Here is a 56,485-nt window from a genome sequence, read left to right on the forward strand (position 1 = left end):
GCGAGCTGGATGACCCTGGCATGGAGATCGAGATTGCCGTGCGCAAATTCGATGTGCCGCATGAATTCAACCTGTTGACCATGAACCAGGCTGAAAGCATTCCCAATGAGGTTGAACACAAGGATTTGAAAGGCCGCGTGGACTTGCGCGATGTGCCTTTCGTGACCATCGATGGCGAAGACGCCCGCGACTTCGACGATGCGGTGTATTGCACCCCATCGAATGACACCAAGGGCGGTTGGCGTTTGCTGGTGGCCATTGCCGATGTAAGCCACTATGTGCTGCCCGGTACGCCGATTGACCAGGAAGCCACCAAGCGCGGCACATCCGTGTATTTTCCGCGCCGGGTTATACCCATGTTGCCTGAGAAATTATCGAACGGTTTGTGTTCGCTAAACCCTGGTGTAGACCGCCTGGTGTTGGTCTGTGACATGATCATTGGCCCCAAGGGTGCGATGAAGGCTTACCAGTTCTACAACGGGGTTATTCATTCCACTGCACGCCTGACCTACAACCAGGTGTGGGACGCACTGACCGATTCACAAAGCATGGCTGCCAAAGCCATGGGCCACGTGTATGGCGATGTGGAAAACCTTTACACCTTGTACAAGGTACTTTTCGAGTCGCGCCAGCGCCGTGGTGCGATGGAAATCGACACCGTTGAAACGCAGGTGATGCTGGATCCCGATGGCAAGATCGACAAGATTGTGCCCAAGCGCCGCAACGATGCGCACCGCTTGATCGAAGAATGCATGCTGGCCGCCAACGTGTGCGCAGCGGACTTTCTGGAGCGCAGCAAGCACCCCAGTTTGTATCGGGTGCATGAAGGCCCCACCGTCGAAAAGTTGCAGAATTTGCGTACCTTTTTGCGGTCCGTTGGTTTGACCCTGGATGGTGGCGATGACCCCACCAGCATGGACTATGCAAACCTGATGAAAAAAATTCAGGGACGTCCCGATCAGGCCTTGTTGCAAACCATGATGTTGCGTTCCATGCAGCAAGCCATATACACGCCGCACAACAGCGGCCACTTTGGCCTGGCTTACCCGGCTTATGCACACTTCACTTCGCCCATTCGCCGCTATCCCGATTTGATGGTTCACCGAAGCATCAAGGCTTTGCTCGGTGGGAAACGGTATGTGCCCATGCCGCTTGATGAAAGAGAGTTCGAGGATTACGATCCCAAGCGACGTGTTGACAAGGCTGAAGAAATTTCCCGTTGGGATCAATCTGGCAACTGGTTCTCTTCTACTGAGCGTCGTGCAGACGAAGCATCGCGCGACGTCATGTCGTGGCTGAAATGCTTCTTCATGAAAGAACGCGTGGGCGACACCTTCCAGGGGCATGTGTCTGGCGTAACCAGTTTTGGTTTGTTCATCACGCTCGATGCCCTTTATGTGGAAGGCTTGGTGCATGTGTCTGAACTTGGTACCGAGTATTTTCAGTACAGCGACAGCCTGCATGAATTGCGGGGCGAGCGCAGTGGTATTCGCTACCGGTTGACCGATGCAATCAATGTGCAGGTATCACGTGTAGACCTGGATGCCCGCCGCATTGAATTCCGCTTGGTGCAAGGCGTGTCATTTGAAAGCCTGATGCGCGAGCCAGCCAAAACCGCCGGCAAGCCCGGCAACCGACCACAGCGCCAGCAGGGGCGGAGAAAAAACACGGGTCAATTGCAGCAGGCAGTTGAAGATGCAGGCAAAACAGCGCCTGTGCTGCCGCCCGAGGACAGCACCAGTTCACGGGGCGTGAACAAAAAACGCGCAGCCGATGAATCGCGCAGCAAAGCGGCGGCCGAGAAAAAACGCAAGGAAGAAATTCAAAAAGCCAAGCGTGTTGCCCGCCCTAAGCCCGCCACAGGGTCTAAAATGCGCACTGCAGCGAAAAAATCTCGATAAGCGGAGCGTATCAATTGGCCATTTTGTATGGTTTTCATGCCGTGTCGGCCCGGGTTAAAACAGCCCCAGCCAGCGTGGAAGAGGTGTTGGTGGACCAACACCGCAAAGACAAACGCATGCAGCAGTTCATCGACAAGGTGAAAGCTGCCGGCGTGAAAGTAAGCGCAGCCGATTCTGATCGATTGGAAAAAGCGGCGGGTCACAAACAGCACCAGGGCGTGGTGGCGTTTGCCAAGGAATTGGTGAAATCCAACGACCTGTTTGAAATCATCGAGACCCACGGCAAAAACACGCTGCTGCTGGTGCTCGATGGCGTGACCGACCCCCACAACCTGGGTGCCTGCCTGCGCAGCGCCGATGCGGCGGGTGTGCATGCGGTGGTGCTGCCCAAAGACAAATCGGTAGGCATTACGCCGGTGGTGTCGAAAGTGGCCTGCGGTGCGGCTGAAACAATCCCTGTGATTACGGTGACCAATCTGGCCCGCACACTGGAAGAAATTCAGGACGCCGGGGTGTGGTGCATTGGCACGGCGGGTGAAGCCACCGATACCCTGTACGACGCCGACTTGAACGGCCCCATCGCCTGGGTGCTGGGCGCCGAGGGCGATGGCATGCGCCGCCTGACCCGCGAGAAATGCGACCAGCTGGTGCAAATTCCGATGATCGGCAGTGTTGAAAGCCTGAACGTGTCGGTGGCCAGTTCGGTGTGCCTGTTTGAAACCCTTCGTCAACGTCAATTCTCAAAATAAGAAACCTCGAAGCACCGCATGGAACAACTTACCCTGGACGCAACGCCTCCTTCTGGCGACGATTCTGAAACAATAACGCTTGGCCTGTACGCCGAGCGCGCCTACCTGGACTACGCCATTTCCGTGGTGAAGGGCAGGGCCCTGCCTGAGTGTTCAGACGGACAAAAGCCGGTTCAGCGTCGAATTTTGTACGCCATGAATGAAATGGGCTTGGCCAACAATGCCAAGCCAGTGAAGTCAGCCCGTGTGGTGGGTGATGTGCTGGGTAAATACCACCCGCATGGCGACCAGGCTGCTTACGATGCGCTGGTGCGCATGGCGCAAAACTTCACCCTGCGTTACCCACTGATTGATGGCCAAGGCAACTTTGGCAGCCGCGATGGCGATGGTGCCGCAGCCATGCGTTACACCGAAGCCCGCTTAACGCCCATTGCCAAGCTGCTGCTGGATGAGGTGGACATGGGCACGATTGATTTCGTGCCCAACTACGACGGCAGTTTTCAGGAACCCAAGCTGCTACCCGCGCGCCTGCCTTTCGTGCTGTTGAACGGTGCTTCAGGCATTGCCGTGGGCATGGCAACTGACATTCCTCCGCACAACATTCGGGAAGTGGCTGCAGCGACGATCCATTTGATCAAGCACCCGAATGCGGACCTGGACACCATCATGGGCCTGTTGCCCGCCCCCGACTTTCCCGGTGGTGCGCAAATTATTTCGCCCGCCAGTGCGATGAGGGAAATTTACGCCGGCGGCCGAGGCTCCATCAAGGTGCGCGCCCGCTGGGAAATTGAAGAAATGGCCCGTGGTCAGTGGCAATTGGTGGTCAAAGAACTGCCACCGAACACCAGCACCGCGAAGGTACTGGAAGAAATTGAAGAGTTGACCAACCCGAAGGTAAAGGCTGGCAAGAAAGGCCTTTCTACCGAGCAGCAGAATTTGAAAGCGCAAGTGTTGGCCATGCTGGATGCCGTGCGCGATGAATCTGGCAAGGAAAACGCGGTGCGCTTGGTGTTTGAGCCCAAAAGCCGCAATGTGTCGGTTGAGGAGTTTTCGAACCTGCTGCTCAGCCACACGAGCCTGGAAATTAATACATCGATCAACCTGGTGAGTATCGACAACGCAGGTCGCCCTGGCCAGCGCGGTTTGATCGCCATGCTGCTGGACTGGATTGAATTCCGCAAGGTGTGCGTAACCCGCCGCAGCCAGCACCGTTTGGCGCAGGTGAACGACCGAATCCATGTGCTGGAAGGCCGCCTGATTGCCTGGCTGAACATTGATGAAGTGATCAAGGTGATTCGCGAAAGCGACGAACCCAAGCCCGCGCTTATTGAAGCCTTTCGCTTAAGTGACCGCCAGGCCGAAGACATTCTTGAAATTCGGCTGCGCCAGTTGGCCCGCCTTGAAAAAATCAAGATTGAGCAGGAATTGGCCAGGCTGGGCGAAGAAAAAGCGGATCTGGAGGCCTTACTGGCTGATGACAGCAAGCTGAAAACCCGAATTGTTGGCGAAATTCGCAAAGACACCGACACCTACGGCGATGACCGCCGCACCCTGATTGAAGAAGCGGTCAAGGCCAGCATTGAAGTGAAAGTGGTGGAAGAACCCACCACGGTGATTGTTTCCCAGAAGTTCTGGATTCGAAACCGCCAGGGCCACGGTCACGATGCCTCGCAATTCAGCTTCAAAGTGGGCGATGGTTTGTACGCCGCATTTGAATGCAAAACCACCGACAATACCTACTTGTTTGGCGCGGGCAATGCGCTGGGCAAAGTGTTCAGTGTGCCCGTGGGCGCATGGCCTGGCGGCCGTGGCGATGGCATACCTGCTCAAAGCCTTGTGGAACTGAATGGTGGCACGCTAAGCCACGCACTGGCTGCACCGGCTACACAGCCTGTGTTGTTGGCCTGCAGCGCAGCCTACGGCTTTCTGGCCACTGCTGGCAATATGGAAAGCCGCATGAAGGCGGGCAAGCAGTTCATCAGCCTGAACCCGGGTGAAAAGCTGTTGACACCCGTGCTGCTGCAAGCCACAGATGACCGCGTGGCGGTGCTGGCCGAAAGCGGGCGCTTCCATGTGTTCATGCTGGACGAACTAAAGCAGCTTGGCGGTGGCGGACGTGGAGTACAGCTGCTGCCGCTGGATGACAAGGATTCTCTTGTGGCTGCACTTGCATTCGGTCCTGCCGACAGTTTGGTGGTTGCTGGCACGGGCCGCGGCGGCAAAGACCGCGAAGAGGTTCTAAAGCCTGCCGTGCTGGCCGAGCGCCTTGGCAAGCGGGGTCGAAAAGGCAAGGAACTGGACATCAAGTTCAAAGCCGACACGCTTCGCAAGGTGGTGTAGGAAAAAGAGCCCTCCGGGGCTCTTTTTTTGCCTTGAAATTTGCTGTGGAATCCCCATATGCCCCTCATTCCAAAACAGAACATGAAGGGAGCAAGAACATGGGTTCAATGAAGGAAACGATGGGTTTTCAAACAGAAGTGAAACAACTTCTGCATTTGATGATTCATTCCCTGTATTCCAACAAGGAAATTTTTCTTCGGGAGCTGGTCTCCAATGCATCAGATGCGTGCGACAAACTTCGCTTCGAGGCCATCAACAACAGCAGCTTGTTTGAAGACAACACCGACTTGAAAATCCGTGTGACCTTCGACAAGGAAGCGCGCACCATTTCCATCGAAGACAACGGCATTGGCATGAGCCGCGAAGACGCCATTGAACACCTGGGCACCATTGCAAAAAGCGGGACCAAGGAATTTTTTGGCAAGCTAAGCGGTGACCAGCAAAAAGACGCTGCCTTGATTGGCCAGTTTGGTGTGGGTTTTTATTCCGCGTTTATTGTTGCAGACAAGGTGACTGTGCGTTCCCGCAGGGCCGGTTTGCCCGCTGTCGAAGGCGTGGAATGGGAGTCCAAAGGCGATGGTGAATTCAGCGTGGAAGCCATCGAGAAGGCCGACCGTGGCACGCAAATTGTGTTGCATCTGAAAGCTGATGAAGACGAACTGCTTTCCGGCTGGAAACTGAAGAGTATTCTGACCAAATATTCCGACCACATTTCCTTGCCCATTCAAATGTTGAAAGAAGAATGGGACGAGGAAGCCGGTGGAATGAAAGCCACGGGCGAATGGGAAACCGTGAACAAGGCCAATGCCTTGTGGGCACGCTCCAAGGCCGACATCACGCCCGAGCAGTACAACGAATTCTACAAGACCATCAGCTTCGATTTTGCCGACCCGCTGGCGCACACGCACAACCGCGTGGAAGGCGGTCGTTCGGAATACACCTCACTGTTGTACATTCCCGCGAAAGCCCCTTACGACCTGTGGGACCGCAATCAGCAAAAGGGCATCAAGCTGTATGTGAAGCGCGTTTTTATCATGGACGATGCGGAACAACTGCTGCCCCCCTATTTGCGCTTTGTGAAAGGCGTGATTGATTCGGCTGATTTGCCGCTGAATGTGTCGCGCGAAATTTTGCAGGAAAGCCGCGATGTAAAAGCCATTCGCGAAGGTTCTGTGAAAAAGGTGTTGGGCCTGCTCGAGGACATGGCCACCAACGAAGCGGAGAAATACGCCACCTTCTGGAAAGAATTCGGTCAGGTTCTGAAAGAGGGCATGGGCGATGACCCCGCCAACAAGGAACGCATTGCCAAGCTTCTGCGCTTTGCCACAACTCAAAGCGAGGGCGAGGCACAAACCGTGTCGCTGGCCGATTATGTGGGCCGCATGAAGGAAGGGCAGGAAAAGATTTACTACGTGACCGCCGACACCTATGCCGCGGGCAAATACAGCCCGCACCTGGAAGTGTTCAAAAAGAAAGGCGTGGAAGTGCTGTTGCTGAGCGACCGCGTAGACGAGTGGATGCTTTCCTATCTGCAGGAATTCGACGGGAAAGAATTGCAAAGCTGTGCCAAGGGAGGCCTTGATTTGGGTGCCCTGGAAGACGAGCAGGACAAGGAAACCAAAAAGAAGGTTGAAGACGAGTTCAAGGATGTGTTGAAGAAGGTGGAAGACCTGCTGAAAGACCGCATCAAGGAAGCCCGTGTTACCTTGCGCCTGACCGACAGCCCTGCGTGTATTGTGGCTGATGAGTCGGGTGTGAGCGAGCATTTGAAGCGCATGTTGAAGCAGGCTGGCCAGAATGCACCCGACACCAAACCTGTTTTGGAGCTAAACCCCGAGCATGCTTTCGTTCAGCGTTTGAAAATTGAGAAAGAGCACTTTGATGAATGGGTCAATGTGCTGTTCGATCAAGCGGTATTGGCAGAAGGTGGCCAGCTGGAAGACCCGGCTGGGTTTGTTCGGCGCTTGAACATGCTGCTGTTGACTGTGAAAGCCTGATTTTTAGTGTGGCAGTGTCTGGGTTTGGTTCACCAAGGCCCAACCCAGGCGGCTTTGAAGTGCATTGGCCAGATAAAGTGACTGCTCGAAAAACCGTTGCACGTATTTCAGGTCGGCCTGCGTGAGCAGTGTTTCTTGCCAGCGCAGTTGAAACTCGGATGTTTTTTTGTCCTCCCACATGTAAACAGGGAGGCGAACGCGTTCCATCAGTGAATTGAACTGCGTACATTCTTTGCGTATTTCTTCAAGGTCGCTGTTTTCATCTTGATTCATCACCCGGTGAATGCAGGTGATTTCCATCTTGCCCTGTTCGACCTCTTTGATCTCAAGCCAGGCGTTGGGGGAACTTGTCATCAGTTTGACTGGATAGTTGTTCAATTGTTTTTCCTCGTGATACGGGTTTTTCAGTTTCCCCACCCAGGTGGCCAGCGCTTTGATCAATTCGGGATCGTGCAGTGCAGTCATTTGTATGCTCTCAAGTTCATGGTGAAATTTGAATTGAGTGCCTTGCAAATTCAACTGGTTCCAAAGTGGGGCTTTGAACGAAAAAGGTCACCCATTTCTGGGTGACCAAACAAATCCTGTAAACAGATGAGCAAGCTTACAGGTTAGAGGTGAGCTGATCGTTGACAACCTTGACGCGGTCGCCGGCTTGCCAGTTGGGTTGGCTCGAAAAGCTGTACACGTCTGAAGAACCATCTTCGAATTTCACAACAACATCGTACTGGGTGCTCGAATTGCGGTCTTTTTCAATCTTGTTGCCCAGCAATGCACCACCAACCACACCAGCTGCCGTAGCGACTTTCTTGCCGCTGCCGCCGCCAATCTGGTTGCCCAGCAGACCACCAACCACACCACCGGCCACGGCGCCTACGCCAGAGCCTTCACCCTGAACACGGGTTTGGCGAACTTCCACAACACGGCCGCAGTTGTTGCATATAGCTGCAGTTTGCACCGGGGCCGGCTTGTAAGCAGGTTTGTGGGAATGGGCTGCCGCCGCTTTTTTGGCGGCTGCCTCTTCCTTGGCAGCAGCTTTTTCTTCCAGGAGTTTTTCTTCTTCCATTTGGGCGATTTCTTGTTCGCTCATGTTGGCCTGGCTATTGGGTAGCAAGCCTGTCATGGAGGCGATTGCGATGCCAGCGGCCAAAATAACGGCCACTGCTGCTGTAATGATCAGGGGATGAGTACGTTTCATTTCCATTTTCTTTCTCCACACGAAATGTGCTTGTGCTGCTATTAACGGGGAGGGACAAAAAAAGGAATACAAGGATTACTTACTAAGGTATCGCATTGCCGTTTCAAGCCCACCGACCGTGAGGGGGTGCATGCGGTGTTCCATGATGTTTTGAATGATTTCAACGCTTTGGCGATATTGCCAAAGCCCTTCAGGTTCCGGATTAAGCCAGACGGCTTTCGGAAATCGATCAAGAAAACGACGCAACCACACTGCGCCAGCTTCCCTGTTATTATACTCGACCGAGCCTCCGGGCTGGAGTATTTCGTAGGGGCTCATGGTGGCGTCGCCTACAAAGATTAAGCGGTAATCGCTGTTGTACGTGCGCAGTATGTCTGCGGTCTGAAAACGTTCACTGTGGCGACGGTGGTTTTTTTTCCACAAGAAATCGTAAACGCAGTTGTGGAAGTAATAAAACTCCAAATGCTTGAATTCGCTTTTCGCGGCGCTGAACAGCTCTTCGGTGCGGCGAATGTGGTCATCCATCGAACCACCCACATCCAGCAGCATCAGCACCTTCACGGAATTGTGGCGTTCCGGGCGCATTTTCAGATCCAGCCAGCCTGCATTGCGCGCAGTGGACTCAATGGTGTTGTCCAGATCTAGTTCTTCCTGCGCACCTTCGCGTGCAAAGCGGCGCAGGCGGCGAAGTGCAATTTTGATGTTGCGTGTGCCAATTTCCAGTTCGTCGTCGTAATCCTGGTACAGGCGCTGATCCCACACCTTCACGGCACGGCGGTTGCGGCTTTCATCCTGCCCAATGCGCACGCCTTCCGGGTTGTAGCCGTTGTTGCCAAACGGCGATGTGCCGCCCGAGCCAATCCACTTGCTGCCACCTTCGTGGCGTTCATTCTGTTCTTTCAACAGTTCTTTCAAGCGCTCCATCAGCTTGTCCAGCCCGCCCATTGCTTCAATGGCTGCCATCTCTTCGGGTGTGAATTCGCGGTTAAAGCGCTTTTCCAGCCAATCCTTGGGCAGCTGGGCGAACAGGTCCATGTTCTTTTCCAGCCCCTTGAAGTAGTTGCCAAATACCTGGTCGAAGCGGTCAAAAAACCGTTCGTCTTTCACCAGGGTAAGACGGGACAAATGATAGAAGTTGTCCAGGCTTGGGGTCATGAACTGCGCTTTCATCCCCTCAAGCAGGGTGAGGTATTCCCGCACGGTGACGGGAATTTTTGCGTCTCGAAGTTGAAAGAAGAAATCCAGTAACACAGCAAAAGCCTTTTTAGCGACCCTGACGGGCCATGAACACCAAGCGGTTGAACAGTTCAATGTCTTGCTCGTTTTTCAGCAAGGCACCGTGCATGGGTGGTATGGCTTCCTTACCGTCTTTGGCTTGCAGGGCGCTTGCAGGAATGTCTTCAGCCAGCAGCAGGCGCAGCCAATCGATCAACTCGGATGTGGTGGGCTTTTTCTTCAGGCCGGGCAGGGCGCGAATGCCAAAAAAGCTGGCCATGGCCGCGTCCAGCAATTCCTTTTTCAGGTTCTTGAAATGCACAGCCACAATGCTTTCCATGGTGACCTTGTCGGGGAACTGAATGTAGTGGAAGAAGCACCGGCGCAGGAAGGCGTCTGGCAGCTCTTTCTCGTTGTTTGATGTGATGATGACGATGGGGCGGTGTGTTGCCTTGATCAACTGCTTGGTCTCGTAACAAAAGAATTCCATGCGGTCAATTTCACGCAGCAAGTCGTTGGGGAATTCAATGTCGGCCTTGTCGATTTCATCGATCAGCAGCACAATGGGCTTGTCGCTTTCGAAGGCTCGCCAGAGCACGCCCTTCACGATGTAGTTCGCGATGTCTTTAACGCGCTCTTCACCCAGTTGTGAATCGCGCAGGCGGCTAACCGCGTCGTATTCATACAAGCCTTGCTGGGCTTTGGTGGTTGACTTAATGTGCCACTGCATCAGCTCCAGGCCCAGCGATTCAGCCACTTCCTCGGCCAGCATGGTTTTGCCGGTGCCGGGTTCGCCCTTGATCAGCAAAGGACGTTGCAGGGTAATGGCTGCGTTGACTGCCAGCTTCAGGTCTTCGGTGGCGACGTAGGTTTTGCTACCTTCAAAACGCATTTTAGTAATTCCTTGTAATTCAGTATCGTCAGTGTAAGTGCAATTCAATGCTTATTTGCTGAATTTTCCATCCAATTTGGTGCTTTCGGTGGCCTGTTCATAGACTAAGTGCTCGATCAAACGTAGAATGGCAAGGTTTTTGTCCAGCGCCACAGAGCCGCTGACCACCAATTACATTTGTTGACGAGAGAGCGAGATGAAACGTATCGGTTTGACTGTTCGCGCTGCAAGCGCAATGGGCCTGTTGGCTGCTGTGGCTTTTGCCACCCCCGCCATGGCTGTTGAAGGCAACGCCGAAGCTGCGGCATCCAAGAAGTCCATGTGCATCGGTTGCCATGGTATTCCCGGTTACAAAGCCAGCTTTCCAGCGGTGTACAACGTGCCCTACATTGCTGGCCAAAACGCCAAGTACATTGAAGCTGCTTTGACTGCCTACAAAAAAGGCGATCGTAAGCACCCCACCATGCGCGGTATTGCTGAAACACTGACCGAACAAGACATCGCTGATTTGGCTGCGTACTACGCACAAGCCAAGTGATTCGCAACAAGGACACATTGAAATGAAAACTACATTCGCAATTGCTGCTGCCTTGTTCGCAGCGTCATTTTCTGTTCAGGCTGCTGACATTGCAGCCGGTCAAACCAAAGCGGAAGCACAGTGCGCTGCTTGCCATGCTGTGGAAGGCAACTGGAACAAAACCATGGACCCTTCTTATCCCAAGTTGGCTGGTCAGCATGCTGATTACATCGCCAACACTTTGAAGCAGTACCAGAAAGGCGGCCGTAACAACGCCATCATGGGTGGCATGGCCGCTGGCCTGAGCCAGCAAGACATCAAGGATTTGTCCGCATTCTTCGCTTCGCTTGAAGGCGATTTGTACCTGAAGAAGTAAGCCAACCGGCTTGTTTGGTCAACCCCGGCTGGGTTGCCGGGTATTGCCAACTCAGCCGGTGATCGGGATTCGCGCCGGTTGAAGATCAAACCCCACTGTGTTCCAGAATGCACTGAATGTAGTTTTCGCTGCTAAACGCCACGCCGTTTTTCTGCTGCTGGTAAATCTGCTCTGCCAGGCACTCAAACACTTGATGTGCGGCCTTGTGTTCATCACCCATTTTTTCGCACAGTTTGGCAAACGCACTTCGAATGCCGGGGGGTTGGTCAATGCTGACCTGTTCGGCCACGGCCAAGTGCATGGACAAGTGCAAAAATGGATTGCTTTGCCCAGCCTCAACAGAGTAGTCGGCAGCCAGAATGGCTTCGGGTTCGGCATCAAACACAGCGAAGTATTCAGGGTGGCGGGTCATCCACTGTAGGGCCAGGCTTTCCGCCTCGCTCAGTGGTTCTTCCTTGTGGTATTTTTTCCAGCTGTTTAAGAAAAACAGGCGGGCTTGATCGCGAGTGGGGTTGAACATGGCAATAATCTTCCGGGTTTTACACCTGTGGACTGTTGAACAGGCACAGGCTGAGTCGATTGTTTCGCGGTGGTGTAACCACCACATTTCCGTTGTTTAGCCAAGCGGCCTGACCGAACACACCAATCCACTCGGTGTTTGGGAAATGGGCCAGCACGGTTGCAATGTCGTTGTCATCGGCATGACAGATCTGGCTGCGCTCAAACCCGGCAAACAGAATGCCGATTTGGGGCGGCGTGTCGCCGAAATGTGCTTGAACCGCTGGTATCCACTGCTTGATTTCCAGGTCGATCGCTTTGGGTGTTCTGTGTGCAAGGCGAACTTTCTGTCCTTTTAACACAGGTGCTGCCAAACCCAAAGTGCCATCGGCGTGAATTTCCATCACCGGTATCCAGCTTTCGCCTTTGTCATGAATCACCTGCAGGCGCAAGCCCACTGGGCGAGGTTGCTCGGGGGGGCAGTTCAGGGCTTTCGCTGCCTTGTTGTCATCAACCAGTATCAAAAACAGGCCATTGCTTTCGCTGACGGATTTTGGGGCAGTCAAAAAAGTCAGCCCTTCGGAATTCAACACCATGGGGTGTTGGACCAACAGTTCAGTGGAACAAATGGCTTCGCCACAAATTCGTCCGTGTTCTACACGGGGCATTTTGGCGTAATTTGCACCGTAGGAAAGTAAGCCCAGCGCATCTGCCTGCACTTGCGTGGATTCAGGTTCCGTTTCGGCAAGTTGCCAGTGATCAGTCAAAACCTGTTCATGTTCAACCATGCACAAGGTTAAGGCGGCATGGTTGTCGGGGTTTTTGTCTTGGCGCACTTCAAATTCTTTGCCAAACACGGCAATCAGGATAGCGGCTTCGTTGCTGAAAACCTGCTTTTCTCCCAAAAGGCCAGACGCACAACCGCCCCAAACATTCATGCAGTTGGTTTTGCTGACGCAGTGTTGGGCCACTTCTGAAAGAATGGATGCGAAATGGGGGGTGCACAACAGAATGACACGGCTGATGTAATCGGAGTGTCGGCGCAAGCCCGCTTTTTCGACGGCGCTTTCAATTACTGCTGCGGCATTTTCCAGCGTGGCTTCGTCAAACACTTGAACGCTGATTGCGTGGCTCATGTTGTTTTCTTTTTGAATTCGCACAAGTCCAAGATACTACAACGAGCGCATTCAGGTTTGCGGGCTTTGCACACATAGCGGCCATGCAAAATCAACCAGTGGTGGGCATTCAGCATGAACTCTTGGGGAATGAATTTGAGCAGGCCTTTTTCCACGGCCAGCACATCTTTGCCCGGGGCAATTCCGGTGCGGTTGCTTACCCGGAATATGTGGGTATCCACGGCCATGGTCAGCTGGCCAAACGCAGTGTTCAGTACCACATTGGCAGTTTTTCGACCCACGCCGGGCAGGCTTTCAAGGTCTTCGCGATTGGTGGGTACCTCGCCCTTGAATTTGTCGCGCAGAATTTCTGCGGTCTGCACCAAGTGTTTGGCCTTGGACCGGAACAGGCCAATCGTCTTGATGTATTGCTCAACCCCTTCAACACCCAAGGCCGCGATGGTAGCTGGTGTGTTGGCCACGGCGAACAGTTTTCGCGTGGCAAGGTTCACCCCTTTGTCTGTGGCCTGAGCGCTTAATAGCACCGCTGCCAACAGTTCAAAAGGTGTGCGGTATTCCAGCTCGGTTTTTGGTTCCGGGTTGGCTTGCTGAAAGCGTGTGAAAATTTCGGTTCGTTTTTCTTTATTCATTGTGTTTGAGCTTGTCGGCGTGCGCGTGCACGGGCCAGTGCAGCTTGCACCACGGTTTTCTTGGTGGCAGCGTCGGGGCTTGGGGAATCGTCAAGTTCGTCCAGCTTGTGAATGGCTTTGGCTTCAAGGCGCTGGGCTTGTTCTTCTTGCTGGCGCTCCAGGCGAACTTCGCGGGTTTGCATTCTGGCGCGTGCTGCATGGGCCAGGGTTTGATCCCAGCCGCTGTATTCCGGAATGAACACCATGTCGATGCAGTCCACGGGGCAGGGCGGTATGCACAGTTCGCAACCCGTGCACAGTTCAGCCAGTACGGCGTGCCTGCGTTTGCTGCTGCCCACAATGGCATCCACGGGGCATGCCTTGATGCACAAGGTACAGCCGATGCAATGTTGGGGATCGATGCTGGCAATGTGCCGTTCTATCGTGATGCCGCAGGCTGGGTCAACCGGCTTGACAGGTTTATTCAATAGGTGGGAAAGGGCGATTGTGGTGGCTTCGCCGCCAGGGGGGCAGCGGTTTAAGTCAACTTCTTGATTGGCCAAGGCGGTGGCGTAAGGCAAGCAGCCCGCAAACCCGCACTGGGTGCATTGGGTTTGGGGCAGTAAATCATCTATTTGCTGTACAAGCTGCTCATGCATTCTTGGCTATGAATTCACGGATTTTCGGGTAAGTCTTCTCGCGCCAACGGCGACCGCTGAAGATACCATAGTGTCCGCATTCCATGGCTTCGTAATGTTCTTTCTTGGCCGCAGGCAGGTTCTTGCAAAGACCCAAAGCTGCTTTGGTTTGGCCTGGGCCTGAAATGTCGTCGAGCTCGCCTTCAATGGTCAGCAGCGCAACGGTTTTTACATCCTCGGGCTTCACAAGTTGGCCGCGAACTTTCCAGGTGCCCATGGGCAGGGCATGGTCTTGAAACACGGTTTTGATGGTGTCCAGGTAATATTCGGCGGGCATGTCCAGCACGGCGTTGTATTCGTCGTAGAACTGGCGATGCGCTTCGGCACTTTCACCGTCACCTTCTACCAAGTGTTCGTAAAAGTCGTAGTGGCTTTGCGCATGCTTGTCCGGATTCATGCTGACAAAGCCAAGGTGTTGCAAAAAGCCGGGGTAAACGCGGCGCAGGTAACCCGGGTAAGTGTGTGGCACGCTGTAAATCACATTATTTTCAAACCATGAATGCGGTTTTTTTGTGGCCAGGTTGTTCACGGCTGTCGGGCTTTCACGGGTGTCGATCGGGCCGCCCATCATGGTCATGCTTTTGGCTTGTTTGGGATCGTTGTTTGATGCCATCAGTGACACAGCTGCCATGACTGGCACAGTGGGTTGGCACACGGAGATCAAGTGAACATCGGGGCCTAGAAGCTGGATAAACTCGATGCAATAATGCACGTAATCGTTCAGATGAAATTCACCCTCGGACAATGGCACCATGCGCGCATCTACCCAATCGGTAATGAACACGTCGTGGTCTTGCAGCAAGGTTTTCACTGTGTCGCGCAGCAGCGTGGAGTGGTGGCCTGACAACGGCGCAAAAACAAGCACCTTGGGCTGCAGCTTCAACGGCTTGGCTTCAGCCGGAATCATTTTGCGGAAGTGGATCAGCTTGCAAAATGGTTTCGTTTCCACAATTTCTTGCACGATGGACACTTCACGATCACCACATTTTACGGTGGTGATACCAAATTCTGGTTTCTCGTATTCCTTGCCCAAGCGGTACATCAACTCGAAACCGGCCGAAATACGGCGGGCCATGGGCAGGTGGGCCAAAGGGCTGAACGGGTTGCTGTAAAGCTTGGAACCGGCTTCTGCCCAAATGGTCATTGGATTGAGCAGTGCTCGCTGGAATTCGTGCATTTGGTACAGCATGTGTGCCTCCGGTTTTTTAGGCAAATTTAGTGATTTGACAATTATGCATCAACTGTTCGATCATTATCGTGCAAACATTGTTGCAACGCAACATGTTCGAATGATTTGCTAATCACCAATAGTTTTCAACCGCAATTTCACCTGGGTTGTTGCGACGAGCGGGTGAATAGCCTTTTGATTTCAATATTTTACGTATGTCCGTAACCATTTCCGGGTTGCCGCAAATCATGAATCTGCTGCGCGTGGTGTTCATCGGCAGGCCGGTGTGCCTGGACAATTCACCGTTTTCCAGCAGGGTTGTAATGCGTTCCGTAAGGCAATTTGACAATTGTTCACGAGTGACCACGGGCACATAAAAAAACCGTTTGTCCACGTTCTGGATCAGTTCACTGAGTACGGGGTGCTCGGTAAAACCGTTGATCATGTCCTGATAAACCAGTTCTTCGGCTGTGCGTGCACTGTGCACCAGCACGATGTTGTCGAATTGTTCCCAGGTGTGTGGGTCGTGAAGAATGGACAAAAACGGTGCCAGGCCAGTGCCGGAGCCCAATAACCACAGGTCTTTTCCGGATTCGAAGCGGGCGGTGGTCAGGAAGCCGAAATTGGTTTTGTCGATGTAAATGGGTGAACCCACTTGCAGCTGGCTGAGGTGGCTGGTGAAGGCACCATCAGGCACCACGATGGAGAAAAATTCCAGCTGTTCGTCGTAAGGGCCGGAAACCATGGAGTAGGCACGCCAGATGATTTCTTGTTCACCAGGCAGTTGCAGCGTGTTGTCCACGCCAAGCCTGGCAAACTGACCTGCCGTAAAACGAAATCCCAAGGGGCGCGTGCAGGTGAAGGAAAACAGTTTGCCGGGTACCCACACCTTCAGGCTGGTGATGGTTTCCCGGGTGTATTTGCTTTCTACTTCACTCATGAAACAGCCAAAAATTGTTTGTTACTTTTCGAGATGCTGCAGTTTGTCTTTGACGTCTTTCCAGTCATCGGCATCGGGCAGATGGTCTTTCATGCGCGTAATGCTGGGCCAGCCTTTGGCCAGATCAACGTTCATTTCAATGAATTTGACCTGGTCGGCGGGCACGTCTTCTTCAGCGTAGATGGCGTTCACCGGGCATTCTGGAATGCAAACCGCACAGTCAATGCACTCATCTGGATCGATCACCAGAAAGTTGGGACCTTCACGGAAACAGTCAACTGGGCATACGTCCACGCAATCGGTGTATTTGCATTTGATGCAGGACTCGGTAACAACGTGTGTCATGGTAAGAATGTGTGGTTAAACAAGGCAACGTCATATTGTAATCCATCGCGTCGCTTTACACCCGAAGACTTGCTCCATTTCATTGAATGTCATGGGGCATTCCCTAGGGGTAAGGGGAACTTTGTTTTTCTATAATGAGGGTTCCGGTATTTCTTCGCCTGCGTTGGGCGATGCCCCGCCCCAGCTGAAAGCAGCACATAAAGGTGAAACTTGAGCACTCCTGTCAATGACGATGATTTGGACACCACCGTTGCCAAGTCGGAAATTCTGAAGCGAATCCGCAGCCTGCAGTCCAGGCCGGCTTCCCTGCACAATAACGAAATGACTCTGGCCAAGGGGTATGTCGACAGGCACAACCGGGGGCCTGCGCCCAAGCCAGTCGAAAATGTGGTCACCCTGTTTGAAGAAAAGTCCAAGGCGATGTTGTGTACGGTGCAGCGAATCAAGACCGAACAAGCCGCTGCACAGGCCTGTGCCGATTACCTGGCGGAACACCAGCTGGAAGGTACGGTGGCCATTTGGCCCGCCTTGAAGCACATGGACTGGACGGTGTTGACCCATGAAAGCCGCGTGGGTGCGCCCACGGGGGATGACCTGATTGGCATCAGCGCTGTGGCGTATGCCGTTGCAGAAACAGGCACGCTGGTGTTTGCCAGTCAGCCTGATCAGCCAGCCAGCACGCATTTGCTGCCCGAGACCCACATTGCGATTGTGCGTGAAGACCAGGTGGTACACACCATGGAAGACGCATTCGAGCGTTTGCGCAAAGACGGGCGGGCCATGCCGCGCGCCTTGAATTTTGTGTCCGGGCCATCCCGAACAGCCGACATAGAACAAACCATTGTATTGGGTGCCCATGGCCCCTACCGGGTGCATTTGATTCTGGTCGGAAAGTAAAACATGGGCGACAACTCGAGACGACGCTTTGTTCAAAAAGCACTGGCTGTGGGGGCAGGTGGCGTGCTGGCCGGCCCGTTGCGGGCCCAGGCCCCTGCGGTGGTAAAAACCATCAAACCGGTTGTATTCAAGTTTCAAAGCACTTGGCCCACCAAAGACATTTTCAATGAATTTGCGCAGGACTTCGCCAAGAAGGTGAACGACATGTCGGGCGGTGAATTGCGCATTGATGTGTACCCCACCAACAGCATTGTGAAAGCTTTCGGTATACAGAACGCGGTGCACAAGGGCCAACTGGATGGCGGCCATGGCGTGCCCACGTATTGGCATGATCGCCACGCCGCGTTTTCCCTGTTCGGCAGTGGCCCCAGTTTTGGCATGAGCTCGAATCAAATTCTGGCCTGGTTCCAGTACGGCGGCGGTCAGCAGTTGTACGACGAGCTGGTGCAAAAGGAAATGAACCTGAACATACAGGGGTTCATGTACGGGCCATTGACACCCCAGCCATTGGGCTGGTTCAAGAACCGGATTGAAAACATCAAAGATCTCGATAAATTGCGTTTCAGGGCGGTGGGTTTGGCCGCTGAGGTTTTCAAGGAATTGGGCTTGAACACCACCGCGTTGCAGCCTGCCGATATTGTGCCTTGGCTGGACAAGGGGCTGATTGATGCGGCAGAGTTCAACAATCCCAGTTCAGACCGCGCATTGGGTTTCCCTAGTGTGTCATCGGTGTGCATGATCCGAAGTTTTCATCAAAGCAGCGAAGTGTTCGAAGTGATCTTCAACAAACAGCGCTTTGACAGTTTGCCGTTTGCATTGAGATCCATCATTCGATATGCGTTGCAAGCATCCTCAGCCGATTTAAGCTGGAAAGCGTCAGATCGCTTTTCGACCGACTATGAAGAAATGCGCCGCAAGCAGGGTGTTCGCTATTACTTCACACCCGACGACATTCTGAAAGCGCAGTTAAATGCATGGCGAAAAATCATTGCCCGTGAATCGGGCAGCAGCCGAATTTTCAAACGCATCATTGATTCCCAGATGCGTTTTGCCAAACGGGTGGTAGGGTTTGAGAATGACCTGACACCTTCCTCTAAAATGGCCTTCGATTTCTGGTTCTCTACCGTGTAGCGGGAGGCTGGGTTAATATGCCGACATAACACCTTGAAGAGTGAATACATCATGTCAGACATCCATGCACGCAAAGAACACAATTTGTCTTTGGAAGACGCAAAGAAGACTGCCCAGAAATTTGCAGATCAACTGCAAAAAGAATTTCAGCTTGATAGCCAGTGGCAGGGCAACACGCTCAATTTCACACGGTCAGGGGTGAAAGGCAAGCTGGATGTGACCGACAAAGATGTGTCGCTCGACATTTCACTTGGCTTCATGCTGAAGGCTTTCAAGGGCAAAATTCAGGCTGAGATCGACAAGAACCTGGACAAAATGTTTGCCTGAAAAAGAAAATTGAATTGCCTCAGGCCTTCGCTTTCAAAAAGTCAGCCACGCTGGGGTAGCGCAAATGAAACCCCAGCTTCTTCTGGTTCAGTGATTCAATTCGTCGCGATTCCGACATGAAGCTCCACATCATGGGGCTGACCATCTGTTTCACCTGCTCGCGTGGAAAGCGTGGCGGGCGGGGCAACTGAAAGGCATCGGCCACCAAGTCGAAATAGTCGCCCATTTTGCTTGGCTTTGCATCGCATGCGTTGACCACCTCAAATGCACCGCCGGTGTAGTTCACCCAGCGGCAAAGCCTGCCCAAATCCAGTTCATGAATGTGGTTTGACCATGCGTCGTCCTGTGCAATCAGCGCGGGTGTTCCGTTTTTGATGCGGTCGACCGGCAAACGTTGATCGCCGTATATGCCAGGTGCGCGCAGCAGGTGAACATGCACACCGTGCTTTAAGCCCAGTCGCAATTGTGTTTCGGCATGCACACGCCGTTTGGCCCGGTCTGATTGAGCATTCAATGGCGTGTATTCATTGATCCACTGCCCCTGCGCATTGCCATACACCCCAGTGGTTGACACATAGCTGATGCGTGGCGCGGGTTTGTCAAATGCGTGTGCACGGCTTGCTGCCCACAGCACCAGTTTTTTCAATGTGTTGTCGATATTGGTTTGCGCATTGGGTGGGGCCATCCACACAATTCGATTGGACACGGCGATCAAACGCAACAAACCGGTTTTGCAATTCAGGTCAATAGCCAGTGGCCGTGCCTTGTGGGCTGCGATGGCACTACGCTTTGCCGAAGTGTCGGCACCCGGGCGGTAAGTCGCGGTAAAATGTTGGTCTGGAAAGGTTTGCAACATCACAAAACCCACTTGCCCACAACCTGCAATTGAAATATTGCTGCGTCGAAAGCGCCGGGGCAAACTGCGTTTGAAAAAGGACCCGCTGGGTTTGTCGCTGTCACGGAAAGTAGTTTGATGAATCACAACGTAGAAATTCTTCCCAGTCATAAACAGTTTGAATGCGAAGCCGATGACACCATTTTGTCTGCAGCACTTCGCGCAAATGTTATTTTGCCATACGGCTGCAAAGACGGCGCGTGTGGATCGTGCAAGGCAGAATTATTGGAAGGCCAAGTGGATTACGGCACCTATCAATCTCGCGCCCTGAGCGAAGAAGAGCGCGTGCGCGGCAAAGTGCTGACCTGTTGTGCCAAACCCCTCGGCCCCGTCAAGTTGAAGGTTCGCGAGCTTTCCGGTTTGGGCGATATTCCGGTGAAGAAAATGCCCTGCCGTTTGCAAAGCATTGAAAAGCCTGCCGCCGATGTTGCTGTGCTGAAACTTCAACTGCCAGCCAATGAGGTGTTGCAATTCAATGCGGGTCAGTATATCGAATTCATGCTGAGAGACGGCTCGCGGCGCAGTTATTCGCTGGCCAATGCGCCGTATCAGGAAGGCGGAATCGAGCTGCACGTTCGGCACATGCCCGGCGGTGTGTTCACCGACCACGTGTTCAGCACCATGAAAGAACGTGAAATTTTGCGCTTCGAAGGCCCACTGGGTACCTTCTTTTTGCGCGATGATTCAAGCAAGCCTGTGGTGTTGCTGGCCAGTGGCACGGGTTTTGCACCAATCAAGTCGCTGCTTGAGCAGGCCTTTTTCAAAAACAACACCCGCGAATTCGTGCTGTACTGGGGTGCGCGCGCCAAGGCTGATTTGTATATGCAGGAATTGCCTGAACAGTGGGCCCTGGAACACGGCAACTTCAGGTTTGTCCCTGTGTTGTCGGATGCCACACCCCAATGCAACTGGCAGGGCAGAACCGGTTTTGTTCACCGTGCAGTGATGGAGGACTTTCCCGATTTAAGCCAGCACCAGGTGTATGCATGCGGTGCGCCCATTGTGGTGGATTCGGCCCGGCAAGATTTCATTGCTGTGTGTGGCTTGCATGAAGACGAGTTTTTTGCTGATTCGTTCACGTCGATGGCCGATACGTTGATTTAATTCAACGAATCAACTCACAGGCCAAGATAGGTTTCACGAATTCGAATATCGTGAATCAATTCGCTGGCCTTGCCTTCGTAGTCAATCAAGCCTGAATCCATCACATACGCACGGTTTGCAATTTGCAGTGCGATGTGGGCATTTTGCTCCACAAGCAGCACGGTGATGCCTTGCTGGTGTACCTGCTGAATAACTTCGAATATTCTTTCTACCATCAGCGGGGCCAGGCCCATGCTGGGTTCATCGAGCAGCAACATGTCTGGCCGACCCATCAGCGCACGCGCCATGGCCAGCATTTGCTGTTCACCACCGCTTAGTGTGCCAGCCGATTGTTTCAGCCGCTCCTTCAGGCGCGGGAATGTGCCCATCATCTGATCCAGGTCAAGTTCAATCTCGTTTTTGCGGTGGCCCCTTTGCAAGCGTGGGTAGGCACCCAGTTCCAGGTTTTCCTTCACTGTCATTCGCGTGAAAATACCGCGTCCTTCAGGCACCAGGGCCATGCCGTTTGACAGGTGTTGATGGGCAGGCAATTGACGCAGGTCAAGTGTGCTTTTGAACAGCGCCTTGTGTGCATTGAATGGCAGCAAGCCGGCGATGGCTTTCAAGGTGCTGGTTTTGCCAGCACCGTTGCAACCGATCAGGCACACCATTTCGCCTTGCCTAACGTGGAAACTCAGGCCCTTCACGGCTTGAATGCCGTCGTAGCTTACAGTCAAGCCTTGAATGCTCAGCATGGGATCAGCCATGGTGCAGGCCCCCAAGGTAGGCTTCAATCACGGCGGGGGACTGTTGCACCTGCGAAGGTGTGCCGTGTTCAATTACTTTGCCGTAGTCCAGCACGGTGACCTGATCGCAAATTCCCATGACCAGTTTCACATCGTGTTCAATCAGCAGAATTGATTTGCCGTCTGCCCGAATTCGAAGCAGTAGTTCGCGAAGCCTCAGTTTCTCCGTGGCGTTCATTCCAGCAGCAGGTTCGTCCAGTGCCAGCAGGCTGGGCTTGCTGGCCAAAGCCCGCGCAATTTCCAGCCGCCGTTGATCGCCGTACGACAAATGCGCAGCCAGGTGGTGGGCCGATTGCCCAATGCCTACGTAATGCAGCAACTCAAGTGCGCGCTCGTGCACCTGTTGTTCTTCGCGGCGTTGATCCGGGGTTCGAAGCACGGCACCCAGAACGCCCTGACGTGTTTGGGTGTGCATGCCCACGGCCACGTTTTGAAGGGCTGTCATGCTTTTGAATAAGCGAATGTTTTGAAAGGTGCGGGCGATACCCATGCGCGCAACTTCATTGGGGGAAGCCGGGTTGTAGGTTTTTCCCTTGAATGAAAACTGCCCTGCATCGGGCGTGTACAAACCGGTGATCAAATTAAAGCAAGTGGTTTTGCCTGCTCCGTTGGGGCCGATCAGCCCGAATACCTGACCTTCTTCAATGCGCAGGCTTACATTGTCAACAGCGCTGATGCCGCCAAAATGTTTTTTCAAGCCCGTTGCTGAAAACAGAAGCGGCGTCATGTGGGCACCTTCTCAAGGGCTGCTTTGCATTTGCCTTGTGGCCACAATCCTTGCGGGCGATACAACATCACCAGCACCATGGTCAGGCCATAAATTAGTGAACGGATAATTTCTGCATCCACCAACACCGCGCCAAACAGAAATTCCTGAATGGGCGTAACAACTTGCCGCAGCATTTCTGGAAAGCCTGCCAGCAACAATGCACCCAAAACTACTCCGGGTATGTGGCCCATCCCACCCAGCACCACCATGCACAGCACGATGATGGATTCCATCAATCCAAACGATTCCGGGCTGACAAATCCCTGAAATGCAGAAAACATGGCACCGGCCACGCCACCGAATGAAGCACCCAGCGCAAACGCCAGAAGCTTCATGTTCCGTGTGTTGATGCCCATGGCTTTGGCGGCGGTTTCGTCGTCGCGAATTGCTGTCCAGGCACGCCCGACCCGGCTGTGCTGCAAACGCATGCACACCCCGATGATGATCAGTGCAAGCGCCAGAAACAGGTAGTAATAAAGGTGCAGGGCAGGCACATCCAGCCCGAACAAATCAACGGTTCGTGAAAACCGCAAGCCCGCAATGCTTACGGGTTCAATCATGTTGATGCCTTGCGGACCATTGGTGATATTCAGTGGCGCATTCAGGTTGTTCAAAAACAGCCGGATTATTTCACCAAACCCAAGAGTGACGATGGCCAGGTAATCGCCGCGCAAACGCAGTGTGGGCGCGCCCAGCAGCACGCCGAAGAATGCTGCTATCAGTGCGCTCAACGGAATCAAGACCCAGATCGACAGGTGCAGGCCATCGGGAAACAGTGCGGCAATTGCTTCGAAATTGTCTGTCAGGTGTGGCGAAGCCAGCAGGCCGTACACATAAGCGCCCACTGCATAGAAGGCCACATAACCCAAGTCCAGCAAGCCGGCAAAACCCACCACAATATTCAAGCCCAGGGCCAGCATCACGTACAGCAAGGCAATATTCAGAATGCGCACCCAGCTGTTGCCCAACAGGCCTGCCACCCAAGGCAGGGCAGCCAGTGCAATGGCCACCAGCAGGAATCCGATAATTTGTTGTTGGCGTGTGCTGAACATGTTCATGCGCGGTCCGACACCCTTTCACCCAACAGGCCCGATGGGCGAAGCGTCAATACAAGGATCAGCACGGCGAAAGCAAAAATGTCCTGGTAGTGCGACCCCAGAAACCCCCCGGTCAGTTGGCCCAGGTAGCCCGCACCCAGGCTTTCAACAATGCCCAGCAGCAGCCCGCCCAGCATGGCGCCGTAAATGTTGCCGATGCCGCCCAGTACCGCAGCGGTAAAGGCTTTCAGGCCAGGCAAAAAACCCATGTAGAAGTGGGCTACTGAATAATTGGCTGCCACCATGACACCCGCAACGCCAGCCAGGGCAGCGCCGATTACGAAGGTTGCGGCAATCACCGAATTGGCATTGATACCCATCAGGCCGGCCAGTTGCGGGTTTTCCGATGTGGCCCGCATGGCCTTGCCCAAACGGCTTTTGTTCACCATGAAAGTCAGTGCAAACATCAGCGCCGCGGACACAACCACGATCAGGATTTGTACAGGCGTAATGGACACGATGCGTTCGTAATCTGCCTGCGGATTTGGGGCGAAGGTGTGAAGGATGATTGGGTCGGTGGGCAGGGTGCTTGGGAAGATCAGATAGTTTCGACCCCAGATGATCATGGCCAGGGTTTGCAAAATGATGGAAACACCAATGGCGGAAATAAGGGGGGCCAGGCGCGGTGCATTGCGCAAGGGGCGATACGCAAAACGCTCTATGGTGAAACTGACCAGCATGCACACGGGCACAGCACACAACACCCCGATCAGAACCAGCACCCAGCCGGGCGCTTCGGGAAAAACCCCCATGAAAAAAGTGATTGCGCTGAACGCCACCATGGCCCCCACCATGACCACTTCTCCATGCGCGAAATTGATCAGACCCAACACACCGTACACCATGGTGTAGCCCAACGCGACCAACGCATAGATGCTGCCCAATACCAAACCGTTGATGATCTGTTGCGCAAAAATATCCATAGGCCGGAAGTGCAATTGAAAGTTGGTGTGCTGGAAAAAGCATAGTGCAATAACTGTCTGCGTGTGCATGTCTTATTCAGAAAGAAGGTACTTAATTGACATGTGCCGTTGTATTCGATTTAGATGCTACATTGCACAAACAAAGAACGAAGAAAATCGAACGGAGGTGTTTATGCGCGCGAATTTGGCAAGGCAATTGAATTGGGCGGTGTGGCTTGCACCCATATGGATGGCGTTGTTCAGCGGCACGGCTGTGGCCAAGGATGTGGTTGTGAAAATCGGGCATATCGCGCCGTTGTCCGGGCCGCAGGCGCATTACGGGAAAGACAATGAATTCGGCGCCCGCATGGCGATTGATGATTTGAACAAGCTGAAAATTCAACTGGACGGGGGCACCGCCAAATTCCAGTTGATTGCGCAAGACGACGCGGCGGACCCCAAAACCGGTGCTATTGTCGCGCAGAAATTGTGCGACATGAAAGTCAATGGCATCGTGGGCCACTTGAATAGTGGCACCACTATTCCGGCTTCGCGCATTTATTACGACTGCGGGATTCCACAAATTACACCCTCGGCCACAACACCCAAAGTCACAAAACAAGGTTTCGAGTCGGTGTTCCGCGTGATCGCGCACGATGGTGTGCTGGGTGTGGCCTTGGCCAAATATGCTGCAGAAGACATGAAAGCAAAACGCGTGGTGGTGATTGATGACCGCACAGGCTACGGGCAGCCCCTTGCCGATATTTTCACCAACCAGCTTCAGGCCAAAGGCGTGAAGGTGCTGGAGCGGCATTACACCAACGACAAAGCCACCGATTTCGCGGCCATTTTGACGTCGGTCAAGCGTGTGAATCCTGACCTGATATTTTATGGCGGCATGGACGCACAGGCTGGCCCCATGTTACGTCAAATGAAACAGTTGGGTATCAAGGCGAAATTGATGGGCGGTGATGGCATTTGCACGGCAGAGCTGGTGCGCCTGGGGGGCGACAATGTGGGGCCGAACGTGTTGTGTGCTGAAGGGGGAATGGCCTTGAGCAAGATGCCCGGTGGCCCCGCTTTCGAGAAGCGCTACAAGGAACGGTTTAAAACAGAGATTCAGGTGTATGCGCCCTTTGTGTACGATGCGGTCATGACCATGGGAATGGCCATGAAAAATGCCAAATCAGCCGATCCGAAAAAATATCTTCCCAAACTGAAAGACATTCGGCATGACGGCGTGATTGGAACCATCGCGTTTGACGAGGTGGGCGATGTGCTGAACGCCGCGGTTACACTGAATTCGTATGGGCCGAAGGGCAAGTTTCCAGTGAAGATCGTGAACTAAAACCTGCTGAAAAACAAAAAAGCCAAGGCGCAACACCTTGGCTTTTTTTTCAGGAAAACCTTGAATTACAACGACAGTACCCAAGCTGCCAGTTTCTTGGCTTCGTCTTCGGTTACGTTCTGTGCTGGCATTGGGACGGGGCCCCAAGCACCTTTGGTGCCGTTTTTGATCTTTCCTGCCAGCATGGCTTCCGCGCCAGCTTGACCTTTGTACTTGGCTGCCACGTCTTTGAACGCCGGGCCAACTACCTTTTTCTGAATCTGGTGGCAGGCCAGGCAGGCTTTGCTCTTGGCCAATGTTTCATCGGCGCTGGCAGAAAACGGTAGAGCAACCATGGTGGCTGCAATCGCCAGAACACCCATTTGCTTGATCATACTGAACTCCTCATCTTGTTACAGTTATCAAATTAATAACGTCTCGGGCGTCATTTTGGCAGACAATCCGCTTGTTTGTCATGTGGAACAGCATGATTTTTATCCTTCTTGGCATCCTTTTGCTCATCATGAAACTTGGCGGAATTTATCCTGTCGCAGATTGGCAATGGTTTGAGATCGCTGTTCCTTTCATTTTGGCCATCTGCTGGTTTGAAATGGTGGAGCCTTTGTTGGGGCTGGATGTGCGGCGTCAGCAGCATCGAAAGCAACAATTTGAAGTCAGGGTTCAGCGATTCCAAAACAAAAAACCCCGACGCCAGCGCCGGGGTTTTCCGTTTCGATAGGGTGTTTGAGGGTTTACAGGTTCAGGTCGCCATCGGTTACTGCGCCTTTGCTGGCACTGCTGGCCAATGCGGCAAACTTCGCCAGCACGCCAGTGGTGTAACGTGGCTTGGGTTTCACCCAGCTTTCGCGACGCTTGGCCAGTTCTTCATCGCTTACGTTGATTTGCAGCAATTTCTGGTGTGCATCCATGGTGATGGAATCGCCTTCCTTGATCAGCGCAATAGGGCCACCGACGTAGGCCTCGGGCGCAACGTGACCCACCACCATGCCCCAGGTGCCGCCTGAAAAACGACCATCGGTGATCAAGCCCACTGTTTCGCCCAAGCCCTTGCCAATAATGGCCGAAGTGGGGGCCAGCATTTCAGGCATGCCGGGGCCGCCTTTCGGGCCCAGGTAGCGAAGAATAATCACATCGCCGTCTTTGATCTTGTCGCCCAAAATTGCATCCATTGCGCTTTGTTCGTCGTCAAACACCTTGGCTGGGCCGGTGATGACCGGGTTCTTCAAGCCGGTGATTTTGGCCACAGCGCCTTCAGGGGCCAGGTTGCCTTTCAGGATCGCCAGGTGGCCTTGCTTGTACAGGGCTTTTTCGATCGGCATGATCACGTTTTGATCAGCGCGGGGCACCGAAGGAATATCTGCCAGTGTTTCAGCAATTGTTTTTCCAGTGATGGTGATGCAATCGCCGTGCAGCAAGCCAGCATCGAGCAGAATTTTCATGACTTGGGGAATGCCGCCCGCATCGTGCAGGTCGGTTGCAACATACTGGCCGGAAGGCTTCAAGTTACAAATCACGGGTGTGCGAAGGCGCACGCGTTCAAAGTCTTCGTAGTCCCAAGCCACGTCAGCCGCCTTGGCAATGGCCAGAAAGTGCAGCACAGCGTTGGTGGAACCACCTGTGGCCATCAGCACGGCCACGGCGTTTTCAATCGATTTTTTGTTGATGATGTCGCGGGGCTTCAGGTCGTTACGCACGGCTTCGATCAGTACCCGGGCAGATTCTGCGGTGGACGTTACCTTTTCAGCATCAATGTTCGACATGGTGCTGGAATAGGGCAGGCTCATGCCCAATGCTTCGAAAGCAGAGCTCATGGTGTTGGCGGTGTACATGCCACCGCAAGAACCGGAGCTGGGGCAGGCGTTTTTCTCGATGCCTTTGAAGTCTTCTTCGCTCATGCGGCCAGCGGTGAATTCACCCACGGCTTCAAACGCAGAAACAATGGTTAAATCTTTGCCTTTGTAGCGCCCCGGTTTGATGGTGCCGCCGTACACGTAAATGCCGGGCACATTCATGCGGGCCATGCCGATCATGCCGCCGGGCATGTTCTTGTCGCAGCCTCCAATCACCAGCACGCCATCCATCCACTGGCCTTGCACCGCGGTTTCAATGCAGTCAGCAATCACTTCACGGCTTACCAGCGAATATTTCATGCCTTCGGTGCCCATGCTCATGCCATCGGAAATGGTAGGCGTGCCAAAAATTTGTGGGTTGCCGCCAGCCTCTTTCACTGCCGCCACGGCTGCATCAGCCAGGGGCTGCAAGCCGCTGTTGCAAGGCGTGATGGTGGAATGGCCGTTGGCAATGCCAATCATTGGGTTGTTGAAGTCTTCGTCTTTGTACCCCATGGCGAAGTACATCGCGCGGTTGGGCGAACGGGCCACGCCCTGGGTGATGTTCTTGGAACGTCGATTGATGCTCATTGCAAAAGCTCGCAGGTGGAATTGGATTCAAAACGAGAATTTACCATTTTATGACGTACCGCTGGGCGCATGAATGCCCTCATTCATCAACCGGTAGTCCTCAGGGCAGTACAATTGAGCGGTTTCCATATTCCGGGCTTCCCATGTTTGTTCATCCTGAATTTGATCCCATTGCCATTTCGATTGGGCCTGTGGCCATTCGCTGGTACGGTTTGATGTATCTGTTGGCCTTCGTGGCGTTCATCATGTTGGCTAAGCGCCGCTTGCATTTGTTTCCAGCCATCAAGGTGGTTGATGTGGACAACATGCTGACCTGGGCTGTATTGGGCGTTATTTTTGGCGGTCGTCTGGGTTATGTGCTTTTTTACAAACCCGACTATTACATTGCCAACCCCGCTGAAATTCTGGCGATTTGGGAAGGGGGCATGTCGTTTCACGGTGGCTTCCTTGGTGTGCTGCTGGTGTGTTTCATCTATGGCAGGTTCAAAGGCTGGAAGTTTTTCGATGTGATGGATTTTGTTGCACCGGCTGTGCCCATTGGTCTGGCCTTGGGGCGCTTGGGCAATTTCATCAACGGTGAGTTGTGGGGCCGCCCAACGGATGGTTGGTGGGGGGTTGTATTTCCCCAGGCAGGTGACGCCCTTGCGCGCCACCCTTCGCAGTTGTACCAAATGAGCCTGGAGGGCATTGCCCTGTTCATCGGTCTGTGGTGGTTTGCCAGCAAGCCTCGCCCACGCGCGGCAGTGTCTGCCTGGTTCTTGATTGGTTACGGTGCTGCCCGTTTTGTTGTTGAATACGCCCGCGAGCCTGACCGGTTTTTGGGTACCCTTTCTCTGGGCTTGTCGATGGGACAGTGGCTTTGCGTGCCGATGATTCTGGGCGGGATTGCGTTGTTGGCGTGGTCAAGGAACAAGCCCACCGGGCTTGACACCATGACTGCCTTGTTGAAACAACAAAAAGCTTAAAACCCGGTGCTTGCTTTGTAGATCATTGAAAGGGCGATGAATGTCAGCAAAATTGCGAAAATCCGTTTGATCTTTTTGACAGGTAGCGTGTGTGCCAGCTTTGCACCTTGCGGCGCAAAGAACACGCTCAAGCCTGCCACGCATACCACGGCGGGCAGGTACACATAACCCAGCGAACCGGGTGGCATGCCTTGCAGGTGCAAGCCGTTGATGACGTAGCCAATACTGGCAAACACAGCAATTGGCAGGCCCAGAGCCGCTGATGTGGCCACTGCATTGCGCAGTGGCACATTGCTCCACACCATGAACGGTACGGAAATAAAACCGCCGCCCGCACCCACAATGCTTGAAACGGTGCCAATCACCGTGCCCACACCGGTAAGCCCCGCTGCTTTGGGCAGGGTTCGTGTGGGCTTGGGTTTTTTGTCTGCGTACAACTGGTAGGCCGAGAAAAACACAAAAATACCGAACACCAAGGCCAGTTCACGGGTTGGCAGGTAGGAAACAATTTTTGAACCGATGAAGCCACCAATTAAAATGCCGGGGGTCAGGAATTTCACGATGTCCCAACGCACGGCCCCTGCCTTGTGGTGGGCGCGCGCGCTTGAAATACTGGTGAAAATAATGATGGCCAGTGATGTGGCAATGGCCGAGTGCACCACGTGTTCAACCGGTACACCCTGACCCACCATCAGGAAGGTGAGAAACGGCACCAGCAGCATGCCGCCGCCGATGCCCAACAAACCGGCCAACACGCCGCTGATAACGCCCAACACAAGTAGGGAAACAATAAATACCGGGTCAAATATCATGTATGAAACCAAAACAGGCACAAAAAAAGAGGCGACTGAACTTGGGTTCAATCGCCCCGGTGTGGGGTCTCTGCCGATGCCATACTGGCCCGATCCCTGAACCTAGGGTTCAAGTGGGTCGCAGTATTGAAGTCTTCAGGTTTCCCTGACTAAGAGGGAATCACACCGACTTCGAAAAGTCCGCAACCGGGATCACAGATATTGGTTCACGGAATACTGACCAATACGGGCACGGCAGAGATTAAACGAATTATCTATTCGAACAAATCGGCGTTTTTGGGCTTGCCGGCCAGGTTGCTTAAACTGCTGTCAACCATTTGTTCTATGGCCTCGATTTTACGCTCAATCGTCTCAATGTCCAGCCCTAAAACGGGGTTGGACGGATTACTTCCAACGAGCGATTCGTGGGCGATCTGCAAAGCCGCCATGACAGCGATTTTATCGAGCCCAACAACCTTGCCAGTGTTGCGGATGCTCGACATTTTGGTTTCTACAATATTCACAGCCTGCTGCAAGGCAGCGCGTTCTTCGGGTTTGCAGGCAATGCGAAATTCCCGACCCATGATTTTGACGTCAAGTGCTTCCAATTTATTCCTCCGCGTTCAGTTCCAGTTCAGGGAACCATTGGTTCAGCATTTGATTGATCTGCCCCTGGGCGTGATTCACTTTTTTGTGCAGTTGCTCGTTTTCGCGACGCAAGGCTTCGATTTGTTCTTTGGTGACTTTGCTTTCATACCGACTTTGTTCAAGCGCTTTGGCCAGGCTGGACACTTTCACTTGAAGTTCGTCGAGTTTCGCAAGCAGGGATTGCGTCATTGGCTGGCTCCATCTTCGAGTGGATTCACTCTAGGGTTACTGTTGTGTGTATTTTAACCAGACTATACAGGCGCTTACGGCAATCTACTACAGTTTTGCATGAGGTTAAAACAAAGTTTTCAGGCCCAGTACGTCTTGCATGTCAAACAAGCCCTTGTTTTGGTTCATTAAAAACTGCGCAGCGCGAATTGAGCCTTGCGCGTAGGTCATCCGGCTTGATGACTTGTGGGTAATTTCAATTCGTTCGCCCGCACCGGCAAAGAGTACAGTGTGGTCGCCCACAATGTCGCCACCGCGAATGGTGGAAAAGCCGATGGTGCCCGCCTTGCGTTCACCAGTGATGCCTTCGCGGGCAAACACACCCACGTCTTGCAGGTCAACGCCCAATCCATTGGCAATGACTTCGCCCATGCGCAGCGCTGTGCCCGAAGGTGCGTCTACTTTTTTGCTGTGGTGGGCTTCTATGATTTCAATGTCGTAGCCTTGGGCCAGAATTTTGGCGGCCACTTCCAGCAATTTGAATGTGGCATTCACGCCGACTGCCATATTGGGTGACCACACCATGGCCACCTTTTCTGAGGCTTGTTTGAGTTCTTCCAGTTGCTTGGGCTCGAAGCCGGTGGTGCCGATCACGGCTTTCACACCATGTTTTTCGCACAGGGTGAGGTGGTGCAGTGTGCCCTCGGGTCGGGTGAAGTCGATCAGTACATCGGCTTTGGACAAGGCCGCATCGGCGTCTCCTGTCACAAGCACACCCGAGGAAATGCCCATGAAATCGCCAGCATCGCGCCCAATGCTGGTCGAGCCTGCCTGGTCAAACGCACCAGCCAGTTCGCAATCCGGATGGTTCAAAATGGCTTCGATCAAAGTTTTGCCCATGCGCCCACTGGCGCCGGCAATTGCAATTTGAATGGGCTTGTTGTTCATGGCAGTTTATTTAAGTACGGGTGCACGATCCGAGCCGCCCACCGGGGATTCGGAATCTTTGATGTCGTCGGCCGGCTTTTCAGACGGCAGCGGTTCGGTGGGTACTTTGCCGCCTGCGTCTGGGCCCAGCACATCGGTGGGGTCTGCAGGCAGGTTTTCGCCGCCGTGGCGGGTTACGGAATTGTTCTCGAAAATCACGGTGTATCGGGATTGGGTGGTTTCACCATTTGCGCGAAGCAGCCGGTACACGTAATCCCAGCGGTTGCTGTGAAATGCGTCATTGAGCAGCGGTGTGCCCAGAATAAAACGAACTTGTTCCTTGGTCATTCCCACTTGCAACTTGGCAACATCTTGCTGGGTCACGAAGTTGCCTTGCTGAATATCAAACTTGTAAGGCTTGACAAACGAGGGGACGTAGTTGTCGGGAATAATTGAACAGGCCGACACCCCAAGGGCGAGCACTGAGCAAAAAATCAAATTCAGTCGTAAAATACGCATTGTTTTGTGAATTCGCATGTGAAGTGGGAACAGAGTACCTTATCCGGTGCGTTAACTTGTCCTGCAAAGGCGTTATCATAAGCTAGTTGAACCCGATTAAGCCTCAGAATGGTACCAAAGTCATGACTACAGCAACGGATCTAAAAAGCATTGGTTTAAAGGCAACGCTGCCACGAATGAAAATTCTGGAATTGTTCCAAAGCGGGAGCCACCGTCACCTTAGCGCGGAAGACGTGTACAAACTGTTGCTGCAAGAGGATCTGGACATTGGCCTGGCCACTGTTTACCGTGTTTTAACGCAGTTTGAGCAGGCTGGTTTACTGGCCCGCCAGCACTTTGAAACCGGCAAGTCGGTGTTTGAATTGAACGAGGGCGCGCACCATGACCATTTGGTGTGCGTGCAGTGCGGCAAGGTGGTCGAATTTTTTGACGAGGAAATTGAGCGCCGCCAGAAAATGATTGCGAAGGACCGCGGGTTTGAACTTCACGATCATGCCTTGTCGCTTTACGGTTCCTGCACCAAGAAAGACTGCGAGAACCGCAGAAAGTAAATTGTTACTGACTTGCCGAGGCAATCATTTCGTGCGCTGCTGTGCGTGTGGCCTCGGTGATCACCTGTCCACCCAGCATGCGTGCAATTTCCTCTACGCGGGCTTTGGTTTCAAGTTGAACAATTTTTGACCGCGTTGTTTGCGCGGAAATGTCTTTGCTCACCTGAAAGTGGTTGTGCCCCTGCGCCGCCACCTGGGGCAGATGGGTCACACACAGCACTTGCTTGTTTTTGGCCAGAAGGCGCAGGTAGCGCCCCACGGTTTCAGCCACTGCGCCGCCAATACCACTGTCTACTTCATCGAATATCAAAGTAGGTACAGGCGTGCTTTCTACGGTGTTTACCGTAATGGCCAGGCTGATCCGCGCCAGTTCACCACCCGAGGCTACTTTTTGAATGGCCTGTGGCGTGACACCGGGGTGGCCTGCCACACGGAATTCAATCGCGTCGCTGCCTTTGGCGCAGGGGTCGCCCTTGGCCACATCCACCACAAACACACCGCCCTGCATGCTCAGCGTTTGCATCGATTCAGTAACCCGTTTGGACAAGGCTTGGGCGGCCTTCTTGCGCGCTGTTGTCAACAGGCTTGCCTGTGTTTCATAGGTTTGCCGTGCTGCAGTCAATTCTTTCTGCAGTTTTTCTACATCAAAGCCCTCTTCAAGGCCTTTGATTTCGGATTGAACGCTTTCCAGCTCAAAATGAAGTGTTTCGGGTTGAATGCGCAACTTGCGTGCAGTTTCATGCCACAAGGACATGCGTGCTTCAACTTGCGCCAAGGTGTCGGGGTCCAGATCGCTGTGTTTCAGGTAGTGGCTCAAATCGTAGCTGGCTTCGCGAATCAGGATTTCGCCTTCCGACAGTGTTTTTACCACGCCTTCAAGCGCGGAGTCGCGGGTACTGAGGTGACTCAGTTTTTCGATCACATGCGTTAGCTGGTCGAGCAGTGCATTTTCGTTTTGCGACAGCACATCGCTTGCGTGTTGGGTGCCCTCGATCAATTCAGCGCCATGGCTTAAGCGGTCAAAGTCGCTGCTCAGTGTTTCCCACTCGCCAGGTTTGGGCGCTACTTTGGTCAGCGAATCCATTTTCCATTGCAGGTTTTCAAGGCGGGCGGCCCGGTCTTCCTGGCTGCTTTGGGCTTGCTTCAAGGCTTTTTCAGCGCTTTTAAGAAGGGAATACGCCTGCGATATGTGTTGAACCAGCGGGCCGTGCTGACCAAAATCATCCAGCAGGCGCAACTGCTCACCGGGTTTGGCCAGGGTTTGAAAGGCGTGTTGACCATGAATGTCGATCAGTGTTTCTGACAATTCTTTCAATGTACTTGCGGGCACCGGTGTGCCATTGATGTAGGCCTTGGATCGACCATTCGATTCGATGGCCCGGCGCAGGTGCATCTCGCCCTCGCTGCAATCAATGGATTGTTCATCCAGAATAGCTTTGGCCGCCGGGTTGATCTCGAACACAGCGGTGATGTTGGCGCGTTCACAACCTTCGCGAACCTGTGAGGCATCAGCGCGTGCGCCCAGGCACAGCGACAGGGCATCAATCAAAATTGATTTGCCCGCGCCGGTTTCACCGGACAGCACCGACATGCCCTGCGCAAAATGCAAATCGAGTTTGTCGACAATAACGAAATCCTGAATGGTCAAACTATTTAGCATGGCCGCTGTCTCTAAGTCCGCGTGTTCTGTGGGGGGCTTCTGTAGGGCTTGCACTCCAGTGCAGTTTTTGCCGCAACATGGCGAAGTAATCATAGCGCGCCGGGTGCAAAAGCTGGATAGGGTGTGGTGACACCTTGATCCGTATTTGGTCACCCACTTTGGCGCGGCCGTTGAACTGCATGTCGAAGTGCACGCCGGTTTGTTTGCCGCCCGTCACAAAAATATCGATTGTGCTGTGCTGGGGCAGGGCAATGGGGCGGTTGGTCAGTGCGTGCGGTGCCACTGGCACAATCAGCAAGCCGGCAAGGCTGGGGTGCAGTATGGGCCCGTCTGCCGACAAGGCGTAGGCTGTTGAGCCGGTGGGGGTTGAAACAATCAGGCCGTCTGCACGCAGGTCGTACATGAAGGTGCCGTCAACTTCCACACGCAGTTCAACCATGCCGCCCACAATACCGCGGCTGATCACAATGTCGTTCAGGGCGATGTGATTTTCAACCACTTTGCCTTGTCGCAAAATCTGGCCTTGCAGGTAGGCACGTGCTTCTGAAACAGATTGGCCCTTGATGGTGTCGATCAGGGTGGGGTTGATGTCGTCCAGGCGAATGTCGGTCAAAAAGCCCAGGCGGCCCTGGTTAATGCCAATCAGAGGGATATTGCAATCGGCCAGCTCGCGGGCGGTGCCTAGAAATGTACCGTCGCCACCAATGATGACCGCAATTTTTGCTTTCTTCTTGATCTGTTCAAGATTGGCAAATTCGAAATTAGGGTGATCGTCTTCGGCCTTGCTTTTTCTGGAGGTGCTGCGGGTCAACATGGAATCGCAGACCAGCACGTTGAACGCGTTTGCGGCCAACAGGTCAACCACACTTCGCCAAATGGCCTGTTTTGGGGAGGCGCCATGTTTGGCAAACACGGCAATGCACATCCCTTTCTGTTTTGGCATTCTTGATTCCCTGTTTTTGTCGTAAAGTGAGGCCTGAGACCCAATCGTATCGCAACACGCATTTGAAGTGACATTGATGATAGACGAACGCGCCCGTTCCATATTGAAAACATTGGTTGAAAGGTACATTACCGAGGGTAGCCCCGTGGGTTCGCGGGCCTTGTCGAAGTGGTCTACCCTGGATTTGAGTCCGGCCACCATTCGAAATGTCATGGCCGACCTTGAGGAATTGCGGCTGGTGGTGTCGCCGCACACCTCTGCTGGCCGCGTGCCCACACCGCAGGGTTACCGCATGTTTGTGGATTCCCTGCTCACTGTGAAGCCCTTGGCCATTGACGTTCAAACCGCATTAAGCGGCGGCATTCAACGCGAAGACCCAAACCGTGTGCTGAGCAAGGCGGTGAACCTGCTTTCCAGTTTGTCCTCGTTTGCAGGGGTTATTACTGCACCGAGAAAAGCCGCACTGTTTCGCCACGTTGAGTTTTTAAGTTTGTCTGAACGCAAGGTGTTGCTGATTATCGTGACGCCCGATGGTGATGTGCAAAATCGCATCCTGATTGTTGAAAAGCCATACACGCAGAGCGAATTGACCATGGCTGCGAATTTCTTCAACCAGCATTTTGCGGGTTTGACCTTTCAACAGGCCAAACAGCGCCTGTCCGAGGAACTGCACCAAATCAGCCAGGACATCAGCAAGCTGATGCAAGCCGCAGTGAATGCGGGTACGGAAGCCGAGGAAAGCCAGTCTGACGGGGTGATGTTCTCTGGTGAGCGCAAGTTGATGGAGGTGTCGGATTTGTCCACCGACATGGAAAGGCTGAAAAAAATGTTCGGTGTATTCGAGCAGCGCACCGCCTTGTTGCGTTTGCTGGAAAGTTCTAACCGGGCCGAGGGCGTGCAGATTTTCATTGGTGGGGATTCAAGCCTGGTGCCGATGGAGGAAATGAGCGTGATTTCTGCTCCCTACCAGGTCAATGGCGAGGTGGTGGGCACTTTGGGCGTGATCGGACCGACCCGCATGGCCTACGAGCGTTTGATCCCGATTGTGGACATCACATCGAAGCTGGTGTCTTCGGCATTGTCTGATCCGGACTAAGGGTAGCCATACCCTTCACAGGGTTTGGGTATACTTTCAGGCTTGATGTTCACTAGGTAGTATTCATGCGCACCGAAGCCCCTTTCCGTCACGGCACGCCTCAAAAAACGGCAGTGCTGCTTGTCAACCTGGGTACCCCCGACCATGCGGACACACCATCGCTTCGGCGTTACCTAAAGGAATTTCTTTCAGACCCTCGCGTTGTGGAAATTCCAAGGTTGATCTGGTGGATTATTTTAAACTGCATTATTTTGCAGATTCGCCCCAAAAAATCTGCAGCCAAATATGCAACCGTGTGGACCGATGAAGGCTCGCCTTTGCTGGCCATTGGCAAGCAACAGGTCAAAGTACTCAGCGACGCTTTCAAAGCCAGGCGCTGGGATGTGCGTGTTGAACTGGCAATGCGCTATGGCAACCCGTCGGTGGCCAGCCGCATGGATCAGCTTCGCAAAGATGGTTACGACCATGTGTTGGTGTTCCCGCTGTACCCACAATATGCTGCCGCCACCACCGCTTCTGTGTTTGATGCGGTATTCGATTGGGCCAAGCCCGTGCGCAACATTCCTGAATTGCGTTTGGTGAAGCACTATCATGACCACCCGGCCTACATTCATGCGCTGGCCGAAAGCGTGCGCAAGCACTGGCAGGCCAACGGCAAACCGAATTTCACGCAGGGCGATGTGTTGCTGTTCAGCTTTCATGGCGTACCAGAAATGACGCTGCTAAAGGGCGACCCCTACCATTGCGAGTGCCAAAAAACCGCGCGCTTGCTGGCCGAAGAACTGGGGCTGCAAAAAGGCAATTACCGGGTCACCTTTCAAAGCCGGTTCGGCAAGGCCAAATGGCTTGAACCCTACACGGACAAAACATTGCAGGCTTTGGGGCAGGCGGGCACCAAGCGCATTGATGTGATGTGCCCCGGTTTCATGGCCGATTGCCTTGAAACACTGGAGGAAATTAACCAGGAAGGCCGCGAAGACTTTCAGCACGCAGGTGGTGGCGAGTTTCACTATATTGCCTGTTTGAACGATAGCGATTTGTCAGCGGCCATGCTGTCTGAAATTACCGCACAGCACATGCAGGGGTGGCCGGTCGACATGGGGTATGAAGAATCCATGGCGCATGAACTGGCTGAAAGCCGAAAACTGGCGCTTGAAATGGGCGCGCAGTAAGAATTTTCTGCAATTAATGGCAAATAGTGGACCTTGGGGGCTTGAAATTCACGTTCAAGCCCCCATTTGCCGTCCAGTGTGGGGGCGATGGGTGTGTGCTTGTCGCCTCCTTTAAATTCATTTGGAGGAAAAGACATGTCAGAACCCACTGGAAAGCCGAGCGTCGACGAACAAACGTCAGCCGCCCAGGCCCCAGAAGGTCAGCAGCAAGGTGCGCAGACCCAAGGTGAAACCGAGCAGGCTGTTCAGCAAGAAGCACCTCAAGACGAAGTTTCTGTGCTGAAAGCTGCGCTGGAAAATGCGCACCATGAGGTTGAGAAGTCCAAGGAAGTGTATTTGCGCCTGGCTGCTGACATGGAAAACCTGCGTCGCCGCACTCAGGACGATGTGGCCAAGGCCCACAAGTACGCGATTGAATCTTTTGCTGAGTCGCTTGTGCCTGTGCGCGACAGCCTGGAAATGGCGCTCGCCGTTGAAAATCAAACCCCGGAAGCGTTGAAAGACGGTGTGGCTGCAACCTTGCGCCAGCTTGAGGCCGCATTTGAGCGCGGCAAGGTGGTGGTGTTGAACCCCGTGGGCGAGAAGTTTGATCCGAACAGGCACCAGGCCGTGGCCATGGTGCCCGGCAGTTCAGTAGAGCCAGCGGTGGCACCCAACCATGTGGTGATGGTGCTGCAAAAGGGTTACCTGATTAATGATCGCGTGCTGCGACCTGCTTTGGTGTCGGTCGCGCAATAAATTGTTGAACCGGGTCTAAAGACCCCTTGAACTACAGGGCTTTAGCCCCATATTGGTTTTAACTGAAAATTGACAGAATCTGGAAATTACGGAGAAATTCATGGGAAAAATTATCGGCATTGACTTGGGAACCACCAATTCTTGCGTTGCAGTGTTTGAAGGTGGTGGCTACAAAGTCATCGAAAATTCTGAAGGTGCGCGCACAACCCCTTCCATCATTGCTTACATGGAAGACGGTGAAATTCTGGTGGGTGCACCCGCCAAGCGCCAGGCTGTAACCAACCCCAAGAACACCCTGTACGCTGTAAAGCGCCTGATCGGTCGCAAGTTTGAAGACGATGAAGTGCAAAAAGACATCGACATGATGCCTTTCACTATCATGAAAGCCGACAACGGCGATGCATGGGTCAGTGTGCGCGACCAGAAATTGGCCCCCCCCCAGGTGTCGGCTGAAGTGCTTCGCAAGATGAAGAAAACCGCCGAAGATTATCTGGGCGAAGAAGTGACTGAGGCCGTGATTACAGTGCCCGCTTACTTCAACGACAGCCAGCGCCAGGCCACGAAAGACGCAGGTCGCATTGCTGGCCTGGATGTCAAGCGCATCATTAACGAACCCACCGCTGCAGCGTTGGCTTTCGGCATGGACAAGGCCGAGAAGGGAGATCGCAAAATTGCGGTGTATGACTTGGGCGGTGGTACGTTTGACGTGTCCATCATTGAAATTGCCGACATCGACGGTGAAAAGCAGTTTGAAGTGTTGTCGACTAACGGCGACACCTTCCTGGGTGGTGAAGACTTCGACCAGCGCATTATTGACCACATCATCGACGAGTTCAAAAAGAATAACGGCGTTGATTTGTCCAAAGACCCGATCGCATTACAGCGTATCAAGGCTGCTGCCGAGCGCGCGAAGATCGAGTTGTCCTCTTCACAGCAAACAGAAATCAACGAGCCCTACATTGCGATGGCCAATGGCGCACCCGTGCACCTGACCACCAAGTTGAGCCGTTCCAAACTGGAAGCCCTGGTTGAAGACCTGATCGCCCGCACTGTAGAGCCGATGAAAATGGCATTGAAAGATGCAGGTTTGTCTACTTCACAAATTGACGACATCATTTTGGTGGGCGGCATGACCCGCATGCCAAAAGTGCAGGAAGCGGTGAAGAACTTCTTCGGCAAAGAGCCTCGCAAAGACGTGAACCCCGACGAGGCCGTGGCCGCAGGTGCCGCAATTCAGGGTTCCGTGTTGAGTGGTGACCGCAAAGACGTGTTGCTGCTGGATGTGTCGCCACTGTCACTGGGTATTGAAACCATGGGCGGCGTGATGACCAAGATGATCGAGAAAAACACGACTATCCCCACCAAGTTCAGCCAGGTGTTTTCAACTGCAGACGACAACCAACCTGCCGTAACCATCAAGGTGTTCCAGGGTGAGCGCCAGATGGCGAATGACAACAAAAGCCTGGGTGAATTCAACCTGGAAGGCATTCCACCCGCACCACGCGGTGTGCCCCAGATTGGAGTGACTTTCGACATTGATGCAAACGGTATTTTGCATGTGTCAGCGAAAGACAAGGGCACTGGCAAAGAAAACAAGATTGTGATCAAGGCCAATTCTGGTTTGAGTGAAGACGAAATCCAGAAAATGGTGAAAGACGCCGAAGCCAATGCGGCCGACGATGCCAAGCGCCGTGAACTGGCCGAAGCCAAAAACCAGGCCGATGCGCTGGTGCACAGCACCCGCAAGAGCTTGGGCGAATATGGCGACAAGCTGGAAGCAGGCGAGAAGGAAAAAATTGAAGCTGCATGCAAGGCTTTGGAAGAAGCTGCCAAAGGTGACGACAAAGAAACAATTGATGCCCGCACCAAGGAGTTGGCGGAATCAGCCCAAAAGCTGGGTGAAAAAATGTACGCCGACATGCAGGCCCAACAGGCTGCTGAAGGTGCTGCAGAGGGTGCTGCGCCCGGCGGTGGTGATCAGCAGTCTGCTTCCAGAAATGATGCCGATGATGTGGTCGACGCTGATTTCAAGGAAGTGAAAGACAAGTAATTGGGGTAGCGGGGCGCCTTTTGGCGTTCCGCATGAAACCAAGGGCACACTGGTTGGCTGCATATTCTGCAGTTTTTCAGTGAAGCCCTTTTTGTACGAATAAAAGCAGTAATTCGCGAACACCGTGAACTGCACGAATTGAGACTGACATGGCAAAACGGGACTTCTACGACATTTTGGGTGTACAAAAAAATGCCACGGACGATGATCTGAAAAAAGCTTATCGAAAAATGGCGATGAAGTATCACCCCGACCGCAACCCCAACAATGCGGATGCGGAAGCCAAGTTCAAAGAGGCCAAAGAGGCCTATGAGATGTTGACCGATCCCCAAAAACGCTCTGCTTACGATCGTTATGGCCATGCTGGTGTTGATCCCAATATGGGCGCTGGCGGCGGTGGTGCAGGTGGCTTTAATGATTTCTCGGATGCCTTTGGCGACATATTCGGCGACATTTTCGGTGGCCGTGCGGGCGGGGGCGGTGGTTCTCGTCAATCCCAGATGTACCGGGGTTCAGACCTGAAGTACAACATGGAAATTACGCTGGAACAGGCCGCAAAGGGTTTCGATACGCAGATCCGTGTGCCAGTGTGGGACAACTGCGGAACCTGTTCAGGCAGTGGCGCAAAGCCTGGTACCAAGCCTGAAACCTGTTCCACCTGTGGTGGTTCTGGCGCGGTGCGCATGACCCAAGGCTTTTTCAGTGTTCAACAAACCTGCCCCAAATGCCATGGCACAGGCAAAATGATTCCGCACCCTTGTCACGATTGTGAAGGCTTGGGTCGCAAGAAAACCAACAAAACACTGGAGGTGAAAGTGCCTGCCGGCATTGACGATGGCATGCGCATTCGCTTGAGTGGCAAAGGCGAGCCTGGCGTGAATGGTGGCCCAGCGGGCGACCTGTACGTTGAGGTGCACTTGAAAGAACACTCGGTGTTTCAGCGCGATGGTGATGACCTGCATTGTGAAATGCCAATTTCCTTCGCTGCGGCGGCATTGGGCGGCACCATTGAAGTGCCCACCCTGGGCGGCAAAGCATCGTTTGATATTCCCGAGGGCACGCAAACCGGTAAAACATTCCGCTTGCGTGGCAAGGGCATCAAGGGTGTGCGTTCATCTTACCCTGGCGACTTGTTCTGCCACATTGTGGTGGAAACGCCGGTGCGTTTGTCGGACCGGCAGAAAGAATTGCTCAAGGAATTCGAGGTTTCCTGCACGGCGGATGGTGACAAGCATTCGCCACGGGCGAAGGGATGGATGGACAAGGTGAAGGACTTCTTTGGTTGAATGTTGATGTGGAATTGTGGTGATTGGTGATTTGCAGTACGCCACTCATTCTGCCTTGATCAAGTCGAATTCCCCTGTTTGATACAGGCTCAGGGCATGCGACTTCGCATATGCACTGGAACAAAGTAAGCGACTACTTAAGCAGGAACGATGTTGTCTGCGCTGCTGCCGCCCGTGGCTTCGTAGCCCAAGCGCACATAGATGGGCGCAAACGGCTCGGCCTGGGTTACCTTCACCAATCCCTCGCGCGTCAGTTCAAGCATGGCAATGAAGTTCACCACGACAACAGGCACTCCGCGTTCAATGTCGAACATGTCGAAAAATTCGACGAATTTTTGAGTTTGAAGGCGACGCAGAATCATGGTCATGTGCTCGCGCACCGACAATTCTTCACGGGAAATGGTGTGTGCTTTCACCAGTGATGCACGGCGCAAGATGGCCTGCCATGCATCGCGAAGTTCATCGGGGTTTACATCCGGGAATCGCTCAACGGTGTTGGGGTCGTGATATGCGTGGGCAATCCAGAAATCGCGACCAACCAGGGGTACTCTGTCCAGTTCTTGGGCAGCCAGTTTCATTTGCTCGTATTCAATCAAGCGGCGCGCCAATTCCGCGCGCGGATCTTCCGCTTCTTCTTGCCCTTCTTTCGGGATGACTGGCAACAGCATGCGTGACTTGATTTCAATCAGCATGGCGGCCATGAGCAGGTATTCGGCAGCCAGTTCAAGGTTGCGTGTGCGAATTTCTTCAACGTAGGTGAGGTATTGGCGGGTCAGCTCCGCCATGGGAATGTCGAGAATGTTGAAGTTTTGCTTGCGAATCAGATACAGCAGCAAGTCCAGCGGCCCTTCAAATGCCTCCAGAAAAATTTCCAGCGCATCGGGCGGAATGTACAGGTCTTTGGGCATGTTGAACAGCGGCGAACCATACAAACGGGCCAGCCCAACGCCGTCTACTGTGTTGGGTGTGCTGTCTTTGGGTGTCAGTGTACTGACATCATCCAGGTCGCTGTTCAATTGCGGGCTGCTTACTTGGTTTGGTACACGTAGGGCTTCTGGGGCACTTTGGCTTTTTCAAAGCCTTCTTGAAGGGTGCGGTCCAGTTGTTTGTCCCACAGCAGGGATCTGCCTTTTCGCTGTTCACCTTCAAGGTGAGGGCGCTCGTTCTTGAGCTGGGTCAAAAACTGGCTTGCTTCAGATTCGTATTTCATGGTGGTGCACCAAACAAATGGTTTAAAAGGAATTTTTTCATTTTATCAGGCGCCAGCCTGATCCTCGATGGAAATTGCATGGGCGTGCAATATCGCCAATGAAAAGTCCTCCTGAATTTGCCCTGGCAGCAGCTGGGCGGAAAAACCACTGCGTTTGAACAGGGACAAAGCCTGATTGTTCAAACCACAAAAAACCAGTGTGTGGCCTGCGCGTTGCAGTTCGGCGTTCAATTCTTCCAGCCCTTCCAGTGCAGTGGTATCGATTGAAATGGTTTGATGCAGGTCGAGAATCAGCACTTTGGTGGATTTTTTGGTGTTCAAAATCAGGTTTTCAATTTTGCCGACCACCGCAAAGAAGAGTGATCCGTAGATTTTGTAAGCCACGATGCCTTTGGCGCGGTCTTCATCTTTCAGGTAAATGGGGATGAATTCCGTCAGGGTTGAAACCCTGTAGATGAAAAACACACCGGCCAACACCAAACCAACTTGCACGGCCACTGTAAGGTCAACGATGACCGTTAACAGGAATGTGGCCAGCATGATGACTTTGTAAATTGTGCTGTACTGTTTAAGTTTCGGAAATTCGCGCCACTCGCCCATGTTGTAGGCTACAAACATCAGCACCGCCGACAGCACGGCCAGCGGTATGTGGAATGCCAGGGGGGCGGCCACCAGCATGATGATCAGCAAGGTAAACGCGTGAACAATGCCGGCAACCGGGGAATTACCACCCGAACGAATGTTGGTTACTGTGCGGGCAATAGTGCCCGTGGCGGGCATGCCCCCAAACAGGGGCGAAGCCATGTTTGCCAAACCCTGAGCCATTAATTCCTGATTGGGGTCGTGCTTTTCATGGGTAATTCCATCGGCTACGCGGGCACACAACAGCGATTCAATTGCGCACAGGAAGGCAATGGTGAGGGTAGGGCCGATCAGTGTTTGAATGCTGGCCAATTCGATTGACGGCCAGGCCACGGTGGGAAGGCTGCGCGGAATTTCTCCAAACTTACTGCCGATGGTTTCTACATTCAGTCCAAGACTGAATGAAATCAAAGTGCCCACGACCAGCAGCAACACCGAGCCAGGAACACTTTGCAGAATTTTAGGGAATGCACCTTCAGTGCGGTTTTTGCCAAGCAGTCCAAATAACCTGGGCCACACAAAAAGGAAAGTGAGGCTGAGGCTGGCCAACAAGAATGCAGACCAGTTCAAGCCGGGTATGGCTTGAAGCAAGGCCCAGTTTTTTTCGAAGAAGTTGCCTTGAATTGTGTCAATGTTCAGGCCGAAGAAGTCTTTGACTTGCGACAGCGCGATCAACACTGCAATGCCGTTGGTGAAACCGATCACAATGCTGACCGGGATCAGCCTGATCAGACTGCCCAACCCGGTCAGCCCCATCAGAAAAAGAAGGGCGCCTGCCATCAAGGTGCAGGCAATCAAATTGGCCACGCCGTACTGGTTAACAATGCCCAGCACCACCACAATGAATGCCCCGGCGGGGCCACCAATTTGATAGTTGGATCCGCCAAATGCGGAAATGATGAAGCCCGCCACGATGGCAGTGAACAAACCGGTTTGGGGTTCAAGCCCGCTGGCAATCGCAAAGGCCATGGCCAGGGGCAGGGCGACTACACCCACGGTGACACCCGCCCCCAGGTCTTTCAGAAATCGCCGGGAATTGTATCCCTGCATGCTTTCCACGATGCGTGGTTTGAACGGCTTAAGCGTTTTCAGAAACTGGGGGGTGGCCATGCTTTCCTTTTAGCTGATTTTCATTCCCGGGGTCAGTTTGCCCAAGGCGGTCAGTGTGCTTAGTGCAGCGTCATTTTCTGATGCAGCACACAGCACCATGCCTTCAGAAATTCCAAACTTCATTTTGCGTGGTGCCAGGTTGGCGACCACCACCACATATTGCCCAGTCAAGTTTTCAGGCGTGTAATGCGCTGCAATCCCCGAGAAAATATTGCGTGGTTTTTCCTCGCCCAGGTCGACAGTCAGTTGCAACAATTTGGTTGAACCTTCAACAGCTTTGCATTCTTTTACCAAGCCAATTCGAAGATCAATTTTGGTGAAGTCGTCAATGCTGATGAACTCGCCTGGCATGGTGCTTGTGGCTTCCTTGGCAGGTTTTTTGGTATTGGTTTTTACCGGGGCTGGTGCAGCAGGTGAAAGCGATTGTTTGTTGGCGTCAATCAGTGCATCAATCTGCTTTTGATCCACGCGCTGCATCAGGTGTTTGAATGCCTGCACGGGCGTGGCGCTGCTCAATGGTGTGTTGACATCAGCCCAGGTCATGGGGGCAACATCCAGAATGCTTTCAGCATTGCCAGCCAGTACGGGTAAGACGGGCTTCAGGTACAGGGTCAGCAATCGGAATGCTTCCAGGCAAATGGAGCATGCGGTTTGCAACTCGGCTTGCTTGTCCGGGTTTTTCGCAAGCTCCCATGGTTTTTCATGATCAACAAAGGCGTTCACTTTGTCGGCGCAAGCCATCACTTCGCGAATGGCCTTGCCGTATTCTCGTTCATTGTAGTGTTCGGAAATGGCCTCAGCTTGCGCGCGTATTTCGAGCAGCAGCGGGTGCTGCATGGCTGAATCGAGAACACGGCCTTCGAAGTTTTTCACCAAAAACCCAGCGCTGCGGCTTGCAATGTTGATGTACTTGCCCACCAGGTCGCTGTTCACGCGCGCGGTGAAGTCTGAAAAGCTTAAGTCCAGATCTTCCATTGTGGAGTTGAGCTTGGCAGCAAAATAGTAGCGCAACCATTCCGGGTTCAAGCCCTGTTGAATGAAGCTTTCTGCGGTAATAAAGGTGCCGCGGCTTTTGCTCATCTTCGCGCCATCCACGGTCAAAAAGCCGTGCGCATTCACTTTGGTGGGCGTGCGCAGGCCTGCAAACTCAAGCATGGCAGGCCAGAACAGGGCGTGGAAATACAGAATGTCTTTGCCGATGAAGTGAATCATCTCGGTGTTGGTGTCGGCTTTCAGGAATTCCTGATAGTCCACACCAATGCGTTCGCACAGGTTCTGGAAGCTGGCGAAGTAACCCACGGGTGCGTCCAGCCACACATAGAAATACTTGCCCGGCGCATCGGGTATCTCGAAACCGAAGTAGGGTGCATCGCGGGAAATGTCCCAATCGGCCAGCTTGCCGCTGCCTTCCTCGCCCAACCACTCCTGCATTTTGCGGCTTGCTTCAACTTGCAGGCGCCCAGGGCTTTGTGTCCACTGGCGCAGGAAGTTTTCACAGCGCGGATCGGAAAGCTTGAAGAAATAGTGGTCTGAACTTTTGCGCACGGGTGCTGCGCCCGACACGGTTGAATATGCGTTTTTCAGTTCAGTGGGTTGGTAGGTGGCGCCGCACACTTCGCAGGAATCGCCGTATTGGTCTTTCGCGCCGCACTTGGGGCATTCGCCCTTGATAAAGCGGTCGGGGAGGAACATTTCCTTGACCGGGTCATAGAACTGTTCAACCGAGCGGGTCTGGATCAAACCCGCATCGCGCAAGCGCGTGTAAATGGTTTCGCAATGCACCTTGTTTTCGGGCGCGTTGGTGGAATAGTAATTGTCGAAGCCCACATGGAAACTGGCGAAGTCGCGCTGGTGTTCAGTGCTGACCCGGGCAATCAATTCTTCCGGGCTAATGCCCTCGGCTTGCGCGCGCAGCATGACCGGCGTGCCATGTGTGTCGTCGGCACACACGTAGTACACCTCGTTGCTTTGCATTTTCTGAAAGCGAACCCAGATGTCAGTTTGAATGTATTCAACCAAGTGGCCCAGGTGAATGGCGCCGTTGGCATACGGCAGGGCGGAGGTAACAAGAATTCGGCGAGTCACGGTGTTGTTCTTTGAGTTGGTTCAAGACGCAATGCGATATTGTACGCGCGATTGAAGGCTTGAAGAGCGCTTGGCTGTGGTGCCCGGGACCGGAATCGAACCGGTACGCCCCTTTTACGGTAAGCGACGGATTTTAAGTCCGTTGTGTCTACCAATTTCACCACCCGGGCTGATGGCTTGAAAAACTTGGAGGCGGGGGTCGGAATCGAACCGGCGTACACGGAGTTGCAGTCCGCTGCATGACCACTCTGCCACCCCGCCAAGGGTGTTCCACCAAAAATGTGGCGGGCAAAGAAAAGGGGAAGTGTAGCACTTCCCCTTAGGAATTTGGAGCGGGAAACGAGACTCGAACTCGCGACCTATACCTTGGCAAGGTATCGCTCTACCAACTGAGCTATTCCCGCATTTCAACAACGTGTCGTCGTTGAGAGAACGAAATTATAGCAAGAAAATTTTTTGTGTCAAACGTTTTCGCAAAATAACTTCATTTATTTTCGTGGTGCCTAAAAAATGTGCAAACCCAAGCCTGTCGCGGCTTTCGGGCTTGTTGGGTTTTTCAGGTTCAAGCTATTGATTCTGTTGTGAAATGTAGTTTTTCCACCCGCGCATGCGCAAATCGCAGGCTGGGCATTCTCCGCAACCGAAACCCCAATCGTGTTCATGTGTGCGGTCGCCGGTGTAGCAGGTGTGGGTGTCGCGCACAATAATTTCAAGCAATTTTTTACCGCCCAATTGTTCGCCAAGCTGGAATGTTTCGGTTTTGTCGATCCACATCAGCGGTGTTTCAAACCGGAAGGCGCTGGCCATGCCCAGGTTGGTGGCCACTTGCAGTGCTTTTAAAGTGTCTTCCCTGCAATCCGGGTAACCGGAGAAATCAGTTTGGCACATGCCGCCCACCAGGGTAGCCAAACCCCGGCGATAGGCCACAGCCGAGGAAATCAAGAAGAACACCAGGTTGCGACCCGGTACGAAGGTATTGGGCAGCCCAGTTTCATTCAGTTCGATTTCTCGTTCTTCAGTCAGTGCGCAATCGGATATTTGCCCCAGCCAGCTTAGGTCAATTACACGGTCTTCGCCCAGTTTGGCAGCCCACTCGGGGAATTGCTCGCGCAGGCGGTCCAGCACGGTCAGGCGACATTCCAGTTCAATGCGGTGGCGCTGGCCGTAGTCAAACCCGATCGTTTCAACGTGGTCGAATTTGGACAAGGCCCAAGCCAGGCAAACTGTGCTGTCTTGGCCGCCAGAAAACAGCACAAGTGCTTTTCTATTCATGATTGGTGCGAGAAAATGCAATAAACCGCTATTTTAGCCGCACAAACAAAAAACCCCGCTGTGTTTGCGGGGTTTCTTGTGCAAGTAAGCAGTGCCGGTTTAGTTGGCAATGCCTGCTGAAATGGCGTATTTCACCAGTTGAACGCTGGAATCCAGGTTCAGCTTTTGCAACAAGCGGGCGCGGTAGGCGTCGATTGTGCGCGGTGATACCTTTAAAAGTTCAGCGATTTCGCGGCGGGGGCGACCTTGTGCTATCAACGTCAGAACCTGGCGTTCACGGCGGGTCAGTTGTGCCCCATCGTCCTGCTCTGCCAGGGTGTGCATCTGACTGGTTTGTTCGTGGCGGTCGTGGGGTGCGTTGCCTGCGGGCATGCGGTTGCTGACCAGTTCAGGCGCCACGTAGCGGTTGCCGGTTGCCACAGTATCAATGGCTTCGCGCAGCGTTTCCACTGAGGACTGTCGACTTACACAGGCCCAGACACCCGGTTTGAACGCCATGGCCAGAATGTCCTGTGCGGTTCCCTCGCACACCAGCACCACGCGTACGTCTGAATAACTGGAGCCGATGTGTTGAACCACGGTTTCACCGTGCTTGTTGCCTTTTTCGATGGTGATGACCACGATCCGGGTTTCGGCGCTGGCCAGGTGATTGTCGATTTCTTCCAGAGTGGTGCGGTTGGTGACGAACATCGGTTGAAGGCTGACTGTTCTACCGGGGGTTGGGCTTGTCAGCCCGGGGTCGCGGGGCGTTGAAGATCTGCCGGTCAAGCCCTTGTCATTTTTCATAGTCCCGCCCATGTGTGGCTGGCTTGGCCAGCTCGGAATTAAGGTCATGTATGCCCCGCTGTTGGAATCGATTGGGTTGATGCTTATGAAGGTTTGTACTTCAGGCCCAAAAAATTGGATTCAACTGGATGTAGGTAAATTCGGGCGGGTTAATCACAATGCGGGTGGGGTGGTTTTTCAGCGATCTATGTAAGCAAATAGACATTGTTGGTACTGTTCGGATGTCAGAACTTTTGCTAGTATCCCTAGACTAGGTGATACTTAGGAGTTACATCCCCCTTACAGGGTGGCCCTATTCAGTGGTTTGAACAGTAAAACTCGGCCTTTTTGATAAAACCAAAGTTCAGCTCAACTGTAAATTGACAGTATCAGAACGTATCAAACACACGGATTACTTCATCTCGGGGACAAGCAGGTTGAGAGAAGAACTCGCTTCTTTAATTGAACGGATCGCGAACCGTGATCGGAAGGCGTTTGAGGAGTTGTATCTACTCACGTCCCGGAAGATGTTTGCAGTGGCGTTGCGCATTGTTCGGGAGCCAGGCATGGCTCAGGATGTGCTGCAGGACGCCTACATTCGCCTTTGGCGATACGCGCACACGTTTAACAACAAGCTTTCTGCCCCAGAAACATGGTTGCACCAAGTGGTGAGGAACAGGGCACTGGATTTGATTGCCCAGCAAAGCCACACGGTGAACTCGATTTCTCTGGACCAGTTTTCTGATCAGGATGACGAGCCCAATGAGTTGGTCTTCGAAGCCCATTCAGTGAGCAGTGATGACAAGGAAACCAGCCGGGTTATGCAAGCTTGCGTGCAGCGCCTGGATGGCAAATACCGTCAGGTTTTGACGCTGGCATACACCCATGGCATGAGCCATGCGGAAATTTCCGATCACCTGGATGTGCCTTTGGGTACCGTGAAAACCTGGGTTCGCCGCGGTTTGATTGAATTGAAAACGGTGTACGACGAATTTCAGTCGGAAGGTTTGGCAACGCTTGCGACGAACAATACCCGCAGGCAGGACGCCGAACAATCCGGATATTTGGCATAGGAGAAGCCCCATGACTGACGATGAAAAAAACTGGCTGGCAGCCGACTATGTGCTGGGCGTCATGCGCGGCACAGAACGCACCGTCTTTGAAGGTCAATTGAAGCTTGATCCCGTTTTGGCCAGGTCGGTGTTGAACTGGCAGGAAAGATTGAGACTGATTGATACCAAGCCGCAGATGTTGTACCCCACGATGTCGGAATCTGAAGTGGATACCGCGCTGAGCAGTGTATTTGATCGTGTGTGCAAAGCCATTGATGCTCAGGCTGACGTTAAAACCAGGCTGGACAACCCCTTGGCGAAGATGAGCCGGGAGCAGTTGGCAGGCATGCGCCCGGCGGTGGTGCGTTTGATTGCCTCGTATCTGGTATTGCTTGAACGACTGAAGGCGCAGCAGTTGCGCATGGCCGGTTCAGCGGGCGCTTTGTAACTTAGGGACTCGCAATGTCGGTTAAATATTTGTTCAAAGAAAGACTGGAAGCACTTTGGAACTTTGGTCTGAAGTCCGAACGTTCGGACGATGACAAGGCGGATCGGGGCAGCATTGAGCCCAACCAGTCCAAAACTGTTGAAGGTGTAATCCGAAGCGCATTGCCCTTGCTCAAGCGCGCGGCGCTGCTGTCAATATTTGTTAACCTCGTGGCGCTGTTTCCTGCGGTATTTTCCTTGCAGGTCTATGACCGGGTTATTTACCGTTCAGGCCTGAATACGCTGACTGCCTTGTTGATCGGCATGGGTATTTTGTTAGCGGCAGATTTGATTTTGCGTTCCTTCCGGGCCCGTGTATTGCGCGTGTCGGCTGTGAAAATTGACGGCCAGATCGCCAGCAAGTTGATGAACAAAATATTGTCCATTCCGTTGCGGCAACTTGAAGCCCGTTCCACTGCGGCCTGGTATTCCCTGTTTAAAGATGTGGACACCGTGCGCGTGGTGTGGAGCGGCGCAGTGGCAATGACCATTCTTGATTTGCCGTTTGCCATCCTGGCCATCGGTTTGATTGCCACCATCGCTTTGCCTGTGTTGCCAGTGGTGTTGATTGGTTTGGCTTGCCTGGCGGGTTTGTCGTGGTATAGCTCTGGTGAATTCCGCAAGCGTCGTGTTGAGGAATTTTCGCGCGCGCGCCGCCGTGACGAAGTGTTGGCTGAGGTGTGCCGTGGCCGCGAAGCCATCAAAAGCCTGGTGCAAGATGATTCTGCCAAGCGTGCATGGGTGTCCAGCTACAACTCCTGGGTTCAGGAATCGTTCCAGAAAAATGGCGAAATGGAAGACCAGCGTGAGCTGTCCATTTCCATCATGTTGTGCGTGAACGTGGCCATTACCGCAGTGGGTGCGTATGCCGTGATCAACCAGTGGATGACCGTGGGTGGTTTGATTGCATCGAACATGCTTGCGGCCAAGGCCATTGGCCCCCTGGCGGCATTGACCGGCCACTGGCGATCGATTGCCCATTCCCGCGAGGCCACTGATCGCCTGAACAAAGTGTTTGCGGCCGATGAAGAAAAGCAGCACACCGGTTTGAATCTTCCCATGCCTTCTGGCGCACTGCGACTTGAAAACGTGAGCTACCAGCACGTGGGCGCGCAAAAAGAAGTGGTGAAATCTGTTTCGGCCCAAATTGGTCCCCGCGGAATTTATGGTTTGGCGGGTGATAACGGTGCGGGCAAATCGACGTTGTTGAAATTGCTGCGTGGCCTGTATGAACCGCAGGGTGGCAGGGTGCTGCTGGACGAATATGATTTGTCGCAGTTTTCCCGACAGGAGCTGGCGAAATGGATCGGCTTTTTGCCACAAACATCGCAGTTGTTTGAGGGAACGATTGTTGAAAACCTTCGTCGCTCGAACCCCGATGCCAGTGACGAGCAAATCCTTCTGGCGGCCAAGCGCTCCGGCGCACATGACTTCATCGCGAAAATGCCCGATGGTTATATGACGCAAGTAGGCGAGGGTGGTAACCGTTTGTCGGGTGGCCAGCGCCGCCGTGTGGCGATTACCCAGGCTTTTCTGTCAGATGCGCCCGTGTTGTTGCTTGATGAGCCCACGAACGATTTGGATTTCGCTGCTGAAACGCACTTGATGGCGGTGTTCAAAAGCCTGGCCACGGTGAAAACCATCATCATGGTGACGCATTCGGTTCGCTTGATGTCGATTTGCGACAAGATTATATACCTGGACAAAGCGTCCAAGCTGCATGTTGGGTCAACGCCTGAAATGTTGAAGCTGCTGTACGGCATCTCGGTCCCCAAACCTGTTCCTGCTGCGCCCAAAGTGGCTTCGCAGGTGGGTTCAGCAGATACCGTGAAACCCCTTGGCACAGTGGGTGCGGAAGGCCAGAACAATTCTGATGCGGGCGGCAAGGCCGCCCAAGCCTGATGAGCGAGGGTAAGGAAACCATGAAGCCCAACAATGCCTTGGCCGAAGTCGGCAAGAATGACTTGAAGCCTTACGAAGTGCCCGGCTTGTACAAGCCCAAGGGCGGAGGCTTTGATACCAAAAGCCGTTTTGCGTTGGGCCTGATTGCACTGTCCTTGTTTGCATCCCTGTTCATACGGGTCGACCAGGTGGTGACCGCGCCTGGCAAGGTGATTCCATCATCGCGAATCAAAAGCATTCAGCACCTGGAAGGCGGTATTGTTCAAGACCTTGCTGTGAAAGAAGGCGATGTGGTGAAAGAAGGGGCGGTGTTGGTTCTGTTGAACCTGGCCACTTCGGGTATCAACATTGAAGAATTGAAAAGCCGCCGGGCCGCGCTGGAAATGAGCCGCGCGCGTTTGCTGGGCGAGGCTTCCGGCAAAGCGCCTGAATACCCCACCGAAATTGTTGCTGATTACCCGGATCTGTTTCGAACCGAGCAAGCCACTTACTTGGCCAGAATCACTGAGCTGAATGGCATTCTGGGTGTGAACGACAGCCAGATGCTGGGCAACCAGGGCAAGGTGGGTGAACTGCAGGCCAAGCTGGAAGGTTTGGAAAACCGCGCTGTGACCACGTTGCGTGAGCTTGAAATTACCCGTGAACTGGTGCGTGAACGCCTGGTGTCGCAGCTTGAATACCTGACCAAGAAACGCGATTACGACAGCTTGACTTCCGAGGTCGCGTCCATGCGTCAAACAATTGCCTCCGCGCAGGCTTCTGTGGGGCAAAGCCGCGCACGCCGCGTGGAAGAAGATGGCAAGTTTCGCCGCCGTGCAGCCGATGAACTGACCACGCTCGAGCGTCAACTGGCCAGTTTGAAGGACGAAATTAACCGGGCCAGTGACCAGCGCGACCGCGCCGTGATTCGTTCGCCGATTGATGGGGTGGTGAAAAACCTGAAGCTGCAGGCTGTGGGCAACGTGGTGCGCCAAGGCGAGCCCATTATGGAAGTGGTGCCTGTCGACGAAGTGCTGGTGGTGGAAACCCGTTTGTCGCCTGCGGATCGAGGTTATGTGAGCATGGATCAGGCATCGGAAGTGAAGGTGTCGGCCTATGACTTTTTGCGCTATGGCACCCTGAGTGGCAAGGTGACACAAATTGCAGCGGACACGGACCCCGGTACCGAGGATACGGGGCCTTACTATCGTCTGATCGTGAGCACTGACAAGGCGTTTTTTGGTACGCCCGATGCGCCTTTGCGTATTTCGCCGGGCATGACGGCCGAAGTGGACATCAATGTGGGCTCACAACCCTTTATCTATTATTTGCTGAAACCTGTATTGAAGCTGAAGCAAGAAGCCTTCAGAGAACCATAAAGCAACACATGACAACACAACTGGACAAGCTGGGTGGGGGCAAATTGGCTCGTAACATGTTGTGCGTGCTCATTTCAGCCCTGATGGCATTGCCTGCCGGCGCGCAGGAAACGGGCGCTGAACCCGGCGCTGAAACGGCGCCAGCGGGTTCCGCTTTGGGCAATGACAACAACGAGTTTCGTGCCCGCCGGATTGAACCGGCCCAAGCCGCAAAAATGTCCAAGGAAGAGCTGACAAAAATCCGGTTCCTGAACATGCTGCGCACCAATCCGGAAATTGTGACGTCGCGCATCAATGTGAACGCGTCCCAGTTTATTGAAGACGGTGCACGCGCAGCCTACTTCCCCAAAATTACGGTGGGCGCGAACGCCAGCTCCAGTTCCACGGTAACCAACAGGCAATCGACTGACATTACTGTCAGTCAGCCAATTTACACGGCGGGTCGGATCACGGCGCGTGTTAAAGCGGCAGAAACGGATGGCACCATTGCCGATGGGCAGTTTGTAAAAACCGTTCAGGATGTGGTGCTGGAAAGCTTTTTGGCCAGCAGCACCTTGTCCAGAAATTCATTGCTGGTCGAAGCCTCGCGTGCGGCCGAAGCTGCTGTGGCGCAATTGCTTGTGCTGGAGGAACGCCGCGTTGAACTGGGTGGCAGTGGCGTGACAGACGCCCAGTTTGCCAAGGCCCGTTTGGCGGTAACGCGCGATCGCCTGGTGAATTTTGAAGGGCAGTTTGAAGAAGCGCGTGCCACTTACTTCCGTTATTTTGGTGTGTACCCCGAGGGGTACAACGTGCCGGAACTGGAAGTGCAACGCGCCATGTTGCCTCCGTTGGTAGACGATGCGGTGACCAAGGCACTGTTTTCCAACCCGGAAATTCGGGTGGCAGAAAGCCAGATCGTGAAAGCCCGACACACCTACACTGCGGAAGACGCAAGCCTTTACCCATCGCTGAATTTGGTGGGTATTCAACAGTTTTTCGGTGAACCCGATCCTTTCACAGGCGACAGAACCGACAGTTCGGTGAACCTGCGTTTGCAGTACAGCGCCTTTTCAGGCGGTGAGCAGGTGGCGCGCATAAACCAGGCCGCTGCAACCATTGACACACGCCGCGCCCAGTTGGCAGCGGCCCGCCTGCGGGTTGAGGAAAGTGTACGTTTTCAGTGGGGGAAGTGGACGGCAGGGCAGTCCCGTTCGGTTACCTTGCGTGGCGCGTATGCCGATTCACTGCAGGTGTTTAAAAATCGCAAACGCCTTCGCGATTTTGGTCGTGAAACGGTCATCGTGATGCTGGATGCGCAAGTGGAATATTTCAATGTGCTGATCGCCTACATCAATGCCGTGTTTGATGCCCGTGAGGCCGGTTTCCGCTTGATGCACACCATGGGCCTGATGATGCCCACTGCTGGCGCGGAAGGTGACTGGTTTGAACTGTTTTTCTCGAATATCCCGGAACGCGAGCGCCTTGAGGGCAGCCTGAGAGACACAGCAGACATTGCCAGCAGCCCGGCAGACCAAAAGATTGCTGAAAAGCTGGGGCTGGATGTCAGCCAGACCGAGGTGGACAAAGCAGCCGGCTTTGTGCTGACCCCGGCACAGCGGCTGGAGGTCGAGAAGAGCTCCCAGCGCAACAAGGTTAAGGGCAGCGATGCCGAAAAGGAATTGCGACCTGCTTTGAGACCCGCCCCCATTCTGGATCCACGCTTTTATCGGTAAAGCCTTGATTTGTGTGAGTAAAATGCTCACACTGATTAAACAAAGGTACTTTTTGACCTTATTTCATTCATTCGCAGTTGCGAAAGCCTGAGAAACTGGGACAAATAGGTGAATTCCCAAAGGACTGATACAGATGGGCGACGACATTCAGAGCACCAAGACCACTGCAGAAGACTTGGCGGTTGAGCGCGCGGAGCAGCAACTTGCTGACCCTTCAGCGGCCAATATGCAGTTTTTGCAGTCCACGCTTGTAAACAATCAATTCGATGGCCTTGGCGCCAGTACCGGATTTTTCAATGCGTCTGCCAGATCATCAATTTCTACTCCAAGCAATTCAGGCAGTGGTTTCCCCGGTTTGTCACCAGCGTATTCCGGCGCTGGTTTGCTGGGCGCGGTGGCTGTAGCTGACATGGGTGGTGCATCCAGTGCCATGGGCATTGCGGCACAGGTGGCCAGCGCGGCTCCGGTTGCTTTTGGCAAGGAAACAGTGGGCGAATCGGCCACTTTGGCGGCTTTGGGCGACAAGGCGATGGCGCAGCAAACTGCTGACGGCAATTCAGCCTTGCTTAAACCACTCGCCAATGCGGATGGTTCAATGGTGCCTTTGTCCCCAGAATTTTCCCAACTGCTTGCGATGCTTGAAGGCAGCGACAGCGTGAACCCAGATAATGCCTTGATGGGTTTGGTGGACGGTCTGGGGCAAACCCCCAGTTCGGAAAACCTGCAAGTGGCAATTGACGCGGTGCTTGAACAGATCAACCTGTTGAACAGCACCTTCGAGCCCGTATTCGATGGCCTGGCCAGCGAAGTGCAAAGCCAGGTTGGTGTTCAGAATGCCCTGTCGAGCACAGACCTTGGCTTCTCCATTCTGGACAGTGCGGACGATGTGTCCACCACGCTGAGCGATTTGCTGGGTTCAGTAGATGTTGTTTCCAATCCGCAAATTGACAGCTTGTTGAGCCTTGGCTCGACCCTGGATGATGTGGTGTCACTGGTGGGCTCACTGCCTGAACTGGATTTGCGACCGATCACGGATCCGGTACTCGATGTTGTGGACGGCGTGCTTGATCCGGTTCTGGATCCTGTCCTCGATCCAATCCTGGACCCGATCACCGATGTGACCG

The 56,485-nt window shown here is 53.5% G+C and carries 56 protein-coding genes, 3 tRNA genes and 1 other RNA gene (1 of these 60 cut by a window edge); 25 read left to right on the top strand and 35 right to left on the bottom strand.

Going from position 1 to position 56,485, the window contains the following annotated elements; translation table 11 throughout:
• From rnr to htpG, 4 genes are all read left to right on the top strand, one after another.
• A partial coding sequence (gene rnr / locus V7028_RS09520; protein WP_334119847.1) for a ribonuclease R occupies positions 1-1,901 on the top strand: 1,901 nt, incomplete at its 5' end.
• 14 nt (positions 1,902-1,915) lie between these two features.
• Complete coding sequence (rlmB, locus tag V7028_RS09525; protein ID WP_334119848.1) at positions 1,916-2,650, top strand: 23S rRNA (guanosine(2251)-2'-O)-methyltransferase RlmB; 735 nt, start codon at positions 1,916-1,918, stop codon at positions 2,648-2,650.
• An 18-nt stretch (positions 2,651-2,668) separates the two neighbouring features.
• Complete coding sequence (gene parC, locus V7028_RS09530; protein WP_334119849.1) at positions 2,669-4,990, top strand: DNA topoisomerase IV subunit A; 2,322 nt, start codon at positions 2,669-2,671, stop codon at positions 4,988-4,990.
• A gap of 98 nt (positions 4,991-5,088) precedes the next feature.
• Entirely contained in the window at positions 5,089-6,987 is a 1,899-nt protein-coding gene (gene htpG / locus V7028_RS09535; RefSeq protein ID WP_334119850.1) for a molecular chaperone HtpG, read from the top strand.
• A gap of 3 nt (positions 6,988-6,990) precedes the next feature.
• Here htpG and V7028_RS09540 read toward each other — a convergent pair whose 3' ends face one another.
• The 4 genes from V7028_RS09540 to V7028_RS09555 form a co-directional block, all read right to left on the bottom strand.
• Positions 6,991-7,452 (bottom strand): hypothetical protein, encoded by a 462-nt coding sequence (locus V7028_RS09540; protein ID WP_334119851.1) that lies wholly within the window; start codon positions 7,450-7,452, stop codon positions 6,991-6,993.
• A 136-nt stretch (positions 7,453-7,588) separates the two neighbouring features.
• Entirely contained in the window at positions 7,589-8,182 is a 594-nt protein-coding gene (locus V7028_RS09545) for a glycine zipper 2TM domain-containing protein (protein WP_334119852.1), read from the bottom strand.
• A 75-nt stretch (positions 8,183-8,257) separates the two neighbouring features.
• The gene (locus V7028_RS09550; protein WP_334119853.1) at positions 8,258-9,433 is read right to left on the bottom strand and encodes a vWA domain-containing protein; all 1,176 of its coding nucleotides are present in this window, start codon (positions 9,431-9,433) and stop codon (positions 8,258-8,260) included.
• Positions 9,434-9,446: 13 nt separating this feature from the next.
• Positions 9,447-10,289: an AAA family ATPase gene (locus V7028_RS09555; RefSeq protein WP_334119854.1), complete on the bottom strand. Its 843-nt coding sequence runs from the start codon at positions 10,287-10,289 to the stop codon at positions 9,447-9,449.
• A 196-nt stretch (positions 10,290-10,485) separates the two neighbouring features.
• Between V7028_RS09555 and V7028_RS09560 the strand changes: the two genes are divergently transcribed.
• Both V7028_RS09560 and V7028_RS09565 read left to right on the top strand, forming a co-directional pair.
• The gene (locus V7028_RS09560) at positions 10,486-10,827 is read left to right on the top strand and encodes a c-type cytochrome (RefSeq protein ID WP_442918726.1); all 342 of its coding nucleotides are present in this window, start codon (positions 10,486-10,488) and stop codon (positions 10,825-10,827) included.
• Between the two features lie 22 nt (positions 10,828-10,849).
• The gene (locus tag V7028_RS09565) at positions 10,850-11,182 is read left to right on the top strand and encodes a c-type cytochrome (protein ID WP_334119855.1); all 333 of its coding nucleotides are present in this window, start codon (positions 10,850-10,852) and stop codon (positions 11,180-11,182) included.
• 85 nt (positions 11,183-11,267) lie between these two features.
• Here the strand turns inward: V7028_RS09565 and V7028_RS09570 are convergent, their stop codons facing one another.
• The 7 genes from V7028_RS09570 to fdxA all read right to left on the bottom strand — a co-directional run bounded on the left by V7028_RS09570 (position 11,268) and on the right by fdxA (position 16,575).
• Entirely contained in the window at positions 11,268-11,702 is a 435-nt protein-coding gene (locus tag V7028_RS09570; RefSeq protein ID WP_334119856.1) for a DUF1841 family protein, read from the bottom strand.
• A gap of 19 nt (positions 11,703-11,721) precedes the next feature.
• On the bottom strand, positions 11,722-12,816 hold the full coding sequence (locus V7028_RS09575; protein ID WP_334119857.1) for a hypothetical protein: 1,095 nt from the start codon (positions 12,814-12,816) through the stop codon (positions 11,722-11,724).
• Complete coding sequence (nth, locus tag V7028_RS09580; protein WP_334119858.1) at positions 12,813-13,445, bottom strand: endonuclease III; 633 nt, start codon at positions 13,443-13,445, stop codon at positions 12,813-12,815. The genes V7028_RS09575 and nth overlap by 4 nt, the downstream gene beginning before the upstream one ends.
• A complete protein-coding gene (locus V7028_RS09585; protein ID WP_334119859.1) occupies positions 13,442-14,083 on the bottom strand; it encodes an RnfABCDGE type electron transport complex subunit B in 642 nt (213 codons plus the stop codon). Before V7028_RS09585 ends, nth begins: the two co-directional genes overlap by 4 nt.
• Positions 14,076-15,311: a polyhydroxyalkanoate depolymerase gene (locus V7028_RS09590; RefSeq protein ID WP_334119860.1), complete on the bottom strand. Its 1,236-nt coding sequence runs from the start codon at positions 15,309-15,311 to the stop codon at positions 14,076-14,078. The genes V7028_RS09585 and V7028_RS09590 overlap by 8 nt, the downstream gene beginning before the upstream one ends.
• Positions 15,312-15,423: 112 nt before the next feature.
• Positions 15,424-16,230: a ferredoxin--NADP reductase gene (locus tag V7028_RS09595; protein WP_334119861.1), complete on the bottom strand. Its 807-nt coding sequence runs from the start codon at positions 16,228-16,230 to the stop codon at positions 15,424-15,426.
• A 21-nt stretch (positions 16,231-16,251) separates the two neighbouring features.
• Entirely contained in the window at positions 16,252-16,575 is a 324-nt protein-coding gene (fdxA, locus tag V7028_RS09600) for a ferredoxin FdxA (protein ID WP_334119862.1), read from the bottom strand.
• Positions 16,576-16,785: 210 nt separating this feature from the next.
• Here fdxA and V7028_RS09605 point away from each other — a divergent pair, with 210 nt between their 5' ends.
• From V7028_RS09605 to V7028_RS09615, 3 genes are read left to right on the top strand one after another with little or no spacing between them, the layout of a single operon-like run.
• Positions 16,786-17,472 (top strand): LutC/YkgG family protein, encoded by a 687-nt coding sequence (locus tag V7028_RS09605; protein WP_334119863.1) that lies wholly within the window; start codon positions 16,786-16,788, stop codon positions 17,470-17,472.
• Between the two features lie 3 nt (positions 17,473-17,475).
• Positions 17,476-18,603 (top strand): TRAP transporter substrate-binding protein, encoded by a 1,128-nt coding sequence (locus tag V7028_RS09610; protein WP_334119864.1) that lies wholly within the window; start codon positions 17,476-17,478, stop codon positions 18,601-18,603.
• A gap of 51 nt (positions 18,604-18,654) precedes the next feature.
• The gene (locus V7028_RS09615) at positions 18,655-18,930 is read left to right on the top strand and encodes a polyhydroxyalkanoic acid system family protein (RefSeq protein WP_334119865.1); all 276 of its coding nucleotides are present in this window, start codon (positions 18,655-18,657) and stop codon (positions 18,928-18,930) included.
• A 19-nt stretch (positions 18,931-18,949) separates the two neighbouring features.
• Here V7028_RS09615 and V7028_RS09620 read toward each other — a convergent pair whose 3' ends face one another.
• Positions 18,950-19,912, bottom strand: coding sequence for an SDR family NAD(P)-dependent oxidoreductase (locus tag V7028_RS09620; RefSeq protein WP_334119866.1), 963 nt, complete (start codon positions 19,910-19,912; stop codon positions 18,950-18,952).
• Between V7028_RS09620 and V7028_RS09625 the strand changes: the two genes are divergently transcribed.
• Positions 19,904-20,929 (top strand): CDP-6-deoxy-delta-3,4-glucoseen reductase, encoded by a 1,026-nt coding sequence (locus tag V7028_RS09625; RefSeq protein WP_334119867.1) that lies wholly within the window; start codon positions 19,904-19,906, stop codon positions 20,927-20,929. The two genes, V7028_RS09620 and V7028_RS09625, sit on opposite strands and share 9 nt — an antisense overlap.
• Before the next feature lie 14 nt (positions 20,930-20,943).
• Here the strand turns inward: V7028_RS09625 and V7028_RS09630 are convergent, their stop codons facing one another.
• From V7028_RS09630 to V7028_RS09645, 4 genes are read right to left on the bottom strand one after another with little or no spacing between them, the layout of a single operon-like run.
• Positions 20,944-21,675, bottom strand: coding sequence for an ABC transporter ATP-binding protein (locus V7028_RS09630; protein ID WP_334119868.1), 732 nt, complete (start codon positions 21,673-21,675; stop codon positions 20,944-20,946).
• A complete protein-coding gene (locus V7028_RS09635) occupies positions 21,668-22,441 on the bottom strand; it encodes an ABC transporter ATP-binding protein (protein ID WP_334119869.1) in 774 nt (257 codons plus the stop codon). Before V7028_RS09635 ends, V7028_RS09630 begins: the two co-directional genes overlap by 8 nt.
• Positions 22,438-23,541 carry an ABC transporter permease subunit gene (locus tag V7028_RS09640; RefSeq protein ID WP_334119870.1) on the bottom strand — a complete coding sequence of 368 codons (1,104 nt, stop codon included), beginning with the start codon at positions 23,539-23,541 and terminating at the stop codon, positions 22,438-22,440. The genes V7028_RS09635 and V7028_RS09640 overlap by 4 nt, the downstream gene beginning before the upstream one ends.
• Positions 23,538-24,503: a branched-chain amino acid ABC transporter permease gene (locus V7028_RS09645; RefSeq protein WP_334119871.1), complete on the bottom strand. Its 966-nt coding sequence runs from the start codon at positions 24,501-24,503 to the stop codon at positions 23,538-23,540. Before V7028_RS09645 ends, V7028_RS09640 begins: the two co-directional genes overlap by 4 nt.
• 172 nt (positions 24,504-24,675) lie before the next feature.
• On the opposite strand from V7028_RS09645, the gene V7028_RS09650 reads away from it, so the two are divergent.
• Positions 24,676-25,830 (top strand): branched-chain amino acid ABC transporter substrate-binding protein, encoded by a 1,155-nt coding sequence (locus tag V7028_RS09650; RefSeq protein WP_334119872.1) that lies wholly within the window; start codon positions 24,676-24,678, stop codon positions 25,828-25,830.
• Positions 25,831-25,895: 65 nt separating this feature from the next.
• Here V7028_RS09650 and V7028_RS09655 read toward each other — a convergent pair whose 3' ends face one another.
• Positions 25,896-26,204, bottom strand: a complete 309-nt coding sequence (locus V7028_RS09655; RefSeq protein WP_334119873.1) for a c-type cytochrome — start codon at positions 26,202-26,204, stop codon at positions 25,896-25,898.
• Between the two features lie 92 nt (positions 26,205-26,296).
• Between V7028_RS09655 and V7028_RS09660 the strand changes: the two genes are divergently transcribed.
• Positions 26,297-26,548 carry a TIGR04438 family Trp-rich protein gene (locus tag V7028_RS09660; RefSeq protein WP_334119874.1) on the top strand — a complete coding sequence of 84 codons (252 nt, stop codon included), beginning with the start codon at positions 26,297-26,299 and terminating at the stop codon, positions 26,546-26,548.
• 13 nt (positions 26,549-26,561) lie between these two features.
• On the opposite strand, the gene ilvD is transcribed toward V7028_RS09660, so the two are convergent.
• Complete coding sequence (gene ilvD / locus V7028_RS09665) at positions 26,562-28,250, bottom strand: dihydroxy-acid dehydratase (protein WP_334119875.1); 1,689 nt, start codon at positions 28,248-28,250, stop codon at positions 26,562-26,564.
• A gap of 143 nt (positions 28,251-28,393) precedes the next feature.
• On the opposite strand from ilvD, the gene lgt reads away from it, so the two are divergent.
• Positions 28,394-29,215, top strand: coding sequence for a prolipoprotein diacylglyceryl transferase (lgt, locus tag V7028_RS09670; protein WP_334119876.1), 822 nt, complete (start codon positions 28,394-28,396; stop codon positions 29,213-29,215).
• Here the strand turns inward: lgt and V7028_RS09675 are convergent.
• The 6 genes from V7028_RS09675 to V7028_RS09700 form a co-directional block, all read right to left on the bottom strand.
• Complete coding sequence (locus V7028_RS09675; protein ID WP_334119877.1) at positions 29,212-30,027, bottom strand: sulfite exporter TauE/SafE family protein; 816 nt, start codon at positions 30,025-30,027, stop codon at positions 29,212-29,214. The two genes, lgt and V7028_RS09675, sit on opposite strands and share 4 nt — an antisense overlap.
• Before the next feature lie 63 nt (positions 30,028-30,090).
• A non-coding RNA gene (gene ssrS, locus V7028_RS09680) (6S RNA) lies at positions 30,091-30,271 on the bottom strand.
• A 10-nt stretch (positions 30,272-30,281) separates the two neighbouring features.
• Entirely contained in the window at positions 30,282-30,614 is a 333-nt protein-coding gene (locus V7028_RS09685; RefSeq protein ID WP_334119878.1) for a cell division protein ZapA, read from the bottom strand.
• A gap of 1 nt (position 30,615) precedes the next feature.
• Entirely contained in the window at positions 30,616-30,843 is a 228-nt protein-coding gene (locus tag V7028_RS09690) for a hypothetical protein (protein WP_334119879.1), read from the bottom strand.
• 105 nt (positions 30,844-30,948) lie between these two features.
• Positions 30,949-31,770, bottom strand: a complete 822-nt coding sequence (gene dapB / locus V7028_RS09695; RefSeq protein ID WP_334119880.1) for a 4-hydroxy-tetrahydrodipicolinate reductase — start codon at positions 31,768-31,770, stop codon at positions 30,949-30,951.
• Between the two features lie 6 nt (positions 31,771-31,776).
• Entirely contained in the window at positions 31,777-32,268 is a 492-nt protein-coding gene (locus tag V7028_RS09700) for an outer membrane protein assembly factor BamE (protein WP_334119881.1), read from the bottom strand.
• Between the two features lie 122 nt (positions 32,269-32,390).
• On the opposite strand from V7028_RS09700, the gene fur reads away from it, so the two are divergent.
• Positions 32,391-32,819: a ferric iron uptake transcriptional regulator gene (gene fur, locus V7028_RS09705; RefSeq protein WP_305564386.1), complete on the top strand. Its 429-nt coding sequence runs from the start codon at positions 32,391-32,393 to the stop codon at positions 32,817-32,819.
• Positions 32,820-32,823: 4 nt separating this feature from the next.
• Here the strand turns inward: fur and recN are convergent, their stop codons facing one another.
• Complete coding sequence (gene recN / locus V7028_RS09710; RefSeq protein WP_334119882.1) at positions 32,824-34,479, bottom strand: DNA repair protein RecN; 1,656 nt, start codon at positions 34,477-34,479, stop codon at positions 32,824-32,826.
• Positions 34,469-35,422, bottom strand: a complete 954-nt coding sequence (locus V7028_RS09715) for an NAD(+)/NADH kinase (RefSeq protein ID WP_334119883.1) — start codon at positions 35,420-35,422, stop codon at positions 34,469-34,471. Before V7028_RS09715 ends, recN begins: the two co-directional genes overlap by 11 nt.
• Positions 35,423-35,498: 76 nt before the next feature.
• On the opposite strand from V7028_RS09715, the gene hrcA reads away from it, so the two are divergent.
• The 5 genes from hrcA to dnaJ all read left to right on the top strand — a co-directional run bounded on the left by hrcA (position 35,499) and on the right by dnaJ (position 41,764).
• Positions 35,499-36,518, top strand: a complete 1,020-nt coding sequence (gene hrcA / locus V7028_RS09720; RefSeq protein ID WP_334119908.1) for a heat-inducible transcriptional repressor HrcA — start codon at positions 35,499-35,501, stop codon at positions 36,516-36,518.
• 65 nt (positions 36,519-36,583) lie between these two features.
• Positions 36,584-37,690 carry a ferrochelatase gene (gene hemH / locus V7028_RS09725; protein WP_334119884.1) on the top strand — a complete coding sequence of 369 codons (1,107 nt, stop codon included), beginning with the start codon at positions 36,584-36,586 and terminating at the stop codon, positions 37,688-37,690.
• A gap of 135 nt (positions 37,691-37,825) precedes the next feature.
• The gene (gene grpE, locus V7028_RS09730) at positions 37,826-38,428 is read left to right on the top strand and encodes a nucleotide exchange factor GrpE (RefSeq protein WP_334119885.1); all 603 of its coding nucleotides are present in this window, start codon (positions 37,826-37,828) and stop codon (positions 38,426-38,428) included.
• Between the two features lie 100 nt (positions 38,429-38,528).
• Positions 38,529-40,478, top strand: a complete 1,950-nt coding sequence (dnaK, locus tag V7028_RS09735) for a molecular chaperone DnaK (RefSeq protein WP_334119886.1) — start codon at positions 38,529-38,531, stop codon at positions 40,476-40,478.
• Positions 40,479-40,627: 149 nt separating this feature from the next.
• Positions 40,628-41,764: a molecular chaperone DnaJ gene (dnaJ, locus tag V7028_RS09740; RefSeq protein ID WP_334119887.1), complete on the top strand. Its 1,137-nt coding sequence runs from the start codon at positions 40,628-40,630 to the stop codon at positions 41,762-41,764.
• Between the two features lie 137 nt (positions 41,765-41,901).
• Here dnaJ and V7028_RS09745 read toward each other — a convergent pair whose 3' ends face one another.
• From V7028_RS09745 to V7028_RS09785, 9 genes are all read right to left on the bottom strand, one after another.
• A complete protein-coding gene (locus V7028_RS09745; protein WP_334119888.1) occupies positions 41,902-42,780 on the bottom strand; it encodes a segregation and condensation protein A in 879 nt (292 codons plus the stop codon).
• Between the two features lie 11 nt (positions 42,781-42,791).
• Positions 42,792-42,974 carry a DUF3460 family protein gene (locus tag V7028_RS09750; RefSeq protein WP_334119889.1) on the bottom strand — a complete coding sequence of 61 codons (183 nt, stop codon included), beginning with the start codon at positions 42,972-42,974 and terminating at the stop codon, positions 42,792-42,794.
• 45 nt (positions 42,975-43,019) lie between these two features.
• A complete protein-coding gene (locus V7028_RS09755) occupies positions 43,020-44,726 on the bottom strand; it encodes a SulP family inorganic anion transporter (RefSeq protein WP_334119890.1) in 1,707 nt (568 codons plus the stop codon).
• Between the two features lie 9 nt (positions 44,727-44,735).
• On the bottom strand, positions 44,736-46,811 hold the full coding sequence (metG, locus tag V7028_RS09760; RefSeq protein ID WP_334119891.1) for a methionine--tRNA ligase: 2,076 nt from the start codon (positions 46,809-46,811) through the stop codon (positions 44,736-44,738).
• A gap of 77 nt (positions 46,812-46,888) precedes the next feature.
• A tRNA-Leu gene (locus V7028_RS09765) sits at positions 46,889-46,981 on the bottom strand.
• A gap of 17 nt (positions 46,982-46,998) precedes the next feature.
• A tRNA-Cys gene (locus V7028_RS09770) sits at positions 46,999-47,072 on the bottom strand.
• A gap of 67 nt (positions 47,073-47,139) precedes the next feature.
• Positions 47,140-47,215: transfer RNA gene (locus V7028_RS09775), tRNA-Gly, on the bottom strand.
• 163 nt (positions 47,216-47,378) lie between these two features.
• Positions 47,379-48,083, bottom strand: a complete 705-nt coding sequence (gene queC / locus V7028_RS09780; protein ID WP_334119892.1) for a 7-cyano-7-deazaguanine synthase QueC — start codon at positions 48,081-48,083, stop codon at positions 47,379-47,381.
• 99 nt (positions 48,084-48,182) lie between these two features.
• Positions 48,183-48,869 carry a response regulator transcription factor gene (locus tag V7028_RS09785; RefSeq protein ID WP_334119893.1) on the bottom strand — a complete coding sequence of 229 codons (687 nt, stop codon included), beginning with the start codon at positions 48,867-48,869 and terminating at the stop codon, positions 48,183-48,185.
• A 482-nt stretch (positions 48,870-49,351) separates the two neighbouring features.
• On the opposite strand from V7028_RS09785, the gene V7028_RS09790 reads away from it, so the two are divergent.
• The 6 genes from V7028_RS09790 to V7028_RS09815 all read left to right on the top strand — a co-directional run.
• Positions 49,352-49,921, top strand: coding sequence for an RNA polymerase sigma factor (locus V7028_RS09790; RefSeq protein ID WP_334119894.1), 570 nt, complete (start codon positions 49,352-49,354; stop codon positions 49,919-49,921).
• A 10-nt stretch (positions 49,922-49,931) separates the two neighbouring features.
• Positions 49,932-50,348 carry a hypothetical protein gene (locus tag V7028_RS09795; RefSeq protein WP_334119895.1) on the top strand — a complete coding sequence of 139 codons (417 nt, stop codon included), beginning with the start codon at positions 49,932-49,934 and terminating at the stop codon, positions 50,346-50,348.
• A gap of 14 nt (positions 50,349-50,362) precedes the next feature.
• Entirely contained in the window at positions 50,363-52,288 is a 1,926-nt protein-coding gene (locus V7028_RS09800) for a peptidase domain-containing ABC transporter (RefSeq protein WP_334119896.1), read from the top strand.
• The gene (locus V7028_RS09805) at positions 52,288-53,646 is read left to right on the top strand and encodes an HlyD family type I secretion periplasmic adaptor subunit (RefSeq protein ID WP_334119897.1); all 1,359 of its coding nucleotides are present in this window, start codon (positions 52,288-52,290) and stop codon (positions 53,644-53,646) included. Before V7028_RS09800 ends, V7028_RS09805 begins: the two co-directional genes overlap by 1 nt.
• A gap of 8 nt (positions 53,647-53,654) precedes the next feature.
• A complete protein-coding gene (locus V7028_RS09810; protein WP_334119898.1) occupies positions 53,655-55,361 on the top strand; it encodes a TolC family protein in 1,707 nt (568 codons plus the stop codon).
• Between the two features lie 133 nt (positions 55,362-55,494).
• Positions 55,495-56,485, top strand: the 5' portion of a protein-coding gene (locus V7028_RS09815) for a hypothetical protein (protein ID WP_334119899.1). 317 nt of this gene lie beyond the right edge of the window; the window shows 991 of its 1,308 coding nt (coding positions 1-991); the start codon lies at positions 55,495-55,497; its stop codon lies beyond the right edge, outside the window.

It is taken from the genome of Limnobacter sp. (assembly GCF_036846585.1).
Classification (GTDB): domain Bacteria; phylum Pseudomonadota; class Gammaproteobacteria; order Burkholderiales; family Burkholderiaceae_B; genus Limnobacter.

What these genes read in the sequence shown, in the direction of transcription:
- dnaK (WP_334119886.1), top strand. Translation starts at nt 38,529, where the DNA reads ATGGGAAAAATTATCGGCATTGACTTGGGAACCACCAATTCTTGCGTT.
- grpE (WP_334119885.1), top strand. Translation starts at nt 37,826, where the DNA reads ATGTCAGAACCCACTGGAAAGCCGAGCGTCGACGAACAAACGTCAGCC.
- parC (WP_334119849.1), top strand. Translation starts at nt 2,669, where the DNA reads ATGGAACAACTTACCCTGGACGCAACGCCTCCTTCTGGCGACGATTCT.
- V7028_RS09585 (WP_334119859.1), bottom strand. Translation starts at nt 14,083, where the DNA reads ATGCATGAGCAGCTTGTACAGCAAATAGATGATTTACTGCCCCAAACC.
- V7028_RS09610 (WP_334119864.1), top strand. Translation starts at nt 17,476, where the DNA reads ATGGGCGACAACTCGAGACGACGCTTTGTTCAAAAAGCACTGGCTGTG.
- lgt (WP_334119876.1), top strand. Translation starts at nt 28,394, where the DNA reads ATGTTTGTTCATCCTGAATTTGATCCCATTGCCATTTCGATTGGGCCT.
- V7028_RS09785 (WP_334119893.1), bottom strand. Translation starts at nt 48,869, where the DNA reads ATGAAAAATGACAAGGGCTTGACCGGCAGATCTTCAACGCCCCGCGAC.
- V7028_RS09590 (WP_334119860.1), bottom strand. Translation starts at nt 15,311, where the DNA reads ATGCTGTACCAAATGCACGAATTCCAGCGAGCACTGCTCAATCCAATG.
- htpG (WP_334119850.1), top strand. Translation starts at nt 5,089, where the DNA reads ATGGGTTCAATGAAGGAAACGATGGGTTTTCAAACAGAAGTGAAACAA.
- V7028_RS09795 (WP_334119895.1), top strand. Translation starts at nt 49,932, where the DNA reads ATGACTGACGATGAAAAAAACTGGCTGGCAGCCGACTATGTGCTGGGC.
- fur (WP_305564386.1), top strand. Translation starts at nt 32,391, where the DNA reads ATGACTACAGCAACGGATCTAAAAAGCATTGGTTTAAAGGCAACGCTG.
- dnaJ (WP_334119887.1), top strand. Translation starts at nt 40,628, where the DNA reads ATGGCAAAACGGGACTTCTACGACATTTTGGGTGTACAAAAAAATGCC.
- nth (WP_334119858.1), bottom strand. Translation starts at nt 13,445, where the DNA reads ATGAATAAAGAAAAACGAACCGAAATTTTCACACGCTTTCAGCAAGCC.
- V7028_RS09640 (WP_334119870.1), bottom strand. Translation starts at nt 23,541, where the DNA reads ATGAACATGTTCAGCACACGCCAACAACAAATTATCGGATTCCTGCTG.
- V7028_RS09800 (WP_334119896.1), top strand. Translation starts at nt 50,363, where the DNA reads ATGTCGGTTAAATATTTGTTCAAAGAAAGACTGGAAGCACTTTGGAAC.
- V7028_RS09630 (WP_334119868.1), bottom strand. Translation starts at nt 21,675, where the DNA reads ATGGCTGATCCCATGCTGAGCATTCAAGGCTTGACTGTAAGCTACGAC.
- fdxA (WP_334119862.1), bottom strand. Translation starts at nt 16,575, where the DNA reads ATGACACACGTTGTTACCGAGTCCTGCATCAAATGCAAATACACCGAT.
- V7028_RS09655 (WP_334119873.1), bottom strand. Translation starts at nt 26,204, where the DNA reads ATGATCAAGCAAATGGGTGTTCTGGCGATTGCAGCCACCATGGTTGCT.
- V7028_RS09690 (WP_334119879.1), bottom strand. Translation starts at nt 30,843, where the DNA reads ATGACGCAATCCCTGCTTGCGAAACTCGACGAACTTCAAGTGAAAGTG.
- V7028_RS09555 (WP_334119854.1), bottom strand. Translation starts at nt 10,289, where the DNA reads ATGCGTTTTGAAGGTAGCAAAACCTACGTCGCCACCGAAGACCTGAAG.
- V7028_RS09810 (WP_334119898.1), top strand. Translation starts at nt 53,655, where the DNA reads ATGACAACACAACTGGACAAGCTGGGTGGGGGCAAATTGGCTCGTAAC.
- V7028_RS09595 (WP_334119861.1), bottom strand. Translation starts at nt 16,230, where the DNA reads ATGAGTGAAGTAGAAAGCAAATACACCCGGGAAACCATCACCAGCCTG.
- V7028_RS09750 (WP_334119889.1), bottom strand. Translation starts at nt 42,974, where the DNA reads ATGAAATACGAATCTGAAGCAAGCCAGTTTTTGACCCAGCTCAAGAAC.
- V7028_RS09755 (WP_334119890.1), bottom strand. Translation starts at nt 44,726, where the DNA reads ATGGCCACCCCCCAGTTTCTGAAAACGCTTAAGCCGTTCAAACCACGC.
- recN (WP_334119882.1), bottom strand. Translation starts at nt 34,479, where the DNA reads ATGCTAAATAGTTTGACCATTCAGGATTTCGTTATTGTCGACAAACTC.
- V7028_RS09565 (WP_334119855.1), top strand. Translation starts at nt 10,850, where the DNA reads ATGAAAACTACATTCGCAATTGCTGCTGCCTTGTTCGCAGCGTCATTT.
- V7028_RS09805 (WP_334119897.1), top strand. Translation starts at nt 52,288, where the DNA reads ATGAGCGAGGGTAAGGAAACCATGAAGCCCAACAATGCCTTGGCCGAA.
- V7028_RS09650 (WP_334119872.1), top strand. Translation starts at nt 24,676, where the DNA reads ATGCGCGCGAATTTGGCAAGGCAATTGAATTGGGCGGTGTGGCTTGCA.
- V7028_RS09570 (WP_334119856.1), bottom strand. Translation starts at nt 11,702, where the DNA reads ATGTTCAACCCCACTCGCGATCAAGCCCGCCTGTTTTTCTTAAACAGC.
- ilvD (WP_334119875.1), bottom strand. Translation starts at nt 28,250, where the DNA reads ATGAGCATCAATCGACGTTCCAAGAACATCACCCAGGGCGTGGCCCGT.
- V7028_RS09660 (WP_334119874.1), top strand. Translation starts at nt 26,297, where the DNA reads ATGATTTTTATCCTTCTTGGCATCCTTTTGCTCATCATGAAACTTGGC.
- V7028_RS09715 (WP_334119883.1), bottom strand. Translation starts at nt 35,422, where the DNA reads ATGCCAAAACAGAAAGGGATGTGCATTGCCGTGTTTGCCAAACATGGC.
- hrcA (WP_334119908.1), top strand. Translation starts at nt 35,499, where the DNA reads ATGATAGACGAACGCGCCCGTTCCATATTGAAAACATTGGTTGAAAGG.
- V7028_RS09540 (WP_334119851.1), bottom strand. Translation starts at nt 7,452, where the DNA reads ATGACTGCACTGCACGATCCCGAATTGATCAAAGCGCTGGCCACCTGG.
- hemH (WP_334119884.1), top strand. Translation starts at nt 36,584, where the DNA reads ATGCGCACCGAAGCCCCTTTCCGTCACGGCACGCCTCAAAAAACGGCA.
- V7028_RS09700 (WP_334119881.1), bottom strand. Translation starts at nt 32,268, where the DNA reads ATGCGTATTTTACGACTGAATTTGATTTTTTGCTCAGTGCTCGCCCTT.
- V7028_RS09635 (WP_334119869.1), bottom strand. Translation starts at nt 22,441, where the DNA reads ATGACGCCGCTTCTGTTTTCAGCAACGGGCTTGAAAAAACATTTTGGC.
- V7028_RS09545 (WP_334119852.1), bottom strand. Translation starts at nt 8,182, where the DNA reads ATGAAACGTACTCATCCCCTGATCATTACAGCAGCAGTGGCCGTTATT.
- dapB (WP_334119880.1), bottom strand. Translation starts at nt 31,770, where the DNA reads ATGAACAACAAGCCCATTCAAATTGCAATTGCCGGCGCCAGTGGGCGC.
- V7028_RS09625 (WP_334119867.1), top strand. Translation starts at nt 19,904, where the DNA reads ATGAATCACAACGTAGAAATTCTTCCCAGTCATAAACAGTTTGAATGC.
- V7028_RS09645 (WP_334119871.1), bottom strand. Translation starts at nt 24,503, where the DNA reads ATGGATATTTTTGCGCAACAGATCATCAACGGTTTGGTATTGGGCAGC.
- V7028_RS09560 (WP_442918726.1), top strand. Translation starts at nt 10,486, where the DNA reads ATGAAACGTATCGGTTTGACTGTTCGCGCTGCAAGCGCAATGGGCCTG.
- V7028_RS09615 (WP_334119865.1), top strand. Translation starts at nt 18,655, where the DNA reads ATGTCAGACATCCATGCACGCAAAGAACACAATTTGTCTTTGGAAGAC.
- queC (WP_334119892.1), bottom strand. Translation starts at nt 48,083, where the DNA reads ATGAATAGAAAAGCACTTGTGCTGTTTTCTGGCGGCCAAGACAGCACA.
- V7028_RS09675 (WP_334119877.1), bottom strand. Translation starts at nt 30,027, where the DNA reads ATGATATTTGACCCGGTATTTATTGTTTCCCTACTTGTGTTGGGCGTT.
- V7028_RS09575 (WP_334119857.1), bottom strand. Translation starts at nt 12,816, where the DNA reads ATGAGCCACGCAATCAGCGTTCAAGTGTTTGACGAAGCCACGCTGGAA.